The following is a 55823-nucleotide window of genomic DNA, read 5'->3' as shown; positions in this document are numbered from 1 at the left end:
CGGCCGCCAGCAGGTCGCGCACCGGCTCCTGGTCCCGGCCGGCCACCACGACCCGGGCGCCCGCGCGCAGGAAGGCCTCCGCGATCTGCCGCCCCAGCCCCCTGGTGCCGCCCGTGACAACGGCGGTCTTTCCCTGCAACTCCACGGTCTTCTCCTGGTGTCGACGGTCCGGTGCTAGTGCGCGGAACCTCCCGCCCAGCACTGGAGGACGCCTCGCGGACACCTGGACCTGGTCTCCAGGGCGGTTCCAGACCCGCAACAGCGGTGCCGTCGAACATTCCTGAGCAGTGGCCGCCCCGCCCTCCCCGGTGGGGCGCCACGCCGAAGATCAACGGCCCATCGAGAGGCGGCCCCTGATGGACAGTCAGCTCTATTTCGAGATCCAGCAGTTCTATGCGCACCAGATGCAGAGCCTGGACAACGGCGAGGCCGAGGCCTTCGCCGAGACCTTCACCCTGGACGGCAGCTTCGTCCACCACCCGCACAACCGGGTGGACACCCGGACCGAGATCGCGCTGGCCACCAAGCGCGGGGTCGAGAAGACCCGCGCGGCCGGCGTGGTCCGCCGGCACTGGTTCGGCATGCTCGCCGTCGAGGCGGCCGAGGACGGCGCGGTCCGCACCCGCTACGCCGCGCTGACCAGCGCCACCGCAGCCGACGGCAGCGTCAGCTGGGAGCCGAGCTGCCTGGTCGAGGACCTGCTGGTGCGGGTGGACGGCCGACTGCTGAACCACGTCCGCACGGTCCGCCGCGACGACGTCCGCGAGGCCTGACCATGACCGAGACAGCTGCCACCGGCCCGGTCGCCCTGGTCACCGGCTCCAGCTCGGGCATCGGGGAGGCCGTCGCCCGGCGGCTGGCCGCGGCCGGCTACCGAGTGGTCGTCAACTCCGCCCGCTCGGTGGCCGCCGGCCAGGCCGTGGCCGCCGAACTGCCCGGCGCGGTCTACCTGCAGGGCGACGTGGCCGACCCGCAGCAGGCCCGCGAGCTGGTCGAGCGCACCGTCGAGCAGCTCGGACGGCTCGACCTGCTGGTCAACAACGCCGGCACCACCAGGATCATCCCGCACGGCGACCTGGCGGCCGCCGACGGCGAGGTCTGGCGGGAGATCCTCGACGTCAACGTGATCGGCACCTGGCAGGTCACCACGGCCGCCGTGCCGCACCTCGAGGCCACCGGCCAGGGCGCGATCGTCAACATCTCCTCGATCGCCGGCTGCCGCCCGGCCGGCAGCTCCGTGCCCTACGCCGTCAGCAAGGCCGCGATCAACCACATGACCCGGCTGCTGGCCGCCTCGCTCGGCCCCGCCGTGCGGGTCAACGCGGTCGCGCCCGGCCTGATCGACACCCCCTGGACGGCGGACTTCACCGAGCCCCGCAAGTGGGTCTCCACCCAGGCCCCGCTGCAGCGGGTCGGGACCACCGAGGACGTGGCCGAGGCCGTGCTGGCGCTGGCCCGGGCCGCCTACACCACCGGCGAGGTGCTGCTCGTCGACGGCGGCACCCACCTGCGCTGACCAACGATCCACCGACCGAGCTAAGGAGCCCCCCGGATGACCCAGGCCCTGCCTGCCGCGTCCGCCCCACCGGACGTCGCCGCGCCGCGCGTCGCCCCCGACTTCCTCATCGTCGCCCTGGCCTGCCTGGGTCAGTTCCTGGTCGTCCTCGACGCGGCCGTGGTGAACGTCGCGCTGCCCTCCACCGGCGCCGCCCTGCACTTCTCCGCCACCGGACTGCCCTGGGTGGTCAACGGCTACGCGGTCACCGTCGCCGGCCTGCTGCTGCTCGGCGGCCGCGCGGTCGACGTGTTCGGCCGCCGGCGGATCTTCCTGCTCGGGCTGGCCACCTTCACCCTGGCCAGCCTGGCCTGCGGCCTGGCGGTCTCACCCGGCATGCTGGTGGCGGCCCGCTTCGTGCAGGGCGCCGGGGCCGCCGCGATCGGCCCCTCCTCCCTGACCATCCTGACCACCACGCTGCCGGCCGGCCCGCGCCGCACCAAGGCCCTGGGCACCTGGAGCGCGGTCGGTGCGGCCGGCGGCGCGGTCGGCAACGTGCTGGGCGGGGTGCTCACCTCCGCGCTCTCCTGGCGCTACGTGTTCCTGATCAACCTGCCGATCGGCGCCGGGCTGATCCTGCTGGCCTCGGTCTACCTGACCGACCAGCGCAGCGAGCAGAAGCAGCGGTTGGACGTGCTGAGCGTGCTGACCGTCACCGGCGGCCTGTCGCTGCTGGAGTTCGGCGTGATCCAGACCCGCGCCCACGGCTGGACCGGCGCGGCCGCGCTGGTGCCGATGGCGCTCGGGGCCCTGGCCATCGCCGCCTTCCTGACCGTGCAGGCCCGCACCACCGGGACCCCGCTGCTGCCGCTGCGCCTGCTGCGCTCGCGCACGGTGGCCGCGGTCAACCTGACGGTGCTCGGCACCGGGGCCGCCTTCTTCAGCATGTGGTACTTCATGTCGCTGTACGTCCAGGGCGTGCTCGGCTACGGACCGCTGTCGGCCGGCCTGGCCTTCGTGCCGCACACCGTCACCGTGGTGCTCAGCGCCCGGCTGCTCACCCCGCGGCTGCTGGCAGTGCTGCCGGCCCGCACCGTGGTGGTGGCCGGGACCCTGATCAGCGCGGCCGGCTTCCTGTGGCAGTCCACCCTGACCCCGCACAGCGGCTACCTGACCGGCGTGGTCGGTCCCGGCCTGCTGATCACCCTGGGCATGGGGATGTCCTTCACCCCGCTGGCCTCGATCGCCACCACCGGGGTCGCCACCTCGCAGGCCGGGCTGGTCTCCGGACTGCTGAACACCTCCCGGCAGATCGGCGGCTCGGTGGGCCTGGCCGCGCTGGTCACCCTGGCCTCGGCCGCCTCGCTCTCCTGGGCCGGCGGCAACGGCGCCGCCGCCGCCACCGGTCAGGGGCTGACCGCCGGCTACCACCTGGTCTTCCTCGGCTCCGCCACCGTGCTGGTGGCTGCCGCCCTGCTGGCGCAGTTCGGCCTGCCGGCCGGCGAGCCGCCGGCCCGCGGTGGCAAGAGCACGTGACCGCACCGGACCAACTTCCCGAATCGAGAAGGAAAGATGACATGACCGCACGACGGGTGGCCATCACCGGCATCGGGGTGCTCGCCCCGGGTGGGATCGGCACCAAGAACTTCTGGAACCTGCTGAGCGAGGGCCGCACCGCGACCCGCGGGATCACCTTCTTCGATCCCGCCCAGTTCCGCTCCCGGGTCGCCGCCGAGATCGACTTCGACCCGCAGGCGCACGGCCTGGGGCCGCAGGAGATCCGCCGGATGGACCGGGCCGCGCAGCTGGCCGTGGTCGCCGCCCGGGAGGCGGTGGCGGACAGCGGACTGGTGCTCGACGAGCTGGACCCGTACGGGATCGGCGTGACGATCGGCAGCGCGGTCGGCGCCACCACCGGGCTGGACACCGAGTACAACGTGGTCAGCGACGGCGGCCGGCTCGACCTGGTCGACCACCAGTACGCCGTCCCGCACCTCTACAACTTCCTGGTGCCGAGCTCGTTCAGCGCCGAGGTGGCCTGGGCGGTCGGCGCCCAGGGACCGGCCGGGGTGGTGTCCACCGGCTGCACCTCGGGCATCGACTCGGTCGGGCACGCGGTCGAGCTGATCCGCGAGGGCACCGTGGACGTGATGATCGCCGGCGCCACCGACGCGCCGATTTCGCCGATCACCATGGCCTGCTTCGACGCGATCAAGGCCACCACTCCGCGCAACGACGACCCGGCGCACGCCTCGCGGCCGTTCGACGGCACCCGCAACGGCTTCGTGCTGGGTGAGGGCTCGGCGGTCTTCGTGCTGGAGGAGTTGGAGAGCGCCCGCCGCCGCGGTGCGCACATCTACGCCGAGATCGCCGGCTACGCCTCGCGCTGCAACGCCTTCCACATGACCGGGCTGCGCCCGGACGGCGCCGAGATGGCCGAGGCGATCAACGTCGCCCTGGCCGAGGCGCGGCTGAACCCGGACGCCGTCGACTACATCAACGCGCACGGCTCCGGCACCAAGCAGAACGACCGGCACGAGACGGCCGCCTTCAAGCGCAGCCTCGGCGAGCACGCCTACCGGGTGCCGGTCAGCTCGATCAAGTCGATGGTCGGGCACTCGCTGGGCGCGATCGGCTCGATCGAGATCGCCGCCTCGGCCCTGGCCATCGAGAACAACGTCGTCCCCCCCACCGCGAACCTGCACACCCCGGACCCGGAGTGCGACCTGGACTACGTGCCGCTGACCGCCCGGGAGTGGCGCACCGATGCGGTGCTCACCGTCGGGAGCGGCTTCGGCGGCTTCCAGAGCGCCATGGTGCTGGTCCGGCCCGAAAGGAGCTCCTCATGACCTCGTCCGTCGTGGTGACCGGTCTGGGCGTCGCCTCGCCCAACGGCCTCGGCACCAAGGACTACTGGGACGCCACCCTGGGCGGCCGGAGCGGGATCGGGCGGATCAGCCGCTTCGACCCGAGCCAGTACCCGGCCAAACTGGCCGGCGAGGTGTCCGGCTTCGCGGCCGCGGAGCACCTGCCCAGCCGACTGCTGCCGCAGACCGACCGGATGACCCGGCTGGCCCTGGTGGCCACCGACTGGGCGCTGGCCGACGCCGGGGTCGACCCGGAGCAGCTGCCCGCCTACGACATGGGCGTGGTCACGGCCAGCTCGGCCGGAGGCTTCGAGTTCGGCCAGGGCGAGTTGAAGAAGCTCTGGTCGATGGGTGCCTCGCACGTCAGCGCGTACCAGTCGTTCGCCTGGTTCTACGCGGTGAACAGCGGTCAGATCTCCATCCGCAACGGGATGAAGGGCCCCAGCGGCGTGGTGGTCGCCGACCAGGCCGGCGGGCTGGACGCGATCGCGCAGGCCCGGCGGCTGATCCGCAAGGGCACCCCGCTGATCGTCTCCGGCGGCATCGACGCCACGGTCTGCCCGTGGGGCTGGGTCGCCCAGCTGGCCGGCGGCCGGCTGAGCACCAGCGAGCAGCCCGAGCGGGCCTACGTCCCGTTCGACGCCGAGGCCGCGGGCCACGTGCCGGGCGAGGGCGGCGCGATCCTGATCCTGGAGGACGCCGCGGCGGCCCGCGCCCGCGGCGCCAGGGTCTACGGCGAGATCGCGGGCTACGGCTCCACCTTCGACCCGAAGCCGGGCAGCGGCCGCGAGAGCGGTCTGCGCCGCGCGATCGAACTCGCCCTGTCCGACGCCCAGGTGACGCCCAGCCAGGTGGACGTGGTGTTCGCCGACGCCGCCGCCGTCCCCGAGCTGGACCGGATCGAGGCGGCCGCGCTCAACGCCGTGTTCGGCCCGCGCGGCGTCCCGGTGACCGCGCCCAAGACGATGACCGGCCGGCTCTCCTCGGGCGGCGCCCCGCTCGACCTGGCGGCGGCCCTGCTGGCCATCGGCGACGGCGTGATCCCGCCCACCACCAACGTGGCGCCGGACGAGGGCTACGAGCTGGACCTGGTCACCGGCCGGCCGCGGCCGGCCGCGGTACGGGTGGCGCTGGTCGTCGCGCGCGGCGAGGGCGGCTTCAACTCCGCCGTCGTGGTGCGCGCCGCCGACTGAGCCGCCCGGTCCCCGATCCGCTTTGCAGTCAACCCACTTGATGAAGGAAGAGCACATGTCCGAGCAGCAGTTCACCCGTTCCGACCTGACCCGGATCCTGCTGGAGGGAGCCGGCGCCGAGGAGGGCGTCGACCTGAACGGCGACATCCTGGACGCCGACTTCGAGGAGCTCGGCTACGAGTCGCTCGCGCTGCTGGAGACCGGCGGCCGGATCGAGCGCGAGTACGGCATCAGCCTCGACGACACCGCGCTGACCGACGTGCACACCCCGCGCCAGCTGATCGAGCTGGTCAACGGGCAGCTGCTGGCCGCTGCCTGAGGCTTCGTCAGTCCTTTTACCGGCCGCCGCCGGACGCCCTCCGGCGGCGGCCCACGACCCACCCGGGTGCCCCAGGCACCCGACACCTAAGGAGAGAGCATGGAGCAGGACAAGCGGGTGGCGCTGGTGAGCGGTGCGACCAGCGGGATCGGCCTGGCCAGCGCCCGGGCGCTGGCCGTCCAGGGGCACCAGGTGTTCATTGGCGCGCGCAACGCGGAGAACGTGGCGCTGACCGTCAAGCAGCTGTGCGAGGAGGGCCACGAGGCCGACGGCGCGGTGCTGGACGTGCGCTCGGGCGACTCGGTGCGCGCCTTCGTGCAGGCCGCGGTGGACCGCTTCGGCAGCGTCGACGTACTGGTCAACAACGCCGGCCGAAGCGGCGGCGGGGTCACCGCCGACATCACCGACGAGCTGTGGGACGACGTCATCGAGACCAACCTGACCAGCGTCTTCCGGCTGACCCGCGAGGTGCTGACCACTGGCGGCATGCGCGACAAGAGCCGGGGCCGGATCATCAACATCGCCTCCACCGCGGGCAAGCAGGGCGTGGTGCTGGGCGCCCCGTACTCCGCCTCCAAGCACGGCGTGGTCGGCTTCACCAAGGCGCTGGGCAACGAACTGGCCCCCACCGGCATCACCGTGAACGCGGTCTGCCCGGGCTACGTCGAGACCCCGATGGCCGAGCGGGTCCGGCAGGGCTACGCCGCCGCCTACCGGACCAGCGAGGAGGCGGTGATGGCCAAGTTCACCGCCAAGATCCCGCTGGGCCGCTACTCGACCCCCGAGGAGGTGGCCGGCCTGGTCGGCTACCTGGCCTCGGACACGGCCGCTTCGATCACCGCGCAGGCACTCAACGTCTGCGGCGGCCTGGGCAACTTCTGAGCCCGCCCCGCCCCCACCGCCCCGCCACCCCGCACCCCGCACCCCGCACCCCGCACCCAAGGAGACAGAGCATGTCGCAGCCCGGCCTGCGCGAGGTGGAGCACGAGATCCTGGTCTCGGCTCCGGCCGCCGTCATCTACCGGCTGATCGCCGACGTCGAGAACTGGCCCCGGATCTTCCCGCCGACCATCTACGTCGACCGGGTCGAGACCGCGGCGGACCAGGAGCGGATCCGGATCTGGGCCACCGCCAACGGCGAGGCCAAGAGCTGGACCTCCAAGCGCACCCTGGACCCGGCCGCGCTGCGGATCGAGTTCCGCCAGGAGGTCTCGGCCCCGCCGGTGGCCGCCATGGGCGGCGCCTGGCTGATCGAGGCGCTGTCACCGACCGAGTCCCGGATCCGCCTGCTCCACGACTACCGCGCGGTCGACGACGACCCGGAGCAGCTGGACTGGATCGACCGCGCGGTGGACACCAACTCGCGCTCCGAACTGGCTGCGCTGAAGCGCAACATCGAGCAGGCCCAGGCGAGCGAGGAGCTGCTCTTCTCGTTCGAGGACACCGTGCAGATCAACGGCTCGGCCAAGGACGTCTACGACTTCGTCAACGAGGCCGGCCGGTGGCCGGAGCGGCTGCCGCACGTCGCCGAGGCGCGGCTGACCGAGGACGTCCCCGGCCTGCAGGTGCTGGAGATGGACACCCGGGCCAAGGACGGCTCGGTGCACACCACCAAGTCGTACCGGGTGACGTTCCCGAACGAGCGGATCGCCTACAAGCAGGTCACACTGCCCGCGCTGATGGCCCTGCACACCGGCTACTGGACCTTCGTGGAGAACGAGCACGGCGTGGCCGCCAGTTCGCAGCACACCGTCGTGCTGAACGCCGAGAACATCACGAAGATCCTCGGCCCCGAGGCCGGAGTCGCCGAGGCCCGCGAGTACGTGCACACCGCGCTGAGCACCAACAGCCGGGCCACCCTGGGCTTCGCCAAGGCCTACGCCGAAGCCGAGCGCTGATCCGCTCCCGGCACGCCCCGCGGGCTCCGGCGGCCACGGCCGCCGGAGCCGCCGGGGCCGACCGGCCCGCGGCCGCCGCACCGCCCACCCCGCTTCCGACGAAAGGCCCCGCTGCCATGTCCGACTCGCCGCCCCACCGTCCGGTCGACGCCGGCAGCTGCCGGAGGGCCGAGGGATGATCTCCGAAAGCCTTCCGCCCGACTGGGCCCCGGAGGACTGGGAGGCCGAGGAGGCCGAGGAGGCCGAGGAGGCCGAGGCGGCCGAGGCGGCCGACCAGCGGCACGTCGCCGAGGTCGTGGTCCCGGACCCCGAACTCCTGGCCCGCCTCGGCCGGGTGGAGCGCCACCAACTTCTGCACGAGTACGTCTGCGCCGAGCTCGGCCGGGTGCTCTCGGTGTCCGCGCCCGCGATCGACACCGTCGGCCGCTCGATGAAGAGCCTCGGTGTCGGCTCGATCCACGGTCTCGAACTGCAGCGCCGGATGTCCGCCGCGCTGCGGGTGGAGATCGACCTGCTCCTCCTGCTCAGCGCGGACAGCGCCGACGAGCTGATCGACCGTCTGGTCGAGCTGCTCGGTCCGGCCCACCAGCCGCCGGAGCGGACCGACCGCTCAGGACCCCGGGCCTCGATATGAACGAACCCACGCCCCGCACCCCCGTGCCCCCCGTGCCCGAGGACGACTGGCTCGACCTCTGGCTGATCCGCCCGCCCAAGCTGGAGGACGCCGGCCTGCTGGACCTGTCCGAACTGGACGCGGCGGAGCACCGGCGGGCCGCCTCCTTCATCCGACCGGTCGACCGGGTCACCTACAGCTCGGCCCACATCGGGCTGCGCCGGCTGCTCGGCGGCTACCTCGACCTCGCCCCGCAGGAGGTCGCGTTCACCCGCGAGCCCTGCCCCGGCTGCGCCGAACCGCACGGCCGCCCCGCGGTCGCGCACCCGCCGGCGCCGGTGCACTTCTCGCTCTCGCACTGCCGGGGCCTGGCCATGGTCGGGGTGGCCCCGGTGCCGGTGGGCGTCGACGTGGAGCTGCGGCCGCGGCCGCGGACCGTGGAGACGGTGCTACCTGCGCTCCACCCGGGTGAGCAGGAGGAGTTGACCGCGGTCCCGCTGGAGGCCCGGCTGGAACTGTTCGGCCGGGTGTGGACCCGCAAGGAGGCCTACCTGAAGGGGCTCGGCACCGGGCTCAGCCGGGCGCCGGGCCTGGACTACCTGGGCGCCGACCCGTCCCGCCGCCCGCCCGGCTGGACCGTGCTCGACGTGCCCGGCGGCCCGTTCCGGCACGCCGCGGTCGCCGTGGTCGGCACCGAACCGGCCACCACAACGGTCCGCTGGCTGCCGCCCGAGGTGCTCTACGCCGACGGCGCCGCCCGGCTGCCCGAGCTCGGCCACGTCCGCGCCACCGCCACCCGCACCCCGTCCGCGGCCTGACCGCGCCGGCCCAGCAGATCGATCCCAGCAGAGGAGACAGACGTATGCCCATAGCCGAGAAGACCCAGAACGGCCGGGCCGGCGCCGCACCGGTGCGCTGGACCACGCAGGAGCGGCTCGACGAGCTGCGCATGATCAAGCACGAGGCCGAGCACGGCCCCGACCCGGCGGCCACCGAACGCCAGCACGCCAAGGGCAAGCTGACGGCGCGTGAGCGGATCGCCCTGCTGCTGGACGAGGACTCGTTCACCGAGGTGGAGCCGCTGCGCCGGCACCGGGCCCAGGGCTTCGGCCTGGAGGCCAGGAAGCCCTACACCGACGGCGTGGTGACCGGTTGGGGCACCGTGCACGGCCGTACCGTCTTCGTCTACGCGCACGACTTCCGGATCTTCGGCGGCGCGCTGGGCGAGGCGCACGCGCAGAAGATCCACAAGATCATGGACATGGCGCTGGCCGCGGGTGCCCCGCTGGTCTCGCTCAACGACGGGGCCGGCGCCCGGATCCAGGAGGGCGTCTCGGCGCTGGCCGGCTACGGCGGCATCTTCCAGCGCAACACCCGCGCCTCCGGCGTGATCCCGCAGATCTCGGTGATGCTCGGCCCGTGCGCCGGCGGCGCGGCCTACAGCCCGGCGCTGACGGACTTCGTCTTCATGGTCCGTGAGACCTCGCAGATGTTCATCACCGGCCCCGACGTGGTCCAGGCCGTCACCGGCGAGAAGATCAGCCAGAACGGCCTGGGCGGCGCCGACGTGCACTCCGGCGTCTCCGGCGTCTCGCACTTCGCCTACGACGACGAGCAGACCTGCCTGGCCGAGGTGCGCTACCTGCTCTCGCTGCTGCCGCAGAACAACCGCGAACTGCCGCCCGCCGTGCCGTGCGAGGACCCGGTGGGGCGCCGCAACGACTCGCTGCTGGACCTGGTGCCCACCGACCCCGGGCAGTCGTACGACGTGCGCAAGGTGATCGAGGAGGTGGTGGACGACGGCGAGTACTTCGAGGTCCACCAGGGCTGGGCGCCCAACGTGGTCTGCGTGCTGGCCCGGCTCGGCGGCGAGGTGGTCGGGATCGTGGCCAACCAGCCGGCCAGCTACGCCGGTGTGCTGGACATCCAGTCCAGCGAGAAGGCGGCCCGGTTCGTGCAGTTCTGCGACGCCTTCAACATCCCGATCGTCACCCTGGTCGACGTGCCCGGCTTCCTGCCCGGCGTGGACCAGGAGCACAACGGGATCATCCGCCGCGGCGCGAAGCTGCTCTACGCCTACTGCAACGCCACCGTGCCGCGGATCTCACTGGTGCTGCGCAAGGCCTACGGCGGCGCCTACATCGTGATGGACTCCCGCTCGATCGGCACCGACCTGGCGCTGGCCTGGCCGAGCAACGAGATCGCGGTGATGGGCGCCGAGGGCGCGGCCAACGTGATCTTCCGCCGCGAGATCAACGCCAGCGAGGACCCGGAGCGGACCCGGCAGGAGAAGATCCACCAGTACAAGACCGAGCTGATGCACCCGTACTACGCGGCCGAACGCGGCCTGGTGGACGACGTGATCGATCCGCGCGAGACCCGGTCGGTGCTGGTGCGCGCGCTCACCATGCTCCGCGGCAAGCACGCCGACCTGCCCAGCCGCAAGCACGGCAACCCGCCGCAGTAGAGGAGCCGGAGATGACCGACAACGCCGTGCTGCGGGTGGTCTCCGGCCGGCCGGCCCCCGAGGAGCTGGCCGTGCTGACGGCCGTGCTGCTCGCCCGGGCCGCCACCGCCGGCGCCGGTACGCAGGCGGACACCGCCTGCCGCCCGCACCGGGCCCGCTGGCTGCGCCGCGAGCGGGTCGGCCGGGCGCCCGGCCCGCGCAGTTGGCAGGGCCTGGCCGCAGGTGCGACCGGCACCCGCTGAGCGAGGCCGGTCCCACCGACGGCCCGTCAGTCCCTGTGGGGCTGACGGGCCGTCGACCTGACGAAGTATTCAGGCACACCATACCGGAGTGGCGGTTTGTGACAAAGCAGCTGTCCGATAGTTGGCACACCCTGCCACCCGGAGCGAGCAGGCCATCACCGTGACGTGGCAGCACTGGCTCTTCTGCAGCTATCTCCGGCCACCTAGCCAGAAAACCCTTGAAAAAAACCGTACCGTCTGTATCTTGCTGTTGCGCCACCAAGTCCTGAACCGCCGCGCCCGACGCGGCGGCACCGGTGGCCACTCAAGGGGGATCACATGACCGGCACGTTCGTTCTCGCTCGTCCCGAAGCTGACCGCGGCCTCGCCGCCGTGCTTCGCACCGCGCCCGCGGTAGACGCCTCGTCCTGCTCCGTGGACGCCTCGTCCTGCTCCGCGGTGCCCGAGGCGCTGGTCCACCGCAGCAGCCACCACGACGTGCTGCCGACCGGCCACCGGCGACTGAGCGAGACCCACCTGCAGGTCACCGTCCACTGGGCGGCCGGACACCGCTTCTACGCCCCGGCACACCGCACCACGCACCACGCGCTGCTGGTCCCGGAGACCATGCGGCAGACCGCGATCTACCTGGCGCACACCGAGTTCGAGGTCCCGCTGGGGCAGCACTTCGTGATGTGGAACCTGGAGTTCGCCATGGACCAGGCGGGCCTGGCCCAGCAGGCGGGCGGCGCCGACCTGGTGGTCGACTTCCACTGGGAGGACGTGGTGCGACGCGGCCGCCAGCTGGCCGGCCTGACCTGCCGGATGGTCATCTCGCGCGACGGGCAGCCGATCGCAGCCGGTGGCGGCCGGATCACCTGCACCTCCCCGGGGGTCTACCGGCGGCTGCGCGGCGAGCGGATGGCGGCACTGGGCATGCCGGTGCCGGCACTGCCCGCGGTCGCGCCGCAGACGGTGGGCTGGCGCGAGGAGGCCGACGTGTTCCTGGCCCCCACCGAGGAGCTCGGCCGCTGGCAGCTGCGGGTGAACACCGAGCACCCCACGCTCTTCAACCGTCCCAACGACCACGTGCCCGGGATGCTGCTCCTGGAGGCCGCCGCCCAGGCCGCCACCGCGTCAAGCGTGCCGGAACAGCTGGTTCCGGTGCAGACCGGGATCGAGTTCTTCCGCTATGCGGAGCTCGACGAGCCCTGCTGGATCACCGCCGAGCCGCAGCCGGCCACCGCGACGGCGCCCGCCACGGTCGTGGTGACCGGGGAGCAGGGAGGCGAGCCGGTCTTCCGCGCCGTCTTCACCAAGGGCGCCGACCGCGATCGCGCCCGCGCCTGACACCCCCTGGCGGCTGCCGGACCCGGTGGCCGACGGACTGGCGGCTGCCGGACCTGGTGGCCGACGGGGCGTCAGCCCTGGTCGGCCACCTGCTGGTCGGCCTCGGCGACCAGTCGGGCACCGCGCTCCGGCGAGGTGTCCAGGTGCCCCAGGATGGCCGGGACGGCGATGGCGGGCAGGAAGTGCCGGAACAGCGCGGCGATCCGCATCTCCAGGTCGGCCCAGCCGCTGGAGAACTGCGAGACCAGCTGCACCCCGGTCCAGGTGCCCACCATCAACTCGGCGGTCTCCTTCGGATTTACGTGCGGCAGCACCTCACCGCGCCGCTGCGCCTCGGCCAGCATCCCGGCGGAGACCTCGGCCCAGGCAGCCCAGGCCGTCCCGCCCTCCTCTCCGAGCAGCTCGCGCACCTCGGGCTCCAGCGTCAGCCGGGCGCCGGCCTGCAGGATCGGGTCGCGCGGCAGCCGGTGGGCGAGCACCAGGCCGACGTCCACCCACTCCTGCAGCTTGGAGGCCTGCGGCACCGGCCGGCCGCCGGAGACCTGGGCCGAGAGCACGCCGCGGGCCAGCTCCTCCTTCGACCCGAAGTGGAAGTAGAGCGCGCCTTTGGTGACACCCGCCTGCGCGAGGATCTCGGCGATGGTGGCCGCGGCGTACCCGCGCTCGGCGAACACCGTCGCCGCCGCTTCCAGGATCGCCCGCCGCGTGCGAATCGCCCGCTCCTGCTGTGCCATCAGCCACCTCCCTGCCGGGCCAAGAACAAACCGAACAGACCGTACCTTATTTCGGGCAGTGATGTCCGGTTTCTGGCGTGCGAAATCCGGCCCGCCGAGCCCCGGCCGCCACCGGCCGGGGCTCGGTGTGATCCACCGTCAGATCGTGGTCGCACCACCGTCCACCGGCACCGCCGCACCGGTGACGAAGGAGGACCGGTCGCTGAGCAGCCAGGCCGCCGCCTGCGCCACCTCGGCCGGGTCCGCGGTGCGCGACTGCGGCGCCGCCTGCTGCAACTGCTGCTCGATGCCCGGGTACCGGGCGAACCACTCCTCGACCAGCTCGGTGCGCGTCAGCCCCGGCAGCACCGCGTTGACCCGGATCCCGTGCTTCGCGTACTCCACGGCCGCGGCCCTGGTCAGTCCGACCACCGCGTGCTTGGAGGCGACGTACGGCGCGGCCACCGGCGTTGCCACCACCCCGGCCACGCTGCTGGTGTTGACGATCGCGCCGCCGCCGGTCTCCAGCATCGCGGCGATCTGGTGCTTGAGGCAGAGCCAGACGCCGCGGGCGTTCACGTCCATCAGGGTGTCGTAGACCTCGTCGTCCATCAGGTGCAGCGGGACCGGGTTCGCACCGGTGCCGGCGTTGTTGAACGCCCCGTCCAGCCGGCCGAAGCGCCCGACGGCCAGCGCCACGGTGGCCGCCACGTGGGCACCGTCGGTGATCTCGCCGGCCAGTTGGGCCACCTGTGCGCCGCCGGCCGCCAGTTCCCCGGCCAGCTCGGCCAGCCGGTCCTCGCGGCGGGCCGTCAGCACCAGAGCGGCCCCCTCCTCCGCGAAGACCCGGGCCGCGGCGGCCCCGATCCCGCTGCTCGCTCCGGTGACCAGCACGACCTTGCCGGCCAGCAGTCCGCGGTTCTCGGACATCTCGTATTCCCCCGTGGTGAAGAGTGGATCGTTTCGGGACAGGCGGTTCACCGGTCGGCCGGCCAGACCGTGTCGGCCGCGGCCTCCCGGTCCAGCCGGCGCACCAGCGCCGCGTCGATCTCGTGCAGCGAGCGGACCAGGTGGCGCACGCCGATCCGCTCCATCGCCGCCCGCTGATGGCTGTGCGGGTAGTGGCTGGGGTGGCCGACGAACGGCACCCTCAGCGCCTTGGCCTGCTCCGCGACCCGCGCCACGTCGTCGATGAACAGCACCTGGCGGTACTCCAGGCCGAACAGCTCGGTGGTGATCTCGCGCAGACCCGGCCGGAAGTCGTTGGTGCAGACGTAGCCCGGGCCGTCGAACAGCTCGGCGTGCGCGCCCAGGTAGCGGTCGAAGTGGTCCTTCTCCAGTCCCCCGTAGCAGACCGTGCGCAGGCCCAGGCCGCGCAGCACGGCCAGCAGCTCCAGCGCGCCGTCGAGCAGGTGGACCGGGTGCTCGGCCACGTACGCCGCGCGCTCGGCCAGGTACTCGCGCACCAGCTCCTCGGGCGGCAGCGGGGTGGGGATCACCTCGGCGAAGGTCCGGGCGGCGGTCAGCTGCGACTGCGAGAAGAGGCCGGCCTCCAGCTCCGCGGTGTAGCTGCCGCCGCGGGCGGTGACGAACTGGTGGATGACGGGACTGAACGAGTCGTTCAGCATCACCCCGTCGATGTTGACCGCGGCCAGGCGCAGCGTGTGCAGCGGATCGATCATGGTTCCCCCTGGTGGATCGGTGGTCTGGTGGTTCGGGCCGGGCCCCGGTTCAGCGGGCGGCCGGCCCCAGCAGCACGGGCAGGCTGCGGTGGCCCCGCGAGATGAAGGACTCCAGCGGCTCCAACTCCTCCTCTGCCACTGCCGGCCGCAGGTGCGGGAAGCGCTCGAACAGCGCGGCCAGCGCCACCCGGGCCTCCAGCACCGCCAGCGGGCGCCCCAGGCAGTAGTGCACGCCGTGGCCGAAGGCCAGGTGCTCGGCACGGGTCGGGCGGGTCACGTCGAACTGCCCCGCCTGCTCCCCGTGCACCGCCCGGTCCTGGCCGGCGGCCGCGACCGAGATCAGGATCGGGTCCCCCTGCGCGATCAGCACGCCCCCCGCCTCGATGGGCTCGACGGCGTACCGCAGCGGAATGTTGGCGACCGGGTTGGCCACCCGCAGGGTCTCGTCGATCACGTCGTCCCAGTCGGCCGCGCCGGAGCGGACCAGCGCCAGCTGCGCGGGATCGCGCAGCAGCGCGTGCACCGCGAGGTCGAGCAGGTTGACGGTGGTCTCGTGGCCGGCTCCGATCACCAGCAGCAGGGTGTCCAGCAGCTCCTTCTCGGTCAGCCCGGTCTGCCCGTCCTCGTCGCGCACGGCGATCAGGTCGCTGGCCAGGTCGTCCCCCGGCTCGGCCCGCTTGGCCGCCACCAGGCCGGCCAGCAGGCCGTACAGCTCGACCTGGTTGGCCTGCGCCTCCTCGGAGGTGACGGTGGTGCGGAACAGCGTGTCGACCACGCGGTGCAGGTCGGCGCGGACCTCGTCCGGGATCCCGAGCAGCTCGCTGATCACCCCGATCGGCAGCGGGAAGGCGAACGCGTGCCGCAGGTCCACCGGCTGATCCGGCGCCAGCTCGGCGAGGGCGGCCAGCAGTTCCTCGGCGAGCGCCTCGATCCGCGGCCGCAGCGCCGCGGTGCGCCGGGCGGTGAACGTCTTGGCGACCAGTCGGCGCAGCCTGGTGTGGTCCGTCCCGTAGGCGGTGAGCATGCTCTGCACCGACACCCACATGGACAGCGGCCAGCTCTGGTCCACCTCACCGCTGATCCAGGCCGGCCAGTGCCGGTAGGCGTCCTTGGACACCCGCGGGTCGGTGAACAGCTGCCGGGCCAGTTCGGTGCTGTTGATCGACCAGGCCAGCACCCCGCCGGGCAGCTCGACCTGGACCGCCGGCCCGAGCTCGCTCAGCTGCGCCGCCTGCGCGTGGACCTCACGCCCGGTCGGATCGAGGCTGAAAGGGCAGTACGTCGATTGCAATGGAACGTCCTCTCTGAGGGTGGCGAAGCCCCGGTCCCCAGACTGTTTGACCGGTCAACACTTCAGCGAGGAAAAGTTTGATCTTGGAACTAGCCGCCAGCACAAGTAGTCACACAAAGTTTTACATGATCAATACCCGCCCCACCCAGACCCGCCGACCGTCGCCCGACCCGCAACAAGGCCAGGTCAGCGGTGATCCGACCTGGCCTCGGAGGAGCTCGCCGCCACGGCTACAGAGCGAACGTCTCACGCGGCCGACCCGTCGAGCCGAGCGCCCGAGCGCCGTCGCCGGGATCCGAAGCCCCCAGGACGGCACAATCCACCGGGAAGCATCCACCGCAAGTTCGAACGACCCTGCCGGTGTGGTGGCCCGGTGACCTCGCATGAACGATTCTGGGTCACATCTTGGCAAAACCTCGCGAACGTAACGACCATTCTGTCCCAAGTGCCCGGTTGGGCCCCTCCTGGCGGAGCGATGCCACCTAAGGTGTCCGGTCGTACGTTGATATTCATCGAATACTTCATGCTTAACTCGGGGGAATTATGCGCATCTTGCGCCCTCGCTTCATCGGGCTGGCTGCGGCCGTGTCGGCGCTCGCCATCGGCGGCGCTGCGGCGCCTGCCCAGGCCGCCGATCCGGTGCTCAAGCTCACCGCAGCCGGCTTCGTCGCCGTCGACCCGGCAGCCAACCCGAACGACCACTCGGGCGACACCTACCTGGTGCTCGACCTCAACACCGACACCGTCGGCCCCAACACCTCCTGGGCCGTCCTCACGATCGACACCAGCGAGATCACCGGCATTGCGACCGTGCAGGACAACAACCACAGCTGCACCGCTGCAGGAACCGTCCTGACCTGCGCCCAGGTCCCGCTGTACCAGGGCCACGGCCAGCTCGACCTGCCGCTGCTCGCGGTCAAGGACGCCAAGCCCGGCGCCACCGGCACCGTCCACTACAGCGCCCACTTCATGAGCGGCAACACCGCGCCGGCCACCGCCGACACCAAGGTCATGCTGGGCGGCACCCGCCTCACCGGCCAGCCGGTGCCGACGAACAAGGACCTCAAGCCCGGCGACGTCTGGAAGCCCGACCTGGTCGTCACCAACAAGGGCGACCTGACGGCCCCCCAGCTCGTCTACACCTTCACCAGTGTCACCGGCCTCGACTTCACGCCGCGCTTCTCCAACTGCGAGTACGGCACCAGCCCGGACGGCGACGCTGTCATCTGCACCGTCCACTCCCCGCTCGCCCCTGGCGAGACCGCCAAGCTGGACCCGGTCGGGTTCACCGTGAACTCCTCCGCCTACGACGCGTACGAGGACATCTCCGTGAGCCCGCAGAACCCGGGCCCCGGCTCCTGGGTTCGCTCGCACTACACGTTCACCCCCGGCCCGGCCGCCAGCCCGCGCCTGACCGTCGGCAAGCCCGAGGCCACCCCCGCGCCCGGCGACGTCACCGACCTGAACCCGAACGGCGGCGGCATCAGCCTGCAGGCCCAGGTCAAGAACACTGCCGACTTCGCCGCCTTCGGCGCCTGGGCCCCCGAGGCGGGCGGCAAGCAGGGCAAGCTCACCGTCGGCATGACCAGCAGCGGCCCCGCCGCCATCTTCTGGCGCTCCGGCTCCGACCCGGCCAATGTCGCCCTCACCCTGCCCAAGCAGGCCAAGGTCCTCCAGACCCCCGACAAGTGCCGCCTGGACAACCAGTTCAAGAGCGACACGCAGGTCCGCTACAGCTGCCAGACCTCCCCCTGGATCGCGGCGGGCTACCGCGCCTCCTACGACTTCACCCTCCAGGTCGACCCGGCCGCAGGCTCCACCGCCCTGGTCACCCTGCCCTCCCTCGACGAGGGCGAACAGGAGACCGGCATGCCCTGGGACCCGAACAAGGCCAACAACGCCGCCACTGTTGCCCTCGGCACTCAGGCCAGCGGCTCCGTCCCCACCAGCAGCCCCACCACCCCGCCGCCGGCCCCGCGCCCGGCCCCGTCGGCCTCGACCTCGGCCCCGGCCGCCACCAAGGCCCCCGCGAGCACCGCTTCTGCGGTGGCTCCCGCATCGAGCGGCTCCACCCCCGCCGGTAAGGGCCTCGCCTCGACCGGTGCCCAGGGGCTCGGCACGATCACCGGCGTCGGCCTCGCCGTCCTCGCCATCGGCGCCGGGACCGTCTTCACCGTCCGCCGCCGCAAGGCCGGCGCGCACAGCTGACTCCTGCTCCACCCACCCGGCCCTGGGACCGTCCGTACGACGGCCCCGGGGCCGTGGCATCTCCTGCACCCAGCAGACAGCGGCCGGTGCGCCCCGGGCGCACCCGGCGCGCCGGGGCGGCCGCCAGGCGGCTGCCTGATCAGGCAGCCGCCGTCGAGCACGCGCTCAGCGGTTGGAGTCCGGCTTCCCGGGCCGTGCCGTCAGCGGAGCACACTGCCTGCCGGCAAGGCGGCCTCGTCGTCGATCGCGACGGCGGGCGGCGTGAATCCCCTGGTGATGAGCCGGATGGCCAAGGTCAACTCCCAGGCGAACACCGGTATCGCGGTGAGCGCCCCCACCCCCGAGGCCTGCGGGTAGAGGCCGAACAGCTCGGCGATCGCGGAAGCGAAGATCAGCGGGCCGCCGACCAGCCCCAGGACGGCGATGAAGCGCGGCACGAGCCGCGAGCGGTACATCAGGTAGGCGGCCACCAGCGTGTTGGCTCCGCAGACGAAGTTGGGCCCGAGCAGGAAGGTCCAGTCGTGGACCGCGACCAGCGCCCTGCCCGTGGTGAGGAGCGCGGCCGGGTCCGTGCCCTGCGGAGAATGCTGACGCAGCGTCACGACCGAGAGCAGACTGACGATGCCGACGGTGATGACGGCGGCCTCCAGGGTACGAAGACCGAGGTAGCCGACGGCGAGGCCTTCGCCGTGCCGCCGGGTGACGGGGTACAGGGTGAACTTCACTCGCGCCGGTCCCGACCCCGGAGGTCCTGTGGCGCAAGGCGCCCGTCCTCGCGATCGCCGCACTCCCGGGGACGGCGCTCGGCCGTCTCGGTGAGCCGTCAACCGCGTCGCCGGCGGCGTGGGCCGCGGCGGGCGCCGCCATCCGGAAGCTGCACGAAGCACCGTTGCCGCCCTGGGCCGGTCGGCGCCGCCGGAGTCCCGACGAGTTGGTGGCGGAACTCGACGGCGAGTGCGACTTGCTGGTGTCGAACGGCGTCCTGCCCGCCGACCTGGTCACCCGCAACCGCCAGGTCGCCGAGGCCGCGCTCCGGCCGTGGATTCCGGCGTTCACGCACGGCGACCTGCAGATCGATCACGTCTTCGTCGACGGCGACGAGGTCACGGGCATCATCGACTGGTCCGAGGCGGGCCGGGGTGATGCCCTGTTCGACCTCGCCACCTTGACGCTCGGACACGAGGAGCACCTCGACGACGTCATCGCCGGTTATGGCACCGATGTCGACCTCGACGTGATCCACGCCTGGTGGTCGTTGCGAAGCCTGCTGGGGGTTCGCTGGCTGGTCGAGCACGGCTTCGACCCCTTCGCGCCGGGCTGTGAGGTCGACGTGCTGAGATCCCGGATGTGAGGCTGTGGGGGCCGGACTGGCCACGTATGCGTTCTGCCGCATCGAGCAGGCCATCCCCTGGAGCGCATCGCTTGCCCTTACGCTCAACAGCGTGTGGTGCGCAGTCGTCACCAGCAGATGACGGCGCAGCCGAGGGTGACGAACGCGTGGTGGATGTCGTCGCGGATCTCCCAGCGGATGCGCAGTCGGCGGAACCAGTGCAGCAGCGCGATCGCTCCTTCCACGATCCAGCGGTGCACGCCCAGGCCGGATCCGTGCCCGGTGCCGCGCCGGGCGACGTGCGGGGTGATCTGGAACCGGCGGACCTTGTCCCGGTAGACCTCGTGGTCATAGCCGCGGTCGGCGTACAGGTGCTTGGGGCGGCGCAGTGGCCGGCCGCGCTTGCCGCGGATCGGCGGGACGGCCTGGATCAGCGGGATCAGTTGGGTGACGTCGTTGCGGTTGCCACCGGTGGTGATTGCCGCGAGCGGAATGCCGTGCGCCTCGACGATCAGATGGTGCTTGCTGCCGGCCTTGCCCCGGTCCACTGGGGACGGACCAGTGGCCTGCCCGCCCTTCATCGCGCGGATGTGGCTGGAGTCGACCGCTGCGCGAGCAGGGCGTTCAGGCACGGGCAGCGGCCGCGCGGGCGGGCGAGGAACTGGCCAGCCGGCGGTAGCGCGGGCAGGGCTGGCGGAAGCCGTTCGGCCGGGCGGCACGGGCCGCGGAGGGTGGGGATTACCGTCAGCTGGCGGCTGAGGTGCCCACCGGGGCGAGCTGGTCGGCGATCTGCACGGCGTCGTTCTCTGTCATCCGCCGGTCGCTCATCCTGACGGTGAAGGTGTAGCCCTCTGCCACCCAGTTGACGGTGTAGCGGTTGCCGGGGGAGGTCACAAGGCTGCCGGCGTGGTTGTTGATGGTGACCGGTGTCGCCGGGGGGTCAGGGTGCTCTCCGAGAGCCTGGGTGATGCTGATGCCGCCGGCGTCGCCACCTGCGTTGCGGTCACGGATATACGTGGTCGTCCATGACGCTGTGCCGCCCCTGGTAAACGGGGACTTGCTGTGGTCCGCAACGGCCACCGTGTCGGCTGCGGCATAGCCGGCGGGGAGGTGTTGGGGCGCCAGAAGTGCGCTTGCCTTGAAGGGGGTGATTGTCGCGGCGGTCTGCGTGTCGTTGATCGGGCGGTCGCCAAGGGGTTCGTGCAGCGTGGCGGTGATGAGTTTGTCCTGCCAGCCGTCGCAGACGGTGTTCGGGGAGGCCTGGACGTGCCGCTTGATCTCCAGGGCGACGCCGACGCCGTGGGCGGTTTCGTGGGCGATCAGCTTGGGCCGGTCTTCGCAGTCGGTCCAGGAGACGGCCGCAGTGAGGGTGCGGCCATCCGCGCTGAGCAGCAGGTCGCCGGCTACCGGTGCCTTGTGGATGCCGGACCGGTCCCAGGCCATCCAGCCAACCGTGGACGCGGCCAGGCCCAGGACCACGACGGCGATCCACAGCGTGCGGCGGGCGAACCGCGGGGTCTCGCTCACGACCTGGCTCCAGGGGCTTCGGCGGTTGATTGGCGCTTCCCCAGCCTGCCAGCACTCTGGCACCGGGGAAAGGCCGGTGGGCGGTCACTGCTCGATCCGCCCACCGGCCCTCGCGGTTACTGGGTGACGAGGGTCCAGCCCATGTCGCTCAGGGTCTGGCCGATCGGCACGTAGTAGACGCCGGCCAGGCACCAGGGCGTGCGGACACCGGCGTCGAGAACCTGCTCGTTGGAGGGGCAGGTGACCGTCCGGTCCAGGGCGGTGATGGTACCGCGCGCCTCGTCGGTGGTGTAGTTGTTGCGGCCGACGAACACCGGACCGCCGCTGTCACCGTTGGCTGCGGCGATGCCGTCGGGGGTGTAGGAGGTGGCGAAGCCGAGGTCGGTGTGCGGTCGCCAGTAGCCGCCGACGCCTCCGACGCCGATGTCGGTCTGGGTGAGCTGGACGTTGCAGTGGACACCGGAGTTGGCCCCGTCGGTGCACACGTAGTCGCCGACGTAGTTCTGGCCCCAGCCGGAGACGGGCTTGGCGTAGCCATCGGTCTCCAGCGCCGGTCCGTCGTAGAGGTAGCCGGCGGACGAGCGCCCGTTGAGCTGCAGGCCGAGGATGTCGTCGTTGGCGTAGCCGTTGTAGGTGGTCGACAGCCCGACCGCGCTGCCGCCCCAGTACGTCTTGAACTCGCCGTTGCCGCCGTCGCAGTGCAGTGCGGTGGTCAGCAGGTGCTCGCCGGTCGACTTGGCCACCGCGAACCCGCTGGAGCAGATGCCGCCGGTGGGGTTCATCAGGGCCGCGCCGCCGTAGAACGGAGACGAGTCCTGCTGGCGCGAAGTGTTCTCCGGCGCTGGCTTGTTGGTCACCGACGTGGGGACGCCGGTCAGACTGTCGGTCAGGGCCTTGACCTCGTCGGTGCTGACGGAGCCGTCGAGCGGGCTCGCGGCGGCCTTGACCGCACCGTCGTTGGTGTCGAAGCCGATCTGCAGGCCGCTGCCGTCCACGGCCGGGGCAATCGTGTTGATGTGGATCGGCTTCTGGCTGGAGGCCACATGCAGCTGGATCGGCTTACCGCCGCTCAGCAGCTTGTCCCGCGCCGCGTGCAGGTCGGCCCTGGAGTACTTGGCGGGGACCACCGACGCGCTCACCCCCGAAGGCAGTGTCGCCAGGATCGCGCTGACCTCGGCCGACGGCGTTCCCTTCCAGTAGAGGTCAAGGTCCGAGGGGATGTCGTCACGGGTGGAGCTGATCTCGGTCAGCCGGCTCTGCACCGCCTCGGTGAGCGCTCTGGACACTGCAACCTCCGGGTCCATGTGGGAGCCCGAGCCGGCGCACACGATCGGGAACAACGGGGACCAGACGAACGCGGCGAAGGTCGGGATCCCGAACAGCGCCGGCGTCAATCTCAAAGTCATCCAGTACCAGGAAGGCCTCGCCAGCATCGCCACCACCGCCGCTATCTACCTGTCAGTCATGCCCCAACTCGCGCACCAAGGAGCCGAGGCCACCGCCCGCCTCATCCAGCAGGCCCTCCAGGAATGCGCCCGCTCCCGCCACCACAAACCCACCGCCCACCGACGCCCCATCATCATCCGCACACCGTCGAACGGCCTCTCCCGCCATCTCCCGACAAGAGACAGGAATCCGGTCGCCCATGACAGAGCGTTACCCCACACTGACCGCCATCCCCGAGGACCCCAACCGCGAAAGCGCCGCATCCCGTCACCGCCAATCGGAACACCTGCCCGGCCACCCGACCCGACGAACCCTCAAGTAGCGCCCGCCACCGAGGGCCGGCCGTCCGAGCCATCACGGGATCGCCGACCGCCGCGTGCACACGACGTCACCCCTGCGTCACCCCTGCCCCAGAACCACGTGCCAAACCACCCAAATCGGGCACACTGCAGGGATGTCGAAGTCAATTTCAGCCCAGAATCGCCGCATAATGAGCAGAAAACGGGCCGAAGGTGGAACCTACGGATTGAATCCGCAGGTTCCACCTTCGAGAAAATTTGACATGCCCACGTATTTGCGCAGGTCGCAGGCTTGGAATTGTCAAAGACAGTGGGCCGCCAGGGGCTCGAACCCTGAACCTACGGATTAAAAGTCCGCAGCTCTGCCAATTGAGCTAGCGGCCCGTCGGCGGGTGGACCGTCCGGTGGGGACGGCACCTACCGGGGTGATCCTACCCGGTGCACCCGCCCGAGCCGCCAGCCGATTGGGCCGCGTGCACCCGGGCGGACTGCCGGGCTGTCAGGCCGCGTGCGCCCGAGGCCGGGGCGCGCTCAGGTGGGCCAGCCGGACCCGGCGCAGCCAGTCCTCCACCGGGGCCCGGTCCGGGGTCGCGGGCAGCACGCCGGGGCGGGCCAGCCGCTCGGCGGCCGCGGCCAGCAGCGGCTCGGCCAGCGCGGGGTCGGCCGCGATCCGCTCGCCCAGCTCCCGGACCCGCTCCGGGTCCGCCAGGCGCACCCGCAGCTCGCCGGTCTCGTGCAGCCGGACCCCTTGCTCCAGCAGCCGGACCAGGTGCCGGGCGTGCTTGGCCCGTCGACTGGAGATCGAGCCGGCCAGTTTGCGGAACTGCTGGGTGGCGTACCCGAGGTAGGCCGAGCGGATGGCCGGGGCACTGAGCAAGTGCCCGCGCAGCCCGATCAGTTCGGCTCCGAGCGGCGTGCTGACCTCGTACAGCTCGGCCGGCAGCCAGACCAGTTCGGAGACGGTCGGGTTGCCTGCCAGGGCCAGTCGGCACCACTTGGCCGCCTCGTGGAAGGTGCGGTCGGGCTCGGTGCTGACCACCGACTCGTTCGGCCGCTCCAGGCCGTGCAGCTCCTCGGTGGGCACCGCGTACAGGCCCAGCCGGTCCAGGTCCGAACCGGCGTGCGCCAGCCCGTAGGCGGTGGAACCCACCACCCCCGCCAGTAGTACGTGCATCAGGACCACCCCTGGTCGACATCGGACTGGCAGTCTGCCCGGCCCCGGTCGGCGACCGCACCAGGTTTATGGTCGAACGGACGTCCACCACCGAACGGACGTCCACCACCGAACGGAGAACGCCGATGCCCGCCCTGCCCGCCCTGCGCACCCCCGCCCTCGCCGCCGCCGGCCTGATCGGCGGGTACGCCGCCGCCCGGCTGACCGGCCGTCGGGAGCTCGGCGGTGCCGTGCTGGCCGCTGCCGGGGCGGGCGCGGCTCGCCGCTGGCACCGGCAGGCCGGCCCCGGCACCGCGGTGGCGCTGACCGGTCTGTACCTGGCCGCGTTCGGCGGCTCGCACCCGCTCGCCAAGCGGATCGGCGCCTGGCCCTCGGTACTCGCTGTCACCGGCGTGGTGGCCGCGGCCGCCGCGCTGGCCGAACACCACCGCCCCACCGCCCGATAACCCACCCGGAACCTCCACCACCCGTTCGGGGTTGGGCCGCCCCGGGAACGGGGCAGGATCCCCACGGCTACCCAGGTGGCCGTGCGTGGCGACGGGGAGTCACCGCAGGGACGGGCTCAGACGGTCGGGGGCAGGGGCGGATGGACCAACTCAGCCAGGAAGTACTGATGTTCGGCTGGTGGACAGGGCTGGTACTGCTGGTCGCGGGCGTGCCGGCGGCCGGCCTGCGGCTGACCAGGTTCGCCCGCTGCGGCACCCAGGTGCCGGGCACGGTCGCCGAGGTGCTGGTGGAGCACCGGCACGGCACCGACTCGGTGCGCCCGGTGATCCGGTTCACCGACCCCACCACCGAGCGGGAGGTGGTCGGGCGACCGAGCTGCGGCCGGGTCCCGCTGGCCGGCTGGCCCGGCCAGCCGATCACCGTCCGCTACCTGCCGGACCGCCCGGAGCACTTCCAGGCCGGACCGCAGACCAGCGTCTTCGACACGGCGCTGGTCAGCCTGCTGGTGATGACGCTGGGCTCGGTGGCCCTGGTGCTGACCCGCTGGCGCGACCCGGACGCGATCGCCACCAGCAGCGTGCTGGGCTGCTCGGCCCTCGCCCTGGGCACCGCCACCCTGCTCGGGCGGCACACCTCCCGGGCGCACTGGCGCACCCGGCTGGGCCACAAGGGCGTGCTGACCCCCGCCGAACTGGTCGGCACCTTCGTGGTGGACGGCGGTGCCGAGGGGGCCCACCGGTACCACCCGGTGGTCAGCTTCACCGCGGTCGGCGGCGAGCGGGTCACCGGGGTGGACCTGAGCACCCACAGCCGCCAGGGCTACCCGGTCGGCGCCGCCCCGCTGCTGGTGCGCCACCTGCCGGAGGACCCGCTGCTGTTCGCCCTGGACCGCTCGCCGAGCAGCGGGGAGCGACTGCCCGCCCACCCCGCCACGGCGGTCGGCCTGCTCGCCGCGCTGGCCTGCTGCGGGGTGCTGATCAGCGTGGGCGCCGGCCTGGGCAACCGCTGACCCACCGCTGCCCCGACCCACGGCTGCCACGCCCCACCGCTGCCCTGCCGTCACGCCGAAACGCCGGCGGGCCCGACCACCGAGGTGGTCGGGCCCGTCGGCGCACGGTCCGCCGGTTCACGGTCCGTCAGTGCGCACTGTCAGTTGTCAGTTCTTCCAACGCGGCTTGCGGTCGCCGCCGTTGAAGCCGCCGCCGCCGTTGAAGCTGCCACCGCGGTTGTCGCGGTCACCGCCGAAGGAGCGGCCGCCGCGGTCCCCGCCGAAGGAGGAGCCACCCTGCGGGCGGCCACCCGAGCGGTGGTCGTCGCGACGGGCGAACGGCCGGCTGCTGCTGCCGGCGCCGCCGCGGTTGTCGCGGTCACCGCCGAAGGAGGAGGAGCGCTCGCCGTAGGAGCGGTCGCCACCGAAGGAGCGCTCGCCGTACGGGCGGGCCGGGCGGTCCCCGAAGGAGCGGCGGTCGTCACGGTCGCGGCCGAAGCTGCGGTTGTCACGGTCGCGGTCGCCGAAGGAACGGGCGGCCGGACGGTCACCGAACGAACGGCGCTCGCCACCACCACGGTTGTCCCGGTCACGGTCACGGTCGCCGAACGAGCGGCGCTCGTCGCGCTCCCGGCCGCCGAAGCCGCGGTTGTCACGGTCCCGGTCGCGGTCGCCGAAGGAACGGGCGGCCGGACGGTCACCGAACGAACGGCGCTCGCCACCACCACGGTTGTCCCGGTCACGGTCGCGGTCGCGGTCCCGGTCGCCGAAGGAACGGGCCGGACGGTCACCGAAGGAACGGCGCTCGCCGCGCTCCTCGCGGGCCGGACGCTCGTTGCGCAGCTCGCGGTAGGCCGGCACCCGCTCCTCGCGGTCCTCGGACACCTCGACCGGGGCCTCGACCTCGGCGGCCGCCTCGGGGGCCTCCTCCTCGATGCCCAGCTCGGCCCGCTCGCGGGCGGCCCGGGCGGACAGCCGGTCGGCCTCCTCGCGCAGCTCGGTGGCCCGGCGCTGGGCCCGCTCCAGCTGCTTGGCCAGCTCGGCCACCTCGCGCTCGGCCGCACCGGCGATGCCCGAGGCGCTCTCCGCCTGGACCTCGACCAGCGAACGGGCACCGGTGATCTTGGCGACCTCGGCGTCGAACGCGTGGTCCAGGATGTGGCGCGAGGCGTCCACGCCCGCGTCCTCCATCAGGCGGAAGACGCCACGGCGCTGGTGCGGCAGCACCAGGGTGACGACCGCGCCGGAGCGCCCGGCCCGGGCGGTACGGCCCGAGCGGTGCAGGTAGTCCTTGTGGTCGCCGGCCGGGTCCACGTTGAGCACCAGGTCGATGCCGTCCACGTGGATGCCGCGGGCCGCCACGTCGGTGGCGACGACCACGTTGACGTAGCCGTCCTTGAAGTCGCCCAGCACCCGGGTACGGGCGCCCTGGGTCATGCCGCCGTGCAGCGCGTCGGCCTTCACACCGGCCTCGATCAGCTGCTCGGCGACCCGGTCGGCGCCCATCTGGGTGCGGACGAAGATGATCGTGCGGCCCTTGCGGGCGGCGATCGCGTTGGTGATCGGCGCCTTGTCCTTGGGCTTCACCACGAGGATGTGGTGGGTCATGGTGGTGACGGCGCCGGCCGACGGGTCGACCTCGTGGGTGACCGGGTCCTTCAGGTAGCGCTTGACCAGGCTGTCGATCTCGTTCTCCAGGGTGGCGGAGAAGAGCAGCCGCTGGCCGCCCACCGGCACCTGGTCGAGGATCTCGGTGACCTCGGGAAGGAAGCCCATGTCGGCCATCTGGTCGGCCTCGTCGAGCACCACGGTCTGCACGTCGGCGAGCTTGGCGCTGCCACGGTTCAGCAGGTCGCGCAGGCGGCCGGGGGTGGCGACCAGGACGTCGACGCCGCGCTCCAGCGCGTAGATCTGGTTGGACATCGAGGTGCCGCCGCAGACGACCTTGAGCTTGAGGCCGAGCACCGAGCCGAACGGCTCCAGTGCGTCGGCCACCTGCATGGCCAGCTCGCGGGTCGGGACCAGGATCAGGCCGCGCGGGTGCTTGGGCTTGGTGCGCTCACCGTCGGCGAGGCGGGTCAGCAGCGGCAGGCCGAAGCTGAGGGTCTTGCCGGAGCCGGTGCGGCCACGGCCGAGGACGTCCTTGCCGGCCAGCGCGTCCGGGATGGTCGCGGCCTGGATCGGGAACGGGGTGGTCACGCCGCGCTTGGCGAGGGCGCGGACCACGTCGTCGTGCAGGCCCAGGTCACCGAAGGTGATGGTGGGCTCGGCGACCTCGGCCGAGTCGGCAGCGAGGTCGGCAGCGAGGTCGGTGTCGAGGTCGGTGTCGACGGAGTCGTCGACCAGGTCGGCCTGAGCGGCGTCGACCGTCTCGTCCTGGGTGTCAGCGGGCATGACGAAGCGGTCGTCAACGAGAGACATGCAAAACCTTCCGGAAGTGGCACGCGCCAAAGTCCGGGGGTCTGAGTTTCAACCGCCTCTGTGCGGTCAGCCACGGATCGCCGGAACGCGCCAAGGGCGCCGATCGGAACAGGGCGCCAGTCAAATGGATCAAACGAACGATCTACCACCATAGCCGAGCCATCACATGAGAGGCAAACGTGCTGGCTGACCGCTCCTTTCCGAGGTGGGAAGCGCTAGTGCGCGGCGGATCCGGGGGCTCCGGACACCGATCCGGCGCTGCTTGCCGAGGGCTGGGGGGTGGCCGAGGCGACCGGGGTCGGGGTCGGATGCCCCCCGGAGCTGGGTGCCGCCGAGACGCTGGGCTCCGGGGTGGGGGCGCCCGAGGGGCCGGCCGAGCCGTTGCCGCCGCTGCCCCCGGACGGAGCGCCGCCGCTCGCCCCGTGCCCGCCGGGCCCGGCGGGCGAGGACTGCTCGGCCGGCCGGCCGGGCACCGGCACCACGCCACCGGGCAGCGCGGGGGCCGGCGACACCCCGGGGCTCGGGTCGCTCACCGGCGCTACCTGCCCAGCCTGCGCCCCCGCACCCGCTCCTGACGCCCCCTCGGACCGCCCCGCGCCGACCCGCTCGCTGCTGCGTGCGTGCCCGCCGCCGGCCGACCCGCCCGAGGCCCGCCCGCTCGGGCTGGCCACCCCGGAGGCGTGGCCCGCCGGCTGCTGATTGGCGTCCGCCCCCACCTCCACGCACCCGGCCGCGCTCAGCCCGGCCAGCGCCAGCACCGCGGTGCGCACCGCCATCGAGCGGAACACCGCCCCCCGCGCCGCCCGGGCCCGCCGCGCCTCGCGCACCCGCGCCGCCACCGACCCGCGCCGGCCCGGACGCCGCCGGGCGGCCACCCCGGACGCCACCCGACCGACCGCACGCCCGCTCGCACCCGCCGGAACCATCGCCGCCGCCTCCGTCTTCGCCCCGCCCCGGCCGCACCGACCGGCGGCCCTTCCGCTGCCCAACGCGCCACCGCCACCGGGGACACGGCCGGGCGGTGAATACCTGGCGCCTACCTGGCGCCGCCTCACCCGACGTGGCGACAATGGGCTCGTGCAGATGAGCCGGGACGCCTTCGAGTCACTGGTCAGCGACGCGCTCGACCAGATCCCTCCGCAATTGGCCGCGATGATGGACAACGTGGCGGTCTTCGTCGAGGACGAACCCGATCCCGCCACCCCCGACCTGCTCGGCCTCTACGAGGGCACCCCGCTCACCGAGCGCGGCGAGTGGTACGCCGGGGTGCTGCCGGACCGGATCATCGTCTACCGCGGCCCGACCCTGCGGCTGTGCCCGACCGAGGAGCTGGTGGTGGCCGAGGTGCGCACCACGGTGATCCACGAGGTGGCCCACCACTTCGGTTTCGACGACGACGAACTGCACGAACTCGGCTGGTCCTGAGCCCACCAGGGACGATCCGCAGGACACTCCCTAACCGTTTTGGTGATCCTGTCCGCATCCCATATGCTTCTCAACGTCCCCGACCGCTGGAACACAGCACGGCGGGCAAAAAGCCCTCATCGTCTAGTGGCCCAGGACGCTGCCCTTTCAAGGCGGTAGCACGGGTTCGAATCCCGTTGGGGGCACGTAGTACAGTCGGAGCCGCAAGATTCCGGTTGCAGCAAGGTCCTGTGGAGCAGTTGGTTAGCTCGCCACCCTGTCAAGGTGGAGGTCGCGGGTTCAAGTCCCGTCAGGATCGCTCATCCCGCAAGGGATGCGGCCAGGTAGCTCAGTTGGTACGAGCGTCCGCCTGAAAAGCGGAAGGTCGCCGGTTCGACCCCGGCCCTGGCCACATCGCCTGACCAGGCACGATGCCCTCGAAGCAGCTCGCTTCGGGGGCATTTTTGCGTCGTTTGACGCCAACGGCACAGCGGACGGTCACCGTCCTCCTATCGCACCGGAAGTACGTGAAGTACTTGACGTACTTCATGCCAGGCGCGACTCTGGTTCTCGGACGAGGAGGCTTTCCATGGCAGCGGTCCACTACGAGAGCTACACCGAAGCCCGAGCGCACCTGAAGGACCTACTGGACGCAGCCGGGCAGGGCCGGGTCGCGACCGTTCGCCGGGACACCGGATATGCGGCCGTGGTCGATGCGGGGCGGCTACGCCACGCCCTGACGCTGCTGTGCCCATCCAAGGCCGAGGTGGTCGCCGAGGGCGGTGGCTGGTCGGTGTTCTTCCCCGGCCTCCCGGTCGCCGCGGATGGCGGCACGTTCGATGAGGCCATCGACGAGATGGTCGACGCGCTGCGCGAGTACGCGGAGGACTGGCAGGACCGGCTTCTGAACGCGCCCAACCATCGCGACAACTGGGGCCTGGTCCAGCTGATCGGTCTCAGCGACGACGCGCAGCTCCGCGACTGGCTGCTCGGAGTCGCGAAGTGACCTGGCCTCAGCCGACACGCGAACGACACGAGCAGTTCTGCAAGGTCGAAGGCTGGGATCGGGTACGTGACGCGCGCGGTCGCACCGGTACCCACCACATCACCTATGAGTTCGGGCTCCCCGATGGGCGGATCCTGCGTACTCGGGTGTCGCATCCGGTCGACCGCACCGTGTACGGCGCGAGCATGTGGGCGCACATCCTCCGCGACCAGTTGGACGTGACGGAGGATGCCTTCTGGCCGTGCGTCCTGGACGGCACGCTTCCCGATCGAGGCGCGCCCGAGCCACCACGCGAGGCACTCCCCGCGGATCTGGTCCACATGCTGATCAACCGCGTCGGACTCACCGAGGACCAGGTCGCCGAGTTGGACAAGGCCCAGGCGATCGCGCGGCTACAGCAGTTCTGGACCGAGGGCCACTGACACGCTGCCTTCGTTGCGGATTCAACGCGTCCAGCTCCTACCCCGCGTCTGGGAGCTCCGGGGTGACTTCACCGCCACCATGCGGTGCACACCCCCCCTGCCCGAACGCTTGGGGCGATCCCCTGGTCACCGGCCCGCCAGCAACGCGCCCGCCAGCGACTGGGCAGTGCTCGGTCCCTTGCCGTGGCGCGGTCGTGCTCCGGACAGTGACGGCATGCGGTTGGGGCCGTGTTCCCGGCGGGCCTTCTCGATGACCGTCGTCCCGGTCTCCGCCTCCAGCACGGGGGCGTAGCCGGCAGATCGAAGCGCGGCGAGGGTCGCTTCGGGCTCGGCCGTACTGATCAGCACCGTCGGCGCGATCCGTCGCAACCCGAGCTTGGCCAGCGCACGGGCTGCGGCGAGCTCCGACACCAGTGCCTCGTCGTCGGAGCGGATGCAGCACGCGGAGCGCACCACTCGCATCCGGCCGTGGGTCCGCGCGGTGTCCTTGATCAGGTACTCCAGGGGCTGCGGAAGCGGCCGCCCGCCCTCGGAGACGTCGGCCAACCGGGCCAGCAGCTCGGCGGCGTCCCATCCGGAGTCCAGCGCCCGGCGCACCGTCGCAGGGGTGATCCGCCACACCACGGCATGCCCCTCCGACTCCCGGTCCGCACAGGCGGCCAGCAGGTCGGTCAGCTCCGGTGCGCCAGATCCGGCGACCACGGCCGTCAGGTCCGCCTGGAACCGGGCGGTGGTCTGCGGTGAGGGCAGCAGCACGTCCAGGGCCGCGGACAGCTGCCGAACCGCGTCGGCCAGCGCAGGATGGTCGCGCAGCGCCGGCCCGGCCCCCGGAACGGCGGGGAAGTAGCGGTGTGCGCCCGCCCTCAGGAACCCGAGCACGGCATGCCCGAGCGGAGTCAGCGCTCCGTGCGCGACGACCCCGAGCAGCTCTGCCTCCGCCAGGGTCGCCTCGACCCGCTCTTCCTCCCACGAACCTCGGGCGAGGGCGGTCGGACGGAACCAGGCCGCCGTGGCGACGAGACCGGCGAGAGCGGTCGCCCGCGCACGAGCGGACTTGCCGGTGGCGACTCCATGACCGGCCGGCAGGGTGGCCAGAGCCTCCAGCACGGCATGGCGCAGATCGACGGCCTCGCCGTCCTCCGGCGCGATCAGCGCGACCGGGGTGTCGTTATCGTCCGGCCAATGGCTGAACACCTCGGGCACCACCGCCCAGGTGGCGACGAGCGGCAGCAGCCGCTGAGCGGGCGCAGCCGCCAGCCACTCGTCGTACCGCTCGGTGGGCAGCATCCGGGCAGGCGGCTGGGGTTCCGGGCGACGCGTGCGGCCCCGCGCTCTCGCCGGGGCCCCAGGTTCCTCAGCGCAAGGGGTGATCAGGTCCGCGTTGTTCGCCAGGTCGAGCCACAACCGGACCTGCTCCTCCGGCAATCCGACCGCCTTCGCCAGCCGGCGGGTGTCCCGGACCGCGATCCCACCTGCCTTACGCACGGCCAGCGGCTGCACGGCCATCTGGCGGAGCATCAGCTCGACCCGGGAGGCAGCCTCGGCCAACGCCGCCTGCGCCTGGCTCTCGACTGCACCACCGGGGATCTCCACCGTCCCCTCGACCCGGGGAGGGGCAGACTGGTAGCTCGGCGCGCGGTCGTGGTCGCGCAACGCGTCGGCCACCTCGCGCGGCAGTTCCGCCAGGTCCTCATCCACCGGAAGGACCATGCCGCGGGCGGCCAGCCAGTCCGTGCCGGGATCTCCCGAGCCGCCTTCCCGGAAGGTGAACTTGCCTCCGGCAGCCGGGTAGAAGCCGCCGTACCGGGAGACGAAGCAGTGCGTGCGCAGCAGTGGCGGGCCCGGAACCAGTTTGTCCAGCAGGTCCAACGCCGCGGGCGGCGCCTCGGCGACCATGGCGCGTACGCGCTTCGCGTCCCTGAGCACGTCCACGATCTGCCGCTGCGCCTCGTCTCGCGTCCGCGCCTTCGCGAGCCCCAGCCCCTGCGCGATGCGGTGGATCTCCGGGGCGTTGAAGGCCTCGGTGAGCAGTTGCTCGGCGGGCCGGCCGTAACCGCCGCCTTCGCCCGCCTGGCGGTGGACCAGGATCGGAACGGTGACCCTGCCTCCGGCCGAGGGGAGCACCAGGGCCCGCTCTGTCAGACGCGACAGCGCGGCCTCCGCCGCGGACCGCCCCGCGCCGTCGAGTTGCAGGAATCGGAAGAGCTGATCCCGGGTCACGGACCGGTCAGCAGGGTCGACCGCGGGCGCGTCGAGCCGCGGTGAACGACCGCCGTAGCTCGTGAGCAGGTGATGAGCCGACGGGACGGCCGGAAGCGGACCGTGCAGCCGTTCGGCCAAGGTCGCCACAGCGATCAGCAGTTGAAGGTCCCCGAGGCTGACCTCGGTCAATCCGAGGGCCGTCGAGGCGTCCGTCAGCAGATGGCCGGCCAGGTCGGTCAGGTTCACCACCCTGGCTGCGTGCGGGAGTTCGCGCTGTTCCAGCAGTTCGGTCAACTGCGAGGGAGTACGCTCGGCCAGCCAGATCGCGAGGCTTCGTGCGGCTTTCACGCACCAAGCGTAGCGAGTGGCCGACGAGGACGGGCCACGAGGCTTGAACTCGGCCCGACCGCCTTCACCGGCCGGTCTCCGCGGCTACCCGAAGACCTCGATGCTGCACCTGGCCGCGCCGCTGCGCTGGATTCTGGCGTCGCTGGTGATGAGTGGCACACCGAGGGTCTCGGCCAGCGCCACGTACTGCGCGTCGTAGGCGCTGATGTTGTGGTGGAGTTCTCGAACGCGCTGCCACAGGATCAGCGTCTCGTGTCGCGTGATGGCGAGGGCCTGGTAGTCGGCAACGGCCTTCACCGCTTCCTTCTCCGCAAGCTTGCCGCCGCGCACCATGCCGAACAGGGCCGAGACGAGCTCGTAGTCGAGCAGGCTAGGGGCAGCGAGCGCATCCAGCCCGCGGAGTCGGTCGCGGACGGCCCAGCCGGCGGGACCGTGGTCGGTGAGCACCCGAACCAACGCAGAGCAGTCGATGACGACGCTCAGGTTCACCGGCGCTCCCGCCCCTCGTCGATCGCAGAAAGGACGTCCGACGTACTGACCTCAGCACGGGTCTCCCGGTCGAGGCGGGCCATCATCTCGGCCAGGGTCGGCGTGGCCGCCTCACGGGTGACAAGGTCGAGCAGGTACGCCTGAAGGCTCTTTCCGCCTTGGGCCGCCTTGACCTTTAGAGTTTCGAGAATCGAGTCCGGGACCTCACGAATGGTGATCGCAGTCATGCATGCATTCTAACTGCAACGCTTGCAAAGTGCCATCACGTGCGCGCTGCGCAGGATTGCCGGTTGACGCCAGCGCTGACGCCAACCGACCCGGACGATGGCATCCGATGGCGGCCTTCCATGGAAGGTAGAGTCACCCAAACAGGGGCATCCCGCCGCCCCGGCTTGGCCTGAAAAGCGGAAGGTCGCCGGTTCGAACCCGGCCCTGGCCACATAGCCTGACCAGGAACGATGCCCTCGAAGCAGCTCGCTTCGGCGGCATTTTCGTGCCGGTTGACGCCAACGGCACGGCGGACGGTCAGGCCCTCCGCGTCTTTGCCGCAACTCCACCGCCCCCACCGTCACGCCGCATCGGCGTGACGGTGGGGCACGAAGCGCATCGTCGTCCTTCCGTCCAGGGGGGCCAGTCGGATGTCGAGGTCCGCCTCCAACGCCTCGGCGAGCCGCGCCAGCAGGGGAAGGGTCGGGGTCGTGTCCCCCAGTTCCACGCGGGAGATGCCAGGCTGAGTCATGCCGGCCCGCCGGGCGAGTTCGGTCTGGGAGATCCCCAGTTGCCTTCGCCTGTCCCGCAGAGCGGCCGACAACTGCTGCCCGTAGTCCACAGCTTCCCCCCGGCTATGCGGCGCGAGCGGCGAAGCTGACTGCCGTGCCCGAGGTCGCCAGATGGACGTCCACGGACACCTCCAGAGCCGCGGCAATCCGGAGAAGCAGGTCGGACGTGACCGGGAGGACTCCACCAACCTCGATGCGTTCCACCTCGTCAGCTGTGCTACCGAGGCGAACCGCCAGCTCGTCCTCGCTCAGACCCAGCTGGGTACGCCGGTCGTAGACCAGCTGACCGAGCGCCATGGCCAGACGAATCTGCTCTCGCTCGGCGATGATCGCGGGGGGCTCGAACTCCCCGTGGATCGCGCGCTTGTCCCGAGCCAGCTGCCAGCGTGCGTGGTTCACCGTTCCTCCTCCGCCGTGTTGCGACTGTAGATCTCATGAGCTACCGGATGCCCGGTCTCGCACACCAGCTTGGCAGCCTTGGCTCGCTTGACCTCCGCTTCCTCACGCATTCGGGTCTTGCGAAAGACAGTGAGCAGAACGATGCGGCGTCCAGGCGCCAGCCAGTAGCTGATCCGCACCGCGTTCCCGCTCAGACCGAGGCGCAGTTCCCGCACCCCATCACCCAGGTTCCGCGAGTGCGGCTCGTCGAGCGTGGTTGGGTACTCGGCAAGGAGATCAGCCTTCTCCTCGACCTGCCGATAATGCTGCGGGGTGAGAATGGCAAGCCAGAGACGCACCTCCGGTTCCAGCTCAATGGAGTAGCGCTCGCCCATACCATCCACTGTATATCACGCAGATGGTATGGGCCGTCGGTTCGTTTCAAGCGCCCGCGCATGCAGGTGGCGTCAGCCTCGCAGGGCCCGGTCGTCGAGCCGGCGCAGCAGGCCTGGCAGGTGCCGGTATTGCTTGCGGAGCGTGGCCAGCCGCTGCCGGAACTCCGGGCCGCGCCCGACGTGGTCACACGCATCACGGAGCTGGACCAGGAGGGCCACGGCGGTGTCGTAACGGGCTGCTTGCTTGCGGGCGACGTGGTTCTCGACCTCGCGCCAGATCGTTTGCTCGTCAGCGGCCAGGGTGGTCAGCTTCTTTGCCCGTGCCTCGACTCGAACCCGCTCGGCACCCTGCCGGCGCTCGGTGGCCAGCGTGTGCGCGGCATCCAGCAGTTCTGCAGCCGAGCGCTGCCCCGGCACCGTCGCGACGGGCGGTTCGCCGTGCAGGCGGCGCAGAAGCTCGGCTTCCAGCTGAGGCTCATCGCCCAGCGCCAGGCGCAGCAGGAGGTCGTTCTTCACCTTCTCGGGAAGCGCGGCGATCAGTGGCGCCAACTCCTTCCTCCCAGGCCGCTTGCGAGGTGCGGGGGCCGGCGGGCTGGCCTGGGCGGCGATCGCGAGCAGGTCGTCGTCGACACGCAGGAAGTCCGCGAGCGCCCGCTGCGGTGCGGTGAGCCGGTCGAGGCCGGCCGGGACCGGGGGCTCGACCTCGTCCTGGTAAGCCTCCTCATCGTCGTCCTGCAGCTCCCAGGCGCCGATGGCGGACAGCCATGCGAGGTACAGGGCGCGGTGGTCCCCGGAGGCCAGCTCGGCCCGCACCCCGGCGATGGCGCCAAGCGAGTCCTCGGCGTCCTCGTCCCAGTCCCCGCCCTCGTCCTCGCTGCGCAGGTCCAGGACGAGGTGGGTCGTGGTCGTCCATGCCTCGACGGACCCGTCGAAGCAGTACGGCTCCACGGTCTTCGGCCCGAGCTGTCCCTTGGGCAGGCGGAGGATCACCTGGTGGGTTCCCCAGTTGGTCAGGTAGAGGTGAGCGTCGTAGTACCGCTCCACCATCCGCCTGGGGTCGCCCCGGAAGTTGCCCCACTGGTACTCGTTGGTGAAGCTGGTCGCGGTGATCCGGGCCCGGGTCGACAGCGCCCGCAGCTCGACCTGCTCCTCGCGGGTCAGCGGCCGGTCGATCGCCAGGAACTCGTAGTACTGGTACTCGCTCATCGCCGCGACCCTAGCGGGTCTGCTGATCCTCGATGATGGAACCCGTCAAACCCGAGCCAGACAGGAACCGATGATGGAACCCGAGCGGCCACGCACCGTCGAGCAGATCCGAGGTCTCGTCAGCTGGATCGGCGCGGGGCGCAAGCTCACCCAGACGGGCAAGGTCACCCTCGCGGACGCGCGGGCCCTGGTCACGCTCCTGGAGACCGGCGACACCATCGACCCGGCCGTCGGTGACAGGATCTTCAAGACCAAGTCCAGCCAGGAGCTGTACCACCTGAACCTGCTGGTGGAATGGGCCAGGGCTGCCCGGCTGCTTCGGGTCGTCGGTGGCCGTCTGGTGCCGGTCAAGAAGAACGCGCGCGTCCTGGAGGACCCCGAACGCCTCCTCGACGCACTGTTCGAGGCCATGCCGCGCATCGGCGAGGCGGCGCTCCCTTCCGGGTGGCTCGGCTCGATCTTCGCCGAGGAGTACCCGGCCGGGCTTCGGGCGCTGCTGACCGGTCTGTATGTCGCCGACGAGCTGGTTCCCGAGCAGGAGCTTCAGGTTGCGGTGTGGGACAAGGTCTCCGGGCTCTACGTCCTCGACGATCTTCCCGAGGACCGCCTCCGGTTGCTGCGTCAGAGCAACGACCGCGACGTGGACCGCGTGCTCGCGATGCTCGTCGGCCTTGGCTCGGTCCAGCGTGTCGGCGACGGCGTCGCGCTCACCTCGCGGGGACGGCAAGCCATGGCCCGGCTGCGTGGGGAGCCGCGCTCCGGCGATCCCGTTTACCAGCTCCGCATCGAACTCGCCGATGTGGAACAGCCCGCCGTCTGGCGCCGCGTTCAGGTCCCGGCCGGCTTCCGCCTCGACCGACTGCACCTGGTCATCCAGGCCGCCATGGGATGGCAGAACTGCCACTTGCACGCGTTCGAGGTGAAAGGCGTCAACTACGGCCCTCCCTCCTCCGAACTCGACTACGTCGACGAGACCGCCGCTGCCCTGGACGCCCTGGTCAAGGAGGGAGAGTTCCTCGACTACACCTACGACTTCGGTGACTCGTGGGAGCACCGTATTCTCGTCGAGCGCCAAGTGACCGCCGAGGCGGGCCACCACTACCCGCTGTGCGTCGACGGGGCAGGAGCCTGCCCGCCCGAGGACTGCGGCGGCGCGCCCGGATACGACGACCTCAAGCATGCCCTCAGCGGCCCCTCCCATCCCGAGCGCGAGGATCTGCTGCGCTGGCTCAGCCTCGAAACAGCGGCCGGCTTCGACCCGACCCACTTCGAGCTGCACTGGACGAATCGTCGGCTTCGCGCTCTCGACTGGTGAGTCCAATCGACTTGTCCGTGCCGGTTGACGCCAACGCTGACGCCAACCGGCCCGGACCCCAGCGTCCGAGGACAGCCGTCCACAGACGGCAGAATCACCCAAACCAGGGCACTTCGATGTTCCGGCTTGGCCTGAAAAGCGGAAGGTCGCCGGTTCGACCCCGGCCCTGGCCACCGTAGTGAAGGGCCCCGGAGCAGCTGCTCCGGGGCCCTTCGTCTTCTCCGACGGCACGTCGTGCGCCGCTGCCCCCGCGCGGCCCGCCGGGCGGGCGGGCCCGGGTGTGACACTTGGTGCCGAGGCCGCCAGGCCGCCGCCGAGAAACCGAGGTGCGCCCCACCGCTCCTCCTTGCGATCCTTGAGGGATGCCCGCGATGAGTTCACCCGCTGTCCAGCCTGCCGACGCGCCGTCCATCGGTGAGCTGGCGGCCCGGCTGCCGGAGCTGATGCTGCGCGACCAGCAGCGGATCGGCCGCCGGCTGGACGGGGCCCGCCGGGCGCGCAAGCCGCAGGCCCAGGCCGCGATCACGGCCGAGCTGGCCGCCGAGATCGCCAAGGCCGAGCAGCGGATCGAGCAGCGCCGCGCCGCGGTGCCGCGGATCGGCTATCCGGCCGAGCTGCCGGTCAGTCAGAAGAAGGACGAGATCCTGGCCGCGATCCGGGACCACCAGGTGGTGATCGTCGCGGGCGAGACCGGTTCCGGCAAGACCACCCAGATCCCGAAGATCTGCCTGGAACTGGGCCGCGGCCTCAAGGGCCTGGTCGGGCACACCCAGCCGCGCCGGATCGCGGCCCGCACGGTGGCCGAGCGGGTGGCCGAGGAGCTGGACAGCCCGCTGGGCGAGGCGGTGGGCTGGAAGGTCCGGTTCACCGACCAGGTCGGCCCGCAGACCCTGGTCAAGCTGATGACCGACGGCATCCTGCTGGCCGAGATCCAGACCGACCGCGAGCTGCGCCAGTACGACACCCTGATCATCGACGAGGCGCACGAGCGCAGCCTCAACATCGACTTCATCCTCGGCTACCTCAAGCAGCTGCTGCCGCGCCGACCCGACCTCAAGGTAGTCATCACCTCCGCGACCATCGACCCCGAGCGGTTCTCCCGGCACTTCGGCGAGGCCCCGATCGTCGAGGTCTCCGGCCGCACCTACCCGGTCGAGGTCCGCTACCGCCCGCTGCTCGACGAGGCCGACGAGGAGACCGACGACGCGATCGACCGGGACCGGGACCAGATCCAGGCGATCTGCGAGGCCGCCCAGGAGCTGCAGGCCGAGGGGCCGGGCGACATCCTGGTCTTCCTCTCCGGCGAGCGGGAGATCCGCGACACCGCGGACGCGCTGAACAAGCTGAACCTCAGGTCCACCGAGGTGCTGCCGCTGTACGCCCGGCTCTCCTCGGCCGAGCAGCACCGGGTCTTCCAGCGCTCGAACTCGCGCCGGATCGTGCTGGCCACCAACGTGGCCGAGACTTCGCTGACCGTTCCCGGCATCAAGTACGTGATCGACCCGGGCACCGCCCGGATCTCCCGCTACAGCCACCGGACCAAGGTGCAGCGGCTGCCGATCGAGGCGATCAGCCAGGCCAGCGCCAACCAGCGCAAGGGCCGCTGCGGCCGCACCAGCGACGGCATCTGCATCCGGCTGTACTCGGAGGAGGACTTCCTCGCCCGGCCCGAGTTCACCGACGCGGAGATCCTGCGCACCAACCTGGCCTCGGTGATCCTGCAGATGACCGCGGCCGGCCTCGGCGACATCGCCGCCTTCCCGTTCCTGGACCCGCCGGACTCGCGCAACATCAAGGACGGCGTCAGCCTGCTCCACGAGCTCGGCGCGCTGGACCCGCAGGAGAAGGACCCGCGCAAGCGGCTGACCGGGCTGGGCCGCAAGCTGGCCCAGCTCCCGGTCGACCCGCGGCTGGCCCGGATGGTGCTGGAGGCCGACCGCAACGGCTGCGTGCGCGACGTGATGGTGATCGCCGCCGCGCTCTCCATCCAGGACCCGCGCGAGCGCCCGGCCGAGAAGCGCCAGGCGGCCGACGAGCGGCACCGGCGGTTCAACTCCGAGACCTCCGACTTCCTCTCCTACCTGGCGATGTGGCGCTACGTCAGGGAGCAGCAGAAGGAACTCTCCTCCTCGGCCTTCCGCCGGATGTGCAAGAGCGAGTTCCTGAACTACCTGCGGATACGCGAGTGGCAGGACATCTACACCCAGCTGCGCACGGTCGCCCGGCAGCTGGGCGTGACGATCGAGGAGCCGAACCCCGACGCGGAGCCGGACGCGGACCGGATCCACCAGTCGCTGCTGGCCGGCCTGCTCTCCCACATCGGCCTGTACGACGTGGAGAAGCGCGAGTACGGCGGCGCCCGCGGCGCCCGGTTCGCGGTCTTCCCGGGGTCCGGCCTGTTCAAGAAGCCGCCGCGGTTCGTGATGTCGGCCGAGCTGGTGGAGACCTCCCGGCTGTGGGCCCGGATCAACGCCAAGATCGAGCCCGAGTGGGTGGAGCCGCTGGCCGGCCACCTGATCAAGCGCAACTACAGCGAGCCGCACTGGGAGAAGAAGGCCGGCGCGGTGATGGCCTTCGAGCGGGTCACCCTCTACGGCGTCCCGATCGTGGCCCAGCGCCGGGTCAACTACGGGCGGATCGACCCCGCGCTCTGCCGCGAGCTGTTCATCCGCAACGCCCTGGTCGAGGGCGACTGGGAGACCCACCACCACTTCTTCGCGGCCAACCGGAAGCTGCTGGAGGAGGTCGAGGAGCTGGAGAACCGGGCCCGCCGGCGCGACATCCTGGTGGACGACCAGACCCTGTTCGACTTCTACGACTCCCGGCTGCCGGAGGAGATCGTCTCCACCCGGCACTTCGACTCCTGGTGGAAGAAGGTCCGGCACGAGCAGCCGGACCTGCTCAACTTCGAGAAGTCGATGCTGATCAACGACGCCGCCGGCGGCATCACCGAGGCCGACTACCCGGACTACTGGCAGCAGGGCAAGCTCCGGTTCCCGCTGACCTACCAGTTCGAGCCGGGCAGCGACGCGGACGGCGTGACCGTGCACATCCCGCTGCCGGTGCTCAACCAGGTCTCCTCGGAAGGCTTCGACTGGCAGATCCCGGGCCTGCGCGGCGACCTGGTCACCGCCTGGATCCGCTCGCTGCCCAAGGCGATCCGGCGCGGGTTCGTGCCAGCCCCGGACTTCGCCAGGGCCGCCCTGCGCGAGATGACCAATCGTCAGGAGCCGCTGCTGCCCACCCTGGAGCGGGTGCTGCACCGGATGGGCGGCCAGCCGATCCCACCGGAGGCCTGGGACGAGGAGCGGATCCCCGAGCACCTCAAGGTGACCTTCCGGGTGGTGGACGGCAAGCGGAAGCTGGCCGAGTCCAAGGACCTGGAGGAGCTGCGGCTCAAGCTCACCCCCAAGCTCAAGGAGACCCTCTCCTCGGCGGCCAGCGGCCGCGGCATCGAGCGCTCGGGGCTGACCGCCTGGCCGGCCGACCTGCCGCTGCTCCAGCGCACCTTCGAACAGCGCTCCAAGGGCCACTCGCTGCGCGCCTACCCGGCGCTGACCGACGAGGGCGATTCGGTCTCGATCAAGCTCTACGACACCCCGCAGGCGCAGGACCAGGCGATGTGGCAGGGCACCCGGCGGCTGCTGCTGCTCACCACCACCTCGCCGGCCAAGGCGATCCAGGCCCGGCTCGGCAACCAGGCCAAGCTCGCCCTGTCCTACAACCCGCACGGCTCGGTGCCGGCCCTGTTCGAGGACATCACCGCCTGCGCCGCGGACCGGCTGATGGCGCTGAACGGCGCCCCGGTCTGGGAGGCCGAGGCCTTCACCGCGCTGCACGACAAGGTCCGGGCCGACCTCTACGACCTGTCGGCCGACACCACCCTGAAGACCGCCAGCACCCTGATCGCCTTTCACCGGGCGACCACCAGGCTCAAGTCGGTCAGCAGCCCGGTGCTGCTGAACGCCGTGAACGACGTCAAGCTGCACCTGGCCTCGCTGGTCCACCCGGGCTTCGTGACCGGCACCGGCTGGCAGCGCCTGGGCGACGTGAAGCGGTACCTGATCGCGGTGGACCGCCGGCTGGAGGCGCTGCCCAACCACCCGCAGCGCGACCAGCAGCACCTGCTGAAGGTCCAGGAGGTGCAGCGGGCCTACGGCGAGCTGCTGGCGGCCGTGCCGGCCGGGCAGCAGCCGAGCCAGGAGGTGCGGCAGATCCGCTGGATGATCGAGGAGCTGCGGGTGAGCTTCTTCGCCCAGTCGCTGGGCACCCCGGCGCCGGTGTCGGAGAAGCGGATCCTGAAGGCGATGGACGCCGCCTGGGCCACCCTCTGAGGCCGTCCCCCCAGGTCGGGCCGCCGGGGCCCGCAGGCCGGTTCGACCTGGGGGCCCGACATGCAGTACGATCTGTCTTGTCGCTGAGAGAAACAGCGGCAAAACACTGAGGTCAGCAGTGAAATCCCTGGCCCTGTGGAGCAGTTGGTTAGCTCGCCACCCTGTCAAGGTGGAGGTCGCGGGTTCAAGTCCCGTCAGGGTCGCCACAAGCGAGAGGCCCGGAACCGTCAGGTTCCGGGCCTCTCGTCATTCCGCCAGGCCCGCCCCGGTCGACGGGTCCGACGGACCGTCAGGGCATTATCCCCGGGTTGGTCCAGACCACAAGAGGGCTGCCTGTGACGGTCGTCACTTATCTTTTCCTGAACTCGGCCAGGTTCGGACCGCCCCGCATACCGACTAATTTAATATGTAAAATTGCACTTGCTCCCGATGGGCTTTCCCGGGACTTCCCGAGCTTTCCGCACTCCTGTCCATCAGATTTCCCCGAGCCCCACCGGGCACATTGACGCGCGGTTCCCCGGCTATTTCCCGGTCAATGAACAGTCATGAAATAGTTGACGCTCATGACATCCAGGCGACTCGGAAAAGGCCCCGGGCATGCCGAAGGGGCCGTTCCCAGGACCCGGCGGAGTCCTGGGAACGGCCCCTTCTGAAGCGTCTGGCCGGCGGCTTGAGCGGGCCGCCGCGACGGGATCAGGCCTCGCTGCGCTGAGCCGGAATCCCGGCCAGCAGGGCGCGCACCTCCGCCTCGCGGTACCGGCGGTGGCCGCCAAGGGTGCGGATGGACGTGAGCTTGCCCGCCTTGGCCCAGCGCGTGACCGTCTTGGGGTCGACACGGAACATGGTGGCAACCTCTGCCGGTGTCAGCAGGGGCTCGGCGTCAGGGGTACGAGCGGTCATGAGCGGCCTCCTCGGAGAACCGAACCAGGGCGGTTCTATCCTTCAAATTCTGCACCTTGGCCCGCGATGCCCGAAATGGCACAGACGGACCGAGTCGGTTATAGGACGAACGGCTTGTCCTGGTGTCTACAACTACACCATCCGTCCAGCCCCATCGACCAAACCGCCAAAATTGACCCCTCACGGGTTCAAGCACGACGGAAGGCGATGGACCACCCCATAGCGGACAGTCACCATATCGTGACAACCGGTTATGGAGAGCCCAGATCCATCGATTCCCCCCAAAGGGAACACCGACCCCGGATCCACCCAAAAGTGGGCAGGTAAGAGGAGACTTGGGCTGCTTGTCCCATTTTTACCCTTAGTTGTGAGTTCGGGTCAACGGTGAGTAGTGTCACGTTAGTCAGGTATTGACCCGGTCCGGGACCTAGGTCCCGAAGATTCCGAACACGTGTCTGTTCCGGCCCGCGCGCCGGAACCCGTCGAACCCCCCGCATCCCTGATCCCCCGTCAGCCCCGTGCGGCCCTTCGGCCACCGCCCGATCCCCTCAGTTCGCCTGACGCAGCGCCAGCACCCGCCGCCAGCGCTCCGCGACCAGCTGGTAGGCCCGCCCCGCCCGCTCCACGTCCCCCTCGCGCAGCGCCGCCAGTCCCTCCGCCAGCTCGGCGGCCGACCGGTCCGCCGCCAGCTCCGGCTCGCCGATCGCGTGCACCAGGCCGCCGTAGTCCAGCTCGACCAGCGAACGCGGGTGGAACTCCTCCAGCCAGCGCCCCACCTGCTCGGCCCCCAGCGTCAGCGGGGACCCCGCCAGCCGCTCGCGGAGCACCCGGTAGCCGCGCGCCACCCGCTTGCGGGCCTGGGCCATCGGGGTCAGGTAGAAGAGGGCGGCCGGCACCCCCGGCTGCGCCCCCTGACCGGGCTCGGCCGGCCGGTAGCGCCGGTCCTCGGCACCGAACGGCAGGAACCAGCGCACCGGCACCTCCCAACGGCTGGTCAGGATCCAGGGCCGGGCGTCCGGGTGGTCGGCCCGCCAGCGCTCCTGGGCCAGCAGCGCGTCCCGGCGCACCGCCTGCGGCAGCACCGCGTCCAGCAGCGCCACCGGCAGCGACTCGCTCAGCTCCTCGAGCGCCTGCCAGCTGCGCAGCCGGGTGGCCCACGGACAGACATAGGTGACGGCGTCCAGCTCCCGGACGAAGGCCTGCTCGCCCGCACCGGGCCGGTGGGGCGCCGCCCCGGCCGGCACCGCGCGCGACGCGAAGGGAAGCAGCTCGGCGAGCGCCCCCCGCTGTGCTTCGAGCGCCGCCCGGGCGACCGGCTCCCCGGCCGAGGCCGCGTCCGGCCCGCGCTCGGCCGCGTAGGCCTGCCAGTGCGAGCGCTCCGGTTCCGGGTAGGCGGCGAGCGGCTCGTACACCCGCAGGTGGGCGGCGTAGGGCGGCAGCACGGAGGTGCGCACAGCGGTCACGTCCAGCATCGTCGCACGCGCCACCGTCGCTGCGGGAGGGCTGCGGGGCGTCGTCCGGATCCCGGGACCCGCCCCCTGGCGGGACGGTGCGCGGACTACGCTTCGCGCTAGATGGCCCGCACCACAGCAAGCGGGCCCGCAGATACTGGAGTCACCACAGTGACCGACGTACGCACTGCATCCGCGACGCACCCCGCACCAGGAGTGCTGAGCCGGATCTTTGGTACCGACAACGGCGCCCCCGGCGACGGCCACGAGCAGGTCGTGCTCTGCCACGACCGCACCAGCGGCCTCAAGGCGATCATCGCCATCCACTCCACCGCGCTGGGCCCCGCCCTCGGCGGCACCCGGTTCCACCGGTACGCCACCGAGGAGGAGGCGCTGGAGGACGCGCTGCGGCTGTCCCGCGGCATGAGCTACAAGAACGCGCTGGCCGGGCTGGACCTCGGCGGCGGCAAGGCCGTGATCATCGGCGACCCGGCCGCCAAGGCCGAGGGCGGCGACAAGTCCGAGGCCCTGCTGCGCGCCTACGGCCGCTTCGTGCAGTCGCTGGCCGGCCGCTACATCACCGCCTGCGACGTGGGCACCTACGTCCAGGACATGGACGTGGTGGCCCGCGAGTGCGACTACGTGACCGGCCGCTCCCCCGAGCACGGCGGGGCCGGCGACTCCTCGATCCTGACCGCCTTCGGCGTCTTCCAGGGCATGCGCGCCTCCGCCCAGGCCCGCTGGGGCCAGCCGACGCTGCGCGGCAGGCGGGTCGGTGTGGCCGGCGTCGGCAAGGTCGGCCACTACCTGGTGGGCCACCTGGTCGCCGACGGCGCCACCGTGGTCGTCACCGACCCCTTCGAGACCGCCGTCAACCGGGTCCGGGCCGCCCACCCCGACGTCGAGGTGGTCGCCGACACCCGGGCGCTGCTGAACGCCGCGCTGGACGTGTACGCCCCGTGCGCGCTCGGCGGCGCGCTGGACGACGAGACGGTCGCCCAGCTGACCGCGGCGGGCACCTCGGTGGTCTGCGGCGCGGCCAACAACCAGCTGGCCCACCCGGGCGTGGAGAAGGACCTGGCCGACCGCGGCATCCTGTACGCGCCGGACTACCTGGTGAACTCCGGCGGCGTGATCCAGGTGGCCGACGAGATCGAGGGCTTCAGCTTCGAGCGGGCCAAGAACAAGGCGACCAAGATCTTCGACACCACGCTGGAGATCTTCACCCGGGCCGCCGCCGACGGCGTGCCGCCGGCGGTCGCCGCCGACCGGCTGGCCGAGCGCCGGATGCGCGAGATCAGCGCGCTGCGCACGGTGCTGCTCCCCGGCGCCCGCCGGGGCTGACCCGCCGTTTCCCGGCTGGACCGCTCCGGATCACAATGTGGAACCGGAATGCCGTTTGTCCCCCGATCGGGCGTCGACCGCGCCACGGTCGGGGGATAATCGGTCGCAGAACGACGGTCCCGGACTCGCACCGGGCACCCTGTGAATGCCCGCGTTTCCCCGTTTGACCAGGAAAGACCTGGTGCCGGGGAGCGACAGTGCGCGCCACGTGACATCGGCGACGTACCGTCCGGGGGCGGAAACAGGTACCGTGGATGCTCCAAGGGACGGCTATCCCGATTCGGGCGAGCCGCTCCCGATCATGAACACGTGTCAGACTCGGGGCCGTGAGCCCCATCGTTGAGGGGGTCGACCCATGGGGCGCGGCCGGGCCAAGGCCAAGCAGACGAAGGTCGCCCGCGAGCTGAAGTACAACAGCGGCGGCTTCGACGCTAACCGTCTGTCCAGCGAGCTGGGCGTTACACCCGTCCATCCGATCAACCCTGAGCCGGTTGAAGCGGATGAGGACGAGGACGACCCCTACGCCGCGTACGCGGATTACTACAACGACGACGAGGACGAGGAAGAGGCCGAAGTCGGCCACCACCAGTCCCGCCGTCGCGTCTGACGCCACGCCCTGACCGGTCCGAGCGCCCCGTGCGCCGGGCCGGTTTTCGGCATGTCCGCGGCCGGCCTGGATGTCCGCGGCCGGTACGCCCTGGCCGCGGAGCCCAGCTGCCGGCCCCCGGGGCCGGAGAGCCGGACGGGCCCCGCGGGGCCCGTCCGTACCCGGTCTCACCCGGCGTAGTCGCCGTACAGCGCCGCACCGTCCTGGTGCTCGGCCGAGCGGTCCACGACGTCGCCCAGCAGCCAGGCCTCGACGTCGCGGTCGGCCAGCACCGACAGCACCACGTCCACCGACTCCGGCGGGACCACGGCAACCATGCCGATGCCCATGTTGAGCGTCTTCTCGATCTCCAGGGTCTGCATCCGGCCGACCTCGGCCACGGTCTGGAACACCGGCAGCGGGGTCCAGGTGCCGCGGTCCAGCCGGGCGTGCAGCCCGGCCGGGATCACCCGGGCCAGGTTGGCCGCCAGGCCCCCGCCGGTGACGTGCGAGAAGGCGTGCACCTCGGTGGCCCGGGTGACGGCCAGGCAGTCCAGCGAGTAGATCCGGGTCGGCTCCAGCAGCTCCTCGCCGAGGGTGCGGCCGAACTCCGGCACCTCGCGGTCCAGCTGCCAGCCGGCCTGGTTCAGCAGCACGTGGCGGACCAGCGAGTAGCCGTTGGAGTGCAGGCCGGAGGCGGCCATCGCGATCACCACGTCGCCGGCCCGCACCCGGTGGGCGCCGAGCAGTTCGTCGGCCTCCACCACGCCGGTGCCGGCCCCGGCCACGTCGTACTCGTCCGGGCCGAGCAGGCCCGGGTGCTCCGCGGTCTCGCCGCCGACCAGCGCGCAGCCGGCCAGCACGCAGCCCTCGGCGATGCCCTTGACGATCTGGGCGACCCGCTCCGGGTGGACCTTGCCGACGCAGATGTAGTCGGTCATGAAGAGCGGCTCGGCGCCGCAGACCACCAGGTCGTCCACCACCATGCCGACCAGGTCGTGGCCGATGGTGTCGTGCTTGTCCATCGCGGCGGCCAGCGCCACCTTGGTGCCGACGCCGTCGGTGGCCGAGGCCAGCAGCGGGCGCTCGTAGCGCTTGAGGGCGGAGATGTCGAAGAGGCCGGCGAAGCCGCCCAGGCCGCCGACCACCTCGGGCCGGTTGGTCTTCTTCACCCACTGCTTCATGAGCTCGACGGCGCGGTCGCCCGCCTCGATGTCGACTCCGGCGGCGGCGTAGGTGGCGCCACTCTCGTTGCTGGTCACTGCGTGCGGCCCTCTCGGGTCAAGTGGGGGTGAACTGCGGCGGGGCCCCGGTTGGGGCCCCGCCAGGAGTACTACGGTCGGCGCAGCGCGTCGGCCGCTCCGTGACCGCCGAGCAGGGACTGCACCCCGTCGAGGTCGGAGCCGGTCGGCTTGCCCCGGGTGGCGGGCGGCTGCTGGCTGCCGGCGATCTCCGCCTCCAGGAGCAGCTTGCCGAGCAGCGCCGGATCGGGCAGCTCCATCGGGTACTCACCGTCGAAGCAGGCCCGGCAGAGCCGGTCCTTGGGCTGCGCGGTGGCCTCGATCATGCCGTCGATCGAGATGTAGGCCAGCGAGTCGGCGCCCAGCGTGCGGCCGATCTCCTCGACCGTCATGCCGTTGGCGATCAGCTCCGCGCGGGTGGCGAAGTCGATGCCGAAGAAGCAGGGCCACTTCACCGGCGGCGAGGAGATCCGGATGTGCACCTCGGCGGCGCCGGCCTCGCGCAGCATCCGGACCAGGGCGCGCTGGGTGTTGCCACGCACGATCGAGTCGTCGACCACCACCAGGCGGCGGCCGGCGATCACCTCGCGCAGCGGGTTCAGCTTGAGCCGGATGCCGAGCTGACGGATCGTCTGGCTGGGCTGGATGAAGGTGCGCCCGACGTAGGCGTTCTTCACCAGGCCGGCGCCGAACGGGATCCCGCTGGCCTCGGCGAAGCCGATCGCGGCGGGGGTGCCGGACTCCGGAGTGGCTATCACCATGTCCGCCTCGACCGGTGCCTCGGCGGCCAGCCGGCGGCCCATCTCGACCCGGGAGAGGTAGACGTTGCGCCCGGCGATGGAGGTGTCGGGGCGGGCCAGGTAGACGTACTCGAAGACGCAGCCCTTGGGCTTGGCCTCGGCGAAGCGCGAGGAGCGCATGCCGTTCTCGTCGATGGCGATCAGCTCGCCCGGCTCCACCTCGCGGATGAAGGAGGCGCCGCAGATGTCCAGGGCCGAGGTCTCGGAGGCGACCACCCAGCCGCGCTCCAGCCGACCCAGCACCAGCGGGCGGATGCCCTGCGGGTCGCGGGCGGCGTAGAGGGTGTGCTCGTCCATGAAGACCAGCGAGAAGGCACCGCGGACCTCGGGGAGGACCCGGCGGGCGGTCTCCTCGATGGTCAGGTCCGGGTGGCCCGCCAGCAGCGCGGTGAGCAGGTCGGTGTCGTTGGTCGCGGCGGTCCGGCCGGAGCGCGACACGTGCTCCTCGCCGGGCAGCTCGGCGACCATGGTCGCCAGCTCCGCGGTGTTGACCAGGTTTCCGTTGTGACCGAGCGCGAGCGAGCCGTGCGCGGTCGCCCGGAACGTCGGCTGGGCGTTCTCCCAGACCGAGGACCCGGTGGTCGAGTAGCGGGCATGTCCAACGGCGATATGCCCGTGCAAGGACCCCAGAGCGGCCTCGTCGAAGACCTGGGAGACAAGTCCCATGTCCTTGAAGACGAGAATCTGGGAGCCATTGCTTACTGCGATCCCCGCGGATTCCTGACCGCGGTGCTGCAGGGCATAGAGGCCGAAGTACGTGAGCTTGGCGACCTCCTCGCCGGGAGCCCAGACACCGAAGACGCCGCAAGCGTCCTGGGGGCCCTTCTCGCCGGGAAGAAGATCGTGGTTGAGTCTTCCGTCACCACGTGGCACGCCTTCGAGTCTAGGGCAGTTGGCACAGGCTTCCGCAGCCGGGAGGGCCCCGGGCCTGGCGATTCCCCTGGTGACGCGCGTAGAGGCAGCCCCTTACCACACCGCTCGGGCAGGCGGGACAGGGGCGCGGGGCCCGGACGGTGAGCTGCCTCACGTCACGGGCAGCAGCAGCCCCCAGGCGCTCGGGTGGGCGGTCCAGGTGCGGGCGGGGACCGGGCCGGCCGGGCAGCCGTCCGCCTCGTAGCCGAAGGTGCGGCCGGCCACCGTGACGCTGGAGGCGCGCACCCGCAGCAGCGCCCGGCCCGGCCCGGCGGGGCGGACCACCAGCTCGACCGCGGTCGAGCCGGCCGGCAGCCGCAGCGCGACCAGCCGCGGCGGACCCTCGACTCCGCCGAGCTGGCGCCCGTCCGCCTCCACCCGCAGCCGCTCACCGTGCGGGCCCACCTGCTCGGCCGCAATCAATTTCGCCCAGAGCGAACGCCAACCGCTCGGATGGCCCTGTCTGCGTCCGGGGATGCGCACCTCGCCGAGCACCACCCCGTCCCCGTCGTCGAGCAGCAGCCCGAAGCTGCGCGGGGTGCCGGTGAGCACCGCGCGGGCCGCCGCGACCGGCTGCACCGGCACCCCGAGGGAGCGCGCCAGCGCCACTTCGCGCCCCTGCCCCACCGGCACCAGCCCGACCGGACAGTTCGCCAACTCCCCTTGCTGGTGCAGCGCCTGCACCACCCGCTGGAGCGCGAGGTCGGAGCCGACCACCACCGGACGGCGCTTGCCGCGGTGCGAGAGCACCCGTTCCAGCTCCGCCGCACTCTCCGGGACCACCACCTTGACGTCGGTGCCGCCGGTCAGCACGTCCCGGGCGATCCGCACCGCCTCCCCGTCGGCCTCCCGCGCCGCCGGGTCCAGCAGCACCAGCAGTGGAGGCGGCCCCGGCGGCTGCGGGGCGTCGGACGGCGGGGGTACGGACGTGGACTGGAACGACACGACCGGTCCTTCCTCGGGTAATCTCTCGGTGCAAGAGCCCCTTGCGCTATTGCGCCAGGGGCTTCGTCTATCTCGGGGCAGACTGCGGCCTACGCAGGATGCCCCAACCGGAAGGGGTGTACGCCTGTGCCGGCACTCGTGCTCGTTGGTGCCCAGTGGGGAGACGAGGGCAAGGGGAAGGCGACGGACCTGCTCGGCGGCTCCGTCGACTACGTCGTCCGCTACCAGGGCGGCAACAACGCCGGCCACACCGTGGTCATCGGGGACCAGAAGTACGCCCTGCACCTGCTGCCTTCCGGCATCCTGAGCCCCAACGTCGTGCCGGTGATCGGCAACGGCGTGGTGATCGACCCGGCGGTGCTGCTCGCCGAGCTGGAAGGGTTGAACGCCCGCGGCATCGACACCTCCAAGCTGCTGATCTCGGGCAACGCCCACCTGATCACGCCCTACCACCGGACCCTGGACAAGGTGACCGAGCGGTTCCTGGGCAAGCGCAAGATCGGCACCACCGGCCGCGGCATCGGCCCGGCCTACGCCGACAAGATCAACCGGATCGGCATCCGGGTCCAGGACCTCTTCGACGAGTCGATCCTGATCCAGAAGGTCGAAGCGGCCCTGGACCACAAGAACCAGATCCTGGTGAAGCTCTACAACCGGCGCGCGATGCCGGCCGAGCTGGTGGTCCAGGAGTACCTCGGCTTCGCGGACAAGATCCGCCCCTTCCTCGCGGACACCACGCTGGTGCTGGACAACGCGCTCAAGGACGGCAAGGTCGTGCTGCTGGAAGGCGGCCAGGGCACCCTGCTGGACGTGGACCACGGCACGTACCCCTTCGTCACCTCGTCCAACCCGACCTCGGGCGGCGCCTGCACCGGCTCCGGCATCGGTCCCACCAAGATCGACCGGGTCATCGGCATCCTGAAGGCGTACACCACCCGGGTCGGCTCCGGCCCGTTCCCGACCGAGCTGCTGGACGCGGACGGCGAGGCGCTGCGCCGGATCGGCGGCGAGCGCGGCGTCACCACCGGCCGGGACCGCCGCTGCGGCTGGTTCGACGCGGTGATCGCGCGGTACGCGACCCGGGTCAACGGCCTGACCGACTTCTTCCTCACCAAGCTGGACGTGCTGACCGGCTGGGAGCAGATCCCGGTCTGCGTGGCGTACGAGATCGACGGCAAGCGGGTCGAGGAACTGCCCTACAGCCAGACCGACTTCCACCACGCCACCCCGATCTACGAGAACCTGCCCGGCTGGAGCGAGGACATCAGCAAGGCGCAGACCTTCGACGACCTGCCGAAGAACGCGCAGGCGTACGTGAAGGCACTGGAGGAGATGTCGGGTGCGCCGATCTCGGCGATCGGCGTCGGACCGGGCCGCACCGAGACGATCCAGGTGCGCTCCTTCCTGTAAGCCCTGAAAGCGGTACCGGGAGCCCCGGGCGGTGCGCCGTCCGGGGCTTTTCCATGGCTTCCGGCATTTGCACTAGTTCAATATTTCATTGCATCTAGTTCAATAGGCGGTTACGGTGGCGGCATGACCGCGAAGACTCCCGCTCCCGTGACCCTCGTCGGCACCCACGTGCGGCTCGAACCGCTCGCCCCCGCGCACACCGCGGACCTGTTCCAGGCCGTCGGCGGCGACGAGGAGGTGTTCCGCTGGCTCGGCTGGTACGCCCCCGAGACCGAGGCGCAGATGGCCGACATCGTGGCGGGCTACCTGGGCACCGAGGGCTGCGTGGCGCTCGCGGTGGTCGAGCTGGCCAGTGGGCAGGCGGTCGGGGTGACCTGCTTGTTCGACGCCAACCCGGCCCAGGAGTGGGTGGAGATCGGCGGCACCTTCTACGGCCGGCGGGTGTGGCGCAGCGCGGTGAACAGCGAGGCGAAGCGGCTGCTGCTGGACCACGCCTTCGGCGAACTCGGGATGGGCCGGGTGATGTGGAAGACCGACCACCTCAACGAGCGCTCGCAGGCCGCGATCCGGCGGCTCGGCGCGCAGTACGAGGGGACCTTCCGACGGGCCCGCCGGCGCAAGGACGGCAGCTGGCGGGACAGCGTCTACTTCTCGATGCTGGCCGACGAGTGGCCGGCGGCGCGCCAGCGGCTGGTCAGCCGGGGCTGAGGGCGCACCGGCGGCCCCGGTGCTGGTCCGTCAGTACCGGCCGCCCGTCAGTCAGTGCCCCTCCTCCACCAGGTGGTCGACACAAACCGCGATCGCCAGCAGCAGCCCGGCGTCCGCACCGTCGGCGATCTTCACCCCGTAGCTGTCGCGCAGCCGGAACCACTTGCGGGAGATCTCGGCGATCTTGTCGCCGTGCGACTCGATCCGGTAGTCCTTGTCGATCAGGTTGCCGTGGATCTCCAGCTCGCCGCCGTCGCGCAGCTCGACGTGGTACTTGTCGCGGAACGGGGTGAAGAGCTTCTTGCGCACGGTGGCGACGACCTCGCCCCCGCTGTTCTCGATCTTCATGGCGTCGCGCACCGTGAGCGCCTTCTCCTTGATCACCGCGACCACCCGGCCGCCGGCGTCCTTGAGCTCGAAGGTGTCCCGGATCCGCAGCACCTTGGCGTCCACCAGGAACGCCTTCTCGCCGTGCTCGTCCTCGATCCAGAAGTCCTCACCGATGGTGAAGAGCCGCTCCCTGACCTGGTACTTCATGCCGTTCCTCCGGTGCGCCGCGGGACTGTCCCCCTCGGCTTACCACCGCCGGGCGCCGCGCAAGCGGTGCGACACGGGTCAGCTCACGTCCCAGAGCAGGCGGTAGTAGGCGCTGCGGTCCGGGTCGGGGTCGACACCGTAGGCGTCCAGCAGCGCCCGCTCCCAGCCCGGCCCGTAGTTCCACCCGGTGCTCCAGGTGGCCACCGCCAGGTCGGCCCAGCGGTCGGCCACCCCGAGCGCGCCCAGGTCCACGTGCCCGCTCCAGCGGCCGTCCGGACCGAGCAGGGTGTTCGGGGCGCAGGGGTCGCCGTGGCAGACCACCGCCCGGTCCACCGGCGGCACCTCGGCGAGCAGCTCGAGGGCCCGCTCCACCGTGCCGAGGTGGCGGTGCTCGGCGTGCCACTCGGCCGGGTCGGCCCGCAGCTCGGCGGCGACCGCCAGCCGCTGCTGCGCCGACCACTCGAACGGGCAGTCGGCCACCGGCAGCGCCTCGTGCAGCGCGCGCAGCCCCTCGCCGATCGCCCGCACCGCCGTGGCCGGCTCGCGCTTCCACCGGTCGTCCACCGCCATCGTCCCCGGCAACGCGGCGGTGACCAGCCAGCTCCCGTCCTGGTCCGCCCCCTGCGCCAGCACCGGCGGCACCACGGCGAACCGCCCGGCCCAGCGCAGCCGCACCGCCTCCGCGCCCAGGTCCCGCCCGCTGCCGGTCGGCGCCCACTTCAGGTAGCGCTCCCCCGCCCGGAAGGTCAGCCCGCCGGCCTCGTTGCGCCACACCAGCTCGACCGGCCCGGCCCCCGCCAGCTCCCGCACCCTCGCCGGCACGTACGCGGGCTCCTGCTCCGTCTCGGTCATCCAGCCATTCTGACCACCCGTCAGCGCACCCGGTCAACCGTTTTCGCCCGCAAGCCCTGGCCGCGGCCGTCCTCGCCCCGATCACCGCCGGCTTCGAACAGGGCCGCCGGCCTGCCCGTCACCCCCCCACCTGCGGAATGCGGACGGTCCGGGTGGGGTTTGATTGCGGCATGGCTACTCGCGCGCGCGTCCGTGCCCCCGAATTGATCGGTGAGGGCGGCTGGCTGGACACCGGCGGCAAGGATCTGACCCTGGCGGACCTCAGGGGCAAGATTGTGATCGCTGATTTCTGGATGTCCTGACTCATTGAAGGAACTCCAGGGGAGAATCATCCCGTGCACCACCACACGATCTGTGACCTGCACCTGCGCCTCTCGCTGGACCGGGACGGCAAGACCGCCATCGACCGCCAGGAAGCCGACTGCCGCGCTTGGGCCGAGCGCAACGGGCTGACGGTCCGCAAGGTCCACATCGACCGGGGACGCAGCGGATACAAGGACGTGAGCCGAAAGGGCTTCGACGACGCACTCACCGCCGTCACGTCCGGCGTGGTCGGCGTCCTGCTGGTTTGGAAGCTGGACCGCCTCTCTCGCAAGGGAGTCGGGGAAGTCGGCACCGCGCTGGACGCTATTGGACGCGTTGGCGGCCGTCTCGTGTCCGTGATCGATGGCCTCGACACGGCCAACAACAGCGCACGGGTGACGATCGCCCTGCTTGCCGAGCTCGCCCGGTCGGAATCACGCAACATCGGCACCCGCGTGAGCAGCGCGAAGCGGTTCCTGCGCCAGCGGGGCCAGTGGATCGGCGGGCAGCCGCCCTACGGGCTGGCTGTGGACCCGGAGACAAAGAAGCTGGTGCACGACCCGGACACCGCCGTCTACGCCCGACTGATCGCGGACGAGGCGCTGAGCGGCAAGGCGCTGGTGCACATCGCCCGCTTCCTGAACGAGCACGGGATCGAGTCGCCGCGCGGCGGAACCTGGAGCTCTTCCAGCGTCATGCAGCTGGTTCGCGCCCCCGCGTTCGCCGGCCTCATGCCGCAGACCGAGTACACCGAAGCGGCAGACGGAACGCGCAAGTACGACAGCCGAGTTGTGCCCTACCGCGATCCCGAGACGCTGGACACGGTCAGCATCGGCGACGGCATCATCACTCCCGGAGAGCGTGAGCTGATCATCCGGCAGTTGGAGTCACGCACCTTCCCGCATGTGGGCAAGCGGCACGGACACAAGCAGGGCACGGCGCTTCTCACCGGCCTCGCCCGCTGTGCCCTGTGCGAGTCGCCGATGAGCCAGTCGGGCACCTCCTACGTCTGCGCCAACAAGCGCATGGGACGGGGATGTTCGGGCGTCACTGCGCGAGTCGAGAGCCTTGACGGCCACATGACCGACGCATTCCTGAGCCGTCTTCCGGCCCTGGAGCCGGACGACCCGTTGCTGGCAGCGATCGCGGAGCGGTGGGTCCAGCGCGAAGACCCGGAGGTGTTCGCGAAGCGGGACGCCGTAGAGGCTGAAATCAAGGAGGAGAGCGCCCGTCTGGCCGACCTGGAAGATGCTCGGTACGTGCGCGGCGAGTTCTCCGGGGCAGACGCGATCGAGCGGTACAACCGTCTCGCTGGCCGCCTGCGGGGCCGCATCGAGGGACTGCACGCGAGTTTGGCGGCAATGCCGACCCCGACTGTCGATATCTCCCCGCTGCTGGACGGCGAGCTTCTGTGGGAAGCCTGGGAGGCAGACAACGTGGCTGGCCGACGCGATCGGCTGAGGCTGGCGATTGACCGCGTGATCGTCAGCCGGGGCGAGCGGGGCAAGCGCTTCGTTGGCCTTGATCGGTGCGTCATCGAATGGGCTGGAGCAACGCCCGAGGATGCGTAGCCACCCCCGTAGTGGACACTAGGGCCTGTTCCGAGT

Annotated in this window: 52 protein-coding genes, 5 tRNA genes and 2 pseudogenes (1 of these 59 running past the window's edge); 32 read left to right on the top strand and 27 right to left on the bottom strand. The window is 71.4% G+C overall.

What is annotated here, in order from left to right; genetic code table 11:
- Positions 1-145: the 5' portion of an SDR family NAD(P)-dependent oxidoreductase gene (locus C7C46_RS08525; protein ID WP_110667383.1), read on the bottom strand. The gene continues 584 nt to the left of window position 1, outside the view; 145 of the gene's 729 nt are visible here — the first part of the coding sequence; its start codon is at positions 143-145; its stop codon lies beyond the left edge, outside the window.
- Between the two features lie 211 nt (positions 146-356).
- On the opposite strand from C7C46_RS08525, the gene C7C46_RS08520 reads away from it, so the two are divergent.
- The 13 genes from C7C46_RS08520 (at position 357) to C7C46_RS08460 (ending at position 12423) form a co-directional block, all read left to right on the top strand.
- Positions 357-773: a nuclear transport factor 2 family protein gene (locus C7C46_RS08520; protein ID WP_110667381.1), complete on the top strand. Its 417-nt coding sequence runs from the start codon at positions 357-359 to the stop codon at positions 771-773.
- A 2-nt stretch (positions 774-775) separates the two neighbouring features.
- Positions 776-1516, top strand: a complete 741-nt coding sequence (locus tag C7C46_RS08515; RefSeq protein WP_110667379.1) for an SDR family NAD(P)-dependent oxidoreductase — start codon at positions 776-778, stop codon at positions 1514-1516.
- Positions 1517-1552: 36 nt separating this feature from the next.
- Complete coding sequence (locus C7C46_RS08510; RefSeq protein ID WP_110667377.1) at positions 1553-3031, top strand: MFS transporter; 1479 nt, start codon at positions 1553-1555, stop codon at positions 3029-3031.
- 41 nt (positions 3032-3072) lie between these two features.
- Positions 3073-4344: a beta-ketoacyl-[acyl-carrier-protein] synthase family protein gene (locus C7C46_RS08505; protein ID WP_110667375.1), complete on the top strand. Its 1272-nt coding sequence runs from the start codon at positions 3073-3075 to the stop codon at positions 4342-4344.
- Complete coding sequence (locus C7C46_RS08500; RefSeq protein ID WP_110667373.1) at positions 4341-5555, top strand: ketosynthase chain-length factor; 1215 nt, start codon at positions 4341-4343, stop codon at positions 5553-5555. The genes C7C46_RS08505 and C7C46_RS08500 overlap by 4 nt, the downstream gene beginning before the upstream one ends.
- Positions 5556-5610: 55 nt before the next feature.
- Complete coding sequence (locus tag C7C46_RS08495) at positions 5611-5874, top strand: acyl carrier protein (protein WP_110667371.1); 264 nt, start codon at positions 5611-5613, stop codon at positions 5872-5874.
- A 99-nt stretch (positions 5875-5973) separates the two neighbouring features.
- Positions 5974-6756: a 3-oxoacyl-ACP reductase FabG gene (gene fabG, locus C7C46_RS08490; protein ID WP_110667369.1), complete on the top strand. Its 783-nt coding sequence runs from the start codon at positions 5974-5976 to the stop codon at positions 6754-6756.
- A gap of 71 nt (positions 6757-6827) precedes the next feature.
- A complete protein-coding gene (locus tag C7C46_RS08485; protein WP_110667367.1) occupies positions 6828-7772 on the top strand; it encodes an aromatase/cyclase in 945 nt (314 codons plus the stop codon).
- A gap of 175 nt (positions 7773-7947) precedes the next feature.
- Positions 7948-8406, top strand: a complete 459-nt coding sequence (locus tag C7C46_RS08480; RefSeq protein WP_110667366.1) for an acyl carrier protein — start codon at positions 7948-7950, stop codon at positions 8404-8406.
- Positions 8403-9203, top strand: a complete 801-nt coding sequence (locus C7C46_RS08475) for a 4'-phosphopantetheinyl transferase family protein (protein ID WP_110667364.1) — start codon at positions 8403-8405, stop codon at positions 9201-9203. The genes C7C46_RS08480 and C7C46_RS08475 overlap by 4 nt, the downstream gene beginning before the upstream one ends.
- A 44-nt stretch (positions 9204-9247) precedes the next feature.
- On the top strand, positions 9248-10852 hold the full coding sequence (locus C7C46_RS08470) for an acyl-CoA carboxylase subunit beta (RefSeq protein WP_110667362.1): 1605 nt from the start codon (positions 9248-9250) through the stop codon (positions 10850-10852).
- 11 nt (positions 10853-10863) lie between these two features.
- Positions 10864-11094, top strand: a complete 231-nt coding sequence (locus tag C7C46_RS08465) for an acyl-CoA carboxylase subunit epsilon (protein WP_110667360.1) — start codon at positions 10864-10866, stop codon at positions 11092-11094.
- A 318-nt stretch (positions 11095-11412) separates the two neighbouring features.
- The gene (locus C7C46_RS08460; RefSeq protein WP_110667358.1) at positions 11413-12423 is read left to right on the top strand and encodes a ScbA/BarX family gamma-butyrolactone biosynthesis protein; all 1011 of its coding nucleotides are present in this window, start codon (positions 11413-11415) and stop codon (positions 12421-12423) included.
- Positions 12424-12494: 71 nt separating this feature from the next.
- Here C7C46_RS08460 and C7C46_RS08455 read toward each other — a convergent pair whose 3' ends face one another.
- The 4 genes from C7C46_RS08455 to C7C46_RS08440 form a co-directional block, all read right to left on the bottom strand.
- Positions 12495-13157, bottom strand: a complete 663-nt coding sequence (locus tag C7C46_RS08455) for a ScbR family autoregulator-binding transcription factor (RefSeq protein ID WP_110667357.1) — start codon at positions 13155-13157, stop codon at positions 12495-12497.
- 138 nt (positions 13158-13295) lie between these two features.
- Positions 13296-14066, bottom strand: coding sequence for an SDR family NAD(P)-dependent oxidoreductase (locus tag C7C46_RS08450; protein WP_110667355.1), 771 nt, complete (start codon positions 14064-14066; stop codon positions 13296-13298).
- Between the two features lie 47 nt (positions 14067-14113).
- On the bottom strand, positions 14114-14818 hold the full coding sequence (locus C7C46_RS08445) for an HAD family hydrolase (RefSeq protein ID WP_110667353.1): 705 nt from the start codon (positions 14816-14818) through the stop codon (positions 14114-14116).
- Between the two features lie 49 nt (positions 14819-14867).
- Entirely contained in the window at positions 14868-16109 is a 1242-nt protein-coding gene (locus C7C46_RS08440; protein WP_110667351.1) for a cytochrome P450 family protein, read from the bottom strand.
- Positions 16110-16661: 552 nt separating this feature from the next.
- Between C7C46_RS08440 and C7C46_RS08435 the strand changes: the two genes are divergently transcribed.
- On the top strand, positions 16662-18317 hold the full coding sequence (locus tag C7C46_RS08435; protein WP_146259018.1) for a hypothetical protein: 1656 nt from the start codon (positions 16662-16664) through the stop codon (positions 18315-18317).
- A gap of 200 nt (positions 18318-18517) precedes the next feature.
- Here the strand turns inward: C7C46_RS08435 and C7C46_RS08430 are convergent, their stop codons facing one another.
- Entirely contained in the window at positions 18518-19042 is a 525-nt protein-coding gene (locus tag C7C46_RS08430) for a DUF4386 domain-containing protein (RefSeq protein ID WP_245984297.1), read from the bottom strand.
- Between C7C46_RS08430 and C7C46_RS08425 the strand changes: the two are divergent.
- Positions 19039-19668, top strand: a pseudogene (locus tag C7C46_RS08425) (phosphotransferase); the annotation flags it as partial. The gene C7C46_RS08430 and the pseudogene C7C46_RS08425 overlap by 4 nt on opposite strands.
- Before the next feature lie 107 nt (positions 19669-19775).
- Here C7C46_RS08425 and C7C46_RS08420 read toward each other — a convergent pair.
- The 5 genes and pseudogenes from C7C46_RS08420 to C7C46_RS08395 all read right to left on the bottom strand — a co-directional run.
- A pseudogene (locus C7C46_RS08420) lies at positions 19776-20264 on the bottom strand (IS5 family transposase); the annotation flags it as partial.
- Between the two features lie 127 nt (positions 20265-20391).
- Positions 20392-21174: a hypothetical protein gene (locus C7C46_RS08415; RefSeq protein WP_110667344.1), complete on the bottom strand. Its 783-nt coding sequence runs from the start codon at positions 21172-21174 to the stop codon at positions 20392-20394.
- 116 nt (positions 21175-21290) lie between these two features.
- Complete coding sequence (locus C7C46_RS08410) at positions 21291-22607, bottom strand: YcaO-like family protein (RefSeq protein WP_110667458.1); 1317 nt, start codon at positions 22605-22607, stop codon at positions 21291-21293.
- A gap of 623 nt (positions 22608-23230) precedes the next feature.
- A tRNA-Lys gene (locus C7C46_RS08400) sits at positions 23231-23303 on the bottom strand.
- A 115-nt stretch (positions 23304-23418) separates the two neighbouring features.
- Positions 23419-24093, bottom strand: coding sequence for a nucleotidyltransferase domain-containing protein (locus tag C7C46_RS08395; protein WP_110667455.1), 675 nt, complete (start codon positions 24091-24093; stop codon positions 23419-23421).
- A gap of 125 nt (positions 24094-24218) precedes the next feature.
- Here C7C46_RS08395 and C7C46_RS08390 point away from each other — a divergent pair, with 125 nt between their 5' ends.
- Positions 24219-24539 carry a hypothetical protein gene (locus C7C46_RS08390; RefSeq protein ID WP_220040580.1) on the top strand — a complete coding sequence of 107 codons (321 nt, stop codon included), beginning with the start codon at positions 24219-24221 and terminating at the stop codon, positions 24537-24539.
- A gap of 140 nt (positions 24540-24679) precedes the next feature.
- Positions 24680-25549: a DUF3592 domain-containing protein gene (locus C7C46_RS08385; protein WP_146259017.1), complete on the top strand. Its 870-nt coding sequence runs from the start codon at positions 24680-24682 to the stop codon at positions 25547-25549.
- 147 nt (positions 25550-25696) lie between these two features.
- Here the strand turns inward: C7C46_RS08385 and C7C46_RS08380 are convergent, their stop codons facing one another.
- Both C7C46_RS08380 and C7C46_RS34200 read right to left on the bottom strand, forming a co-directional pair.
- Complete coding sequence (locus C7C46_RS08380) at positions 25697-27949, bottom strand: DEAD/DEAH box helicase (protein ID WP_110667341.1); 2253 nt, start codon at positions 27947-27949, stop codon at positions 25697-25699.
- Positions 27950-28164: 215 nt separating this feature from the next.
- A complete protein-coding gene (locus C7C46_RS34200; RefSeq protein WP_146259016.1) occupies positions 28165-28836 on the bottom strand; it encodes a hypothetical protein in 672 nt (223 codons plus the stop codon).
- A 196-nt stretch (positions 28837-29032) separates the two neighbouring features.
- On the opposite strand from C7C46_RS34200, the gene C7C46_RS08370 reads away from it, so the two are divergent.
- The 6 genes from C7C46_RS08370 to C7C46_RS08345 all read left to right on the top strand — a co-directional run bounded on the left by C7C46_RS08370 (position 29033) and on the right by C7C46_RS08345 (position 30781).
- Positions 29033-29374 (top strand): metallopeptidase family protein, encoded by a 342-nt coding sequence (locus C7C46_RS08370; protein ID WP_110667451.1) that lies wholly within the window; start codon positions 29033-29035, stop codon positions 29372-29374.
- Positions 29375-29486: 112 nt separating this feature from the next.
- Positions 29487-29559 (top strand) — tRNA-Glu (locus C7C46_RS08365).
- A 39-nt stretch (positions 29560-29598) separates the two neighbouring features.
- Positions 29599-29672 (top strand) — tRNA-Asp (locus C7C46_RS08360).
- 19 nt (positions 29673-29691) lie between these two features.
- A tRNA-Phe gene (locus C7C46_RS08355) sits at positions 29692-29765 on the top strand.
- Between the two features lie 177 nt (positions 29766-29942).
- On the top strand, positions 29943-30359 hold the full coding sequence (locus C7C46_RS08350; RefSeq protein ID WP_110667337.1) for a prevent-host-death protein: 417 nt from the start codon (positions 29943-29945) through the stop codon (positions 30357-30359).
- On the top strand, positions 30356-30781 hold the full coding sequence (locus C7C46_RS08345) for a cytotoxic translational repressor of toxin-antitoxin stability system (RefSeq protein WP_110667336.1): 426 nt from the start codon (positions 30356-30358) through the stop codon (positions 30779-30781). Before C7C46_RS08350 ends, C7C46_RS08345 begins: the two co-directional genes overlap by 4 nt.
- Before the next feature lie 126 nt (positions 30782-30907).
- Here the strand turns inward: C7C46_RS08345 and C7C46_RS08340 are convergent, their stop codons facing one another.
- From C7C46_RS08340 to C7C46_RS08310, 7 genes are all read right to left on the bottom strand, one after another.
- Positions 30908-33331, bottom strand: coding sequence for a helicase-associated domain-containing protein (locus C7C46_RS08340; RefSeq protein ID WP_146259015.1), 2424 nt, complete (start codon positions 33329-33331; stop codon positions 30908-30910).
- A gap of 84 nt (positions 33332-33415) precedes the next feature.
- Complete coding sequence (locus tag C7C46_RS08335; protein WP_110667332.1) at positions 33416-33820, bottom strand: type II toxin-antitoxin system VapC family toxin; 405 nt, start codon at positions 33818-33820, stop codon at positions 33416-33418.
- Positions 33817-34047 (bottom strand): FitA-like ribbon-helix-helix domain-containing protein, encoded by a 231-nt coding sequence (locus C7C46_RS08330; protein ID WP_110667331.1) that lies wholly within the window; start codon positions 34045-34047, stop codon positions 33817-33819. The genes C7C46_RS08335 and C7C46_RS08330 overlap by 4 nt, the downstream gene beginning before the upstream one ends.
- 341 nt (positions 34048-34388) lie before the next feature.
- Positions 34389-34649, bottom strand: a complete 261-nt coding sequence (locus tag C7C46_RS08325; protein WP_327068229.1) for a helix-turn-helix domain-containing protein — start codon at positions 34647-34649, stop codon at positions 34389-34391.
- 13 nt (positions 34650-34662) lie between these two features.
- Positions 34663-34998: a helix-turn-helix domain-containing protein gene (locus C7C46_RS08320; protein ID WP_110667329.1), complete on the bottom strand. Its 336-nt coding sequence runs from the start codon at positions 34996-34998 to the stop codon at positions 34663-34665.
- Positions 34995-35372 (bottom strand): type II toxin-antitoxin system RelE/ParE family toxin, encoded by a 378-nt coding sequence (locus tag C7C46_RS08315; protein ID WP_110667327.1) that lies wholly within the window; start codon positions 35370-35372, stop codon positions 34995-34997. Before C7C46_RS08315 ends, C7C46_RS08320 begins: the two co-directional genes overlap by 4 nt.
- Positions 35373-35444: 72 nt before the next feature.
- On the bottom strand, positions 35445-36578 hold the full coding sequence (locus C7C46_RS08310; protein WP_110667325.1) for a hypothetical protein: 1134 nt from the start codon (positions 36576-36578) through the stop codon (positions 35445-35447).
- Between the two features lie 70 nt (positions 36579-36648).
- On the opposite strand from C7C46_RS08310, the gene C7C46_RS08305 reads away from it, so the two are divergent.
- The 3 genes from C7C46_RS08305 (at position 36649) to C7C46_RS08295 (ending at position 42433) form a co-directional block, all read left to right on the top strand.
- Positions 36649-37893 carry a plasmid pRiA4b ORF-3 family protein gene (locus C7C46_RS08305; RefSeq protein ID WP_110667324.1) on the top strand — a complete coding sequence of 415 codons (1245 nt, stop codon included), beginning with the start codon at positions 36649-36651 and terminating at the stop codon, positions 37891-37893.
- Between the two features lie 371 nt (positions 37894-38264).
- Positions 38265-42227 (top strand): ATP-dependent RNA helicase HrpA, encoded by a 3963-nt coding sequence (gene hrpA, locus C7C46_RS08300; RefSeq protein WP_110667322.1) that lies wholly within the window; start codon positions 38265-38267, stop codon positions 42225-42227.
- 129 nt (positions 42228-42356) lie between these two features.
- Positions 42357-42433, top strand: a tRNA-Asp gene (locus tag C7C46_RS08295).
- A gap of 487 nt (positions 42434-42920) precedes the next feature.
- Here the strand turns inward: C7C46_RS08295 and bldC are convergent.
- Together bldC and C7C46_RS08285 are read right to left on the bottom strand one after the other, a co-directional pair.
- Positions 42921-43127, bottom strand: a complete 207-nt coding sequence (bldC, locus tag C7C46_RS08290) for a developmental transcriptional regulator BldC (protein WP_110667320.1) — start codon at positions 43125-43127, stop codon at positions 42921-42923.
- A 548-nt stretch (positions 43128-43675) separates the two neighbouring features.
- Positions 43676-44599, bottom strand: a complete 924-nt coding sequence (locus C7C46_RS08285) for a DUF8083 family protein (RefSeq protein ID WP_110667318.1) — start codon at positions 44597-44599, stop codon at positions 43676-43678.
- A 150-nt stretch (positions 44600-44749) separates the two neighbouring features.
- On the opposite strand from C7C46_RS08285, the gene C7C46_RS08280 reads away from it, so the two are divergent.
- Positions 44750-45922, top strand: coding sequence for a Glu/Leu/Phe/Val dehydrogenase dimerization domain-containing protein (locus tag C7C46_RS08280; protein ID WP_425470038.1), 1173 nt, complete (start codon positions 44750-44752; stop codon positions 45920-45922).
- Between the two features lie 355 nt (positions 45923-46277).
- Complete coding sequence (locus C7C46_RS08275) at positions 46278-46529, top strand: DUF3073 domain-containing protein (protein ID WP_110667315.1); 252 nt, start codon at positions 46278-46280, stop codon at positions 46527-46529.
- A 167-nt stretch (positions 46530-46696) separates the two neighbouring features.
- Here C7C46_RS08275 and purM read toward each other — a convergent pair whose 3' ends face one another.
- The 3 genes from purM to C7C46_RS08260 all read right to left on the bottom strand — a co-directional run bounded on the left by purM (position 46697) and on the right by C7C46_RS08260 (position 50406).
- Positions 46697-47770: a phosphoribosylformylglycinamidine cyclo-ligase gene (purM, locus tag C7C46_RS08270; protein ID WP_110667313.1), complete on the bottom strand. Its 1074-nt coding sequence runs from the start codon at positions 47768-47770 to the stop codon at positions 46697-46699.
- Between the two features lie 71 nt (positions 47771-47841).
- Positions 47842-49422 (bottom strand): amidophosphoribosyltransferase, encoded by a 1581-nt coding sequence (purF, locus tag C7C46_RS08265; protein WP_110667311.1) that lies wholly within the window; start codon positions 49420-49422, stop codon positions 47842-47844.
- 150 nt (positions 49423-49572) lie between these two features.
- Positions 49573-50406 carry a diacylglycerol kinase family protein gene (locus C7C46_RS08260; RefSeq protein ID WP_245984294.1) on the bottom strand — a complete coding sequence of 278 codons (834 nt, stop codon included), beginning with the start codon at positions 50404-50406 and terminating at the stop codon, positions 49573-49575.
- A gap of 126 nt (positions 50407-50532) precedes the next feature.
- Between C7C46_RS08260 and C7C46_RS08255 the strand changes: the two genes are divergently transcribed.
- Positions 50533-51816 carry an adenylosuccinate synthase gene (locus tag C7C46_RS08255; protein WP_110667309.1) on the top strand — a complete coding sequence of 428 codons (1284 nt, stop codon included), beginning with the start codon at positions 50533-50535 and terminating at the stop codon, positions 51814-51816.
- A gap of 123 nt (positions 51817-51939) precedes the next feature.
- Positions 51940-52524, top strand: coding sequence for a GNAT family N-acetyltransferase (locus C7C46_RS08250; RefSeq protein WP_110667307.1), 585 nt, complete (start codon positions 51940-51942; stop codon positions 52522-52524).
- A 51-nt stretch (positions 52525-52575) separates the two neighbouring features.
- Here the strand turns inward: C7C46_RS08250 and C7C46_RS08245 are convergent, their stop codons facing one another.
- Entirely contained in the window at positions 52576-53061 is a 486-nt protein-coding gene (locus tag C7C46_RS08245; RefSeq protein WP_110667305.1) for an LURP-one-related/scramblase family protein, read from the bottom strand.
- Between the two features lie 78 nt (positions 53062-53139).
- On the bottom strand, positions 53140-53913 hold the full coding sequence (locus tag C7C46_RS08240; protein WP_110667303.1) for an aminoglycoside 3'-phosphotransferase: 774 nt from the start codon (positions 53911-53913) through the stop codon (positions 53140-53142).
- 170 nt (positions 53914-54083) lie between these two features.
- Between C7C46_RS08240 and C7C46_RS37255 the strand changes: the two genes are divergently transcribed.
- Together C7C46_RS37255 and C7C46_RS08235 are read left to right on the top strand one after the other, a co-directional pair.
- Positions 54084-54215, top strand: a complete 132-nt coding sequence (locus tag C7C46_RS37255; protein ID WP_281278530.1) for a thioredoxin domain-containing protein — start codon at positions 54084-54086, stop codon at positions 54213-54215.
- A 33-nt stretch (positions 54216-54248) separates the two neighbouring features.
- Positions 54249-55787: a recombinase family protein gene (locus C7C46_RS08235; protein ID WP_110667301.1), complete on the top strand. Its 1539-nt coding sequence runs from the start codon at positions 54249-54251 to the stop codon at positions 55785-55787.
- The last annotated feature ends 36 nt before the right edge of the window (positions 55788-55823 follow it).

Source organism: Streptomyces tateyamensis (assembly GCF_003205575.1).
GTDB classification, from domain to species: Bacteria; Actinomycetota; Actinomycetes; order Streptomycetales; family Streptomycetaceae; genus Kitasatospora; species Kitasatospora tateyamensis.
Note: the sequence above shows the minus strand (reverse complement) of the source record. Positions and strands in the feature narration are given on the sequence as shown.

What these genes read in the sequence shown, in the direction of transcription:
- C7C46_RS08305 (WP_110667324.1), top strand. Translation starts at nt 36,649, where the DNA reads ATGATGGAACCCGAGCGGCCACGCACCGTCGAGCAGATCCGAGGTCTC.
- C7C46_RS08380 (WP_110667341.1), bottom strand. Translation starts at nt 27,949, where the DNA reads ATGTCTCTCGTTGACGACCGCTTCGTCATGCCCGCTGACACCCAGGAC.
- C7C46_RS08315 (WP_110667327.1), bottom strand. Translation starts at nt 35,372, where the DNA reads ATGGGCGAGCGCTACTCCATTGAGCTGGAACCGGAGGTGCGTCTCTGG.
- C7C46_RS08510 (WP_110667377.1), top strand. Translation starts at nt 1,553, where the DNA reads ATGACCCAGGCCCTGCCTGCCGCGTCCGCCCCACCGGACGTCGCCGCG.
- C7C46_RS08465 (WP_110667360.1), top strand. Translation starts at nt 10,864, where the DNA reads ATGACCGACAACGCCGTGCTGCGGGTGGTCTCCGGCCGGCCGGCCCCC.
- C7C46_RS37255 (WP_281278530.1), top strand. Translation starts at nt 54,084, where the DNA reads ATGGCTACTCGCGCGCGCGTCCGTGCCCCCGAATTGATCGGTGAGGGC.
- C7C46_RS08455 (WP_110667357.1), bottom strand. Translation starts at nt 13,157, where the DNA reads ATGGCACAGCAGGAGCGGGCGATTCGCACGCGGCGGGCGATCCTGGAA.
- C7C46_RS08495 (WP_110667371.1), top strand. Translation starts at nt 5,611, where the DNA reads ATGTCCGAGCAGCAGTTCACCCGTTCCGACCTGACCCGGATCCTGCTG.
- C7C46_RS08330 (WP_110667331.1), bottom strand. Translation starts at nt 34,047, where the DNA reads ATGACTGCGATCACCATTCGTGAGGTCCCGGACTCGATTCTCGAAACT.
- C7C46_RS08385 (WP_146259017.1), top strand. Translation starts at nt 24,680, where the DNA reads ATGGACCAACTCAGCCAGGAAGTACTGATGTTCGGCTGGTGGACAGGG.
- C7C46_RS08480 (WP_110667366.1), top strand. Translation starts at nt 7,948, where the DNA reads ATGATCTCCGAAAGCCTTCCGCCCGACTGGGCCCCGGAGGACTGGGAG.
- bldC (WP_110667320.1), bottom strand. Translation starts at nt 43,127, where the DNA reads ATGACCGCTCGTACCCCTGACGCCGAGCCCCTGCTGACACCGGCAGAG.
- C7C46_RS08505 (WP_110667375.1), top strand. Translation starts at nt 3,073, where the DNA reads ATGACCGCACGACGGGTGGCCATCACCGGCATCGGGGTGCTCGCCCCG.
- C7C46_RS08450 (WP_110667355.1), bottom strand. Translation starts at nt 14,066, where the DNA reads ATGTCCGAGAACCGCGGACTGCTGGCCGGCAAGGTCGTGCTGGTCACC.
- C7C46_RS08245 (WP_110667305.1), bottom strand. Translation starts at nt 53,061, where the DNA reads ATGAAGTACCAGGTCAGGGAGCGGCTCTTCACCATCGGTGAGGACTTC.
- C7C46_RS08410 (WP_110667458.1), bottom strand. Translation starts at nt 22,607, where the DNA reads ATGCTGGCGAGGCCTTCCTGGTACTGGATGACTTTGAGATTGACGCCG.
- C7C46_RS08310 (WP_110667325.1), bottom strand. Translation starts at nt 36,578, where the DNA reads ATGAGCGAGTACCAGTACTACGAGTTCCTGGCGATCGACCGGCCGCTG.
- C7C46_RS08470 (WP_110667362.1), top strand. Translation starts at nt 9,248, where the DNA reads ATGCCCATAGCCGAGAAGACCCAGAACGGCCGGGCCGGCGCCGCACCG.
- C7C46_RS08350 (WP_110667337.1), top strand. Translation starts at nt 29,943, where the DNA reads ATGGCAGCGGTCCACTACGAGAGCTACACCGAAGCCCGAGCGCACCTG.
- C7C46_RS08275 (WP_110667315.1), top strand. Translation starts at nt 46,278, where the DNA reads ATGGGGCGCGGCCGGGCCAAGGCCAAGCAGACGAAGGTCGCCCGCGAG.
- C7C46_RS08475 (WP_110667364.1), top strand. Translation starts at nt 8,403, where the DNA reads ATGAACGAACCCACGCCCCGCACCCCCGTGCCCCCCGTGCCCGAGGAC.
- fabG (WP_110667369.1), top strand. Translation starts at nt 5,974, where the DNA reads ATGGAGCAGGACAAGCGGGTGGCGCTGGTGAGCGGTGCGACCAGCGGG.
- C7C46_RS08515 (WP_110667379.1), top strand. Translation starts at nt 776, where the DNA reads ATGACCGAGACAGCTGCCACCGGCCCGGTCGCCCTGGTCACCGGCTCC.
- hrpA (WP_110667322.1), top strand. Translation starts at nt 38,265, where the DNA reads ATGAGTTCACCCGCTGTCCAGCCTGCCGACGCGCCGTCCATCGGTGAG.
- C7C46_RS08390 (WP_220040580.1), top strand. Translation starts at nt 24,219, where the DNA reads ATGCCCGCCCTGCCCGCCCTGCGCACCCCCGCCCTCGCCGCCGCCGGC.
- C7C46_RS08445 (WP_110667353.1), bottom strand. Translation starts at nt 14,818, where the DNA reads ATGATCGATCCGCTGCACACGCTGCGCCTGGCCGCGGTCAACATCGAC.
- C7C46_RS08370 (WP_110667451.1), top strand. Translation starts at nt 29,033, where the DNA reads ATGAGCCGGGACGCCTTCGAGTCACTGGTCAGCGACGCGCTCGACCAG.
- C7C46_RS08500 (WP_110667373.1), top strand. Translation starts at nt 4,341, where the DNA reads ATGACCTCGTCCGTCGTGGTGACCGGTCTGGGCGTCGCCTCGCCCAAC.
- C7C46_RS08485 (WP_110667367.1), top strand. Translation starts at nt 6,828, where the DNA reads ATGTCGCAGCCCGGCCTGCGCGAGGTGGAGCACGAGATCCTGGTCTCG.
- C7C46_RS08285 (WP_110667318.1), bottom strand. Translation starts at nt 44,599, where the DNA reads ATGCTGGACGTGACCGCTGTGCGCACCTCCGTGCTGCCGCCCTACGCC.
- C7C46_RS08460 (WP_110667358.1), top strand. Translation starts at nt 11,413, where the DNA reads ATGACCGGCACGTTCGTTCTCGCTCGTCCCGAAGCTGACCGCGGCCTC.
- C7C46_RS08250 (WP_110667307.1), top strand. Translation starts at nt 51,940, where the DNA reads ATGACCGCGAAGACTCCCGCTCCCGTGACCCTCGTCGGCACCCACGTG.
- C7C46_RS08520 (WP_110667381.1), top strand. Translation starts at nt 357, where the DNA reads ATGGACAGTCAGCTCTATTTCGAGATCCAGCAGTTCTATGCGCACCAG.
- C7C46_RS08240 (WP_110667303.1), bottom strand. Translation starts at nt 53,913, where the DNA reads ATGACCGAGACGGAGCAGGAGCCCGCGTACGTGCCGGCGAGGGTGCGG.
- C7C46_RS08395 (WP_110667455.1), bottom strand. Translation starts at nt 24,093, where the DNA reads ATGCACGTACTACTGGCGGGGGTGGTGGGTTCCACCGCCTACGGGCTG.